General features: G+C 39.5%; 40 protein-coding genes and 2 pseudogenes. 9 read left to right on the top strand and 33 right to left on the bottom strand.

Going from position 1 to position 46,799, the window contains the following annotated elements; genetic code table 11:
* Positions 1-34: 34 nt before the first annotated feature.
* Positions 35-1,336, bottom strand: coding sequence for a DEAD/DEAH box helicase (locus ACFI34_RS06550; protein WP_462672872.1), 1,302 nt, complete (start codon positions 1,334-1,336; stop codon positions 35-37).
* A 296-nt stretch (positions 1,337-1,632) separates the two neighbouring features.
* Here ACFI34_RS06550 and ACFI34_RS06545 point away from each other — a divergent pair, with 296 nt between their 5' ends.
* The gene (locus ACFI34_RS06545; RefSeq protein WP_462672871.1) at positions 1,633-2,094 is read left to right on the top strand and encodes a DUF3015 family protein; all 462 of its coding nucleotides are present in this window, start codon (positions 1,633-1,635) and stop codon (positions 2,092-2,094) included.
* Between the two features lie 61 nt (positions 2,095-2,155).
* Positions 2,156-3,976, top strand: coding sequence for an Lnb N-terminal periplasmic domain-containing protein (locus ACFI34_RS06540; protein WP_462672870.1), 1,821 nt, complete (start codon positions 2,156-2,158; stop codon positions 3,974-3,976).
* A gap of 52 nt (positions 3,977-4,028) precedes the next feature.
* Here the strand turns inward: ACFI34_RS06540 and dapA are convergent, their stop codons facing one another.
* Positions 4,029-4,946, bottom strand: a complete 918-nt coding sequence (gene dapA / locus ACFI34_RS06535) for a 4-hydroxy-tetrahydrodipicolinate synthase (protein WP_462672869.1) — start codon at positions 4,944-4,946, stop codon at positions 4,029-4,031.
* A 172-nt stretch (positions 4,947-5,118) separates the two neighbouring features.
* On the opposite strand from dapA, the gene ACFI34_RS06530 reads away from it, so the two are divergent.
* Positions 5,119-5,772 carry a DUF6058 family natural product biosynthesis protein gene (locus tag ACFI34_RS06530; RefSeq protein WP_462672868.1) on the top strand — a complete coding sequence of 218 codons (654 nt, stop codon included), beginning with the start codon at positions 5,119-5,121 and terminating at the stop codon, positions 5,770-5,772.
* 98 nt (positions 5,773-5,870) lie between these two features.
* Here ACFI34_RS06530 and ACFI34_RS06525 read toward each other — a convergent pair whose 3' ends face one another.
* From ACFI34_RS06525 to ACFI34_RS06515, 3 genes are all read right to left on the bottom strand, one after another.
* Complete coding sequence (locus ACFI34_RS06525) at positions 5,871-6,158, bottom strand: putative quinol monooxygenase (RefSeq protein ID WP_462672867.1); 288 nt, start codon at positions 6,156-6,158, stop codon at positions 5,871-5,873.
* Between the two features lie 65 nt (positions 6,159-6,223).
* Positions 6,224-7,039, bottom strand: a complete 816-nt coding sequence (gene dkgB, locus ACFI34_RS06520; RefSeq protein ID WP_462672866.1) for a 2,5-didehydrogluconate reductase DkgB — start codon at positions 7,037-7,039, stop codon at positions 6,224-6,226.
* A 145-nt stretch (positions 7,040-7,184) separates the two neighbouring features.
* Positions 7,185-8,357: an MFS transporter gene (locus tag ACFI34_RS06515; RefSeq protein ID WP_462672865.1), complete on the bottom strand. Its 1,173-nt coding sequence runs from the start codon at positions 8,355-8,357 to the stop codon at positions 7,185-7,187.
* Positions 8,358-8,472: 115 nt separating this feature from the next.
* Here ACFI34_RS06515 and ACFI34_RS06510 point away from each other — a divergent pair, with 115 nt between their 5' ends.
* The gene (locus ACFI34_RS06510) at positions 8,473-9,360 is read left to right on the top strand and encodes a LysR family transcriptional regulator (protein WP_462672864.1); all 888 of its coding nucleotides are present in this window, start codon (positions 8,473-8,475) and stop codon (positions 9,358-9,360) included.
* Positions 9,361-9,418: 58 nt separating this feature from the next.
* Entirely contained in the window at positions 9,419-10,444 is a 1,026-nt protein-coding gene (locus ACFI34_RS06505) for a metal-dependent hydrolase (RefSeq protein ID WP_462672863.1), read from the top strand.
* Positions 10,445-10,452: 8 nt separating this feature from the next.
* Here the strand turns inward: ACFI34_RS06505 and ACFI34_RS06500 are convergent, their stop codons facing one another.
* From ACFI34_RS06500 to ACFI34_RS06480, 5 genes are all read right to left on the bottom strand, one after another.
* The gene (locus tag ACFI34_RS06500; RefSeq protein WP_462672862.1) at positions 10,453-11,376 is read right to left on the bottom strand and encodes a GGDEF domain-containing protein; all 924 of its coding nucleotides are present in this window, start codon (positions 11,374-11,376) and stop codon (positions 10,453-10,455) included.
* Between the two features lie 5 nt (positions 11,377-11,381).
* Positions 11,382-12,188, bottom strand: a complete 807-nt coding sequence (locus ACFI34_RS06495) for an alpha/beta fold hydrolase (RefSeq protein WP_462672861.1) — start codon at positions 12,186-12,188, stop codon at positions 11,382-11,384.
* A gap of 132 nt (positions 12,189-12,320) precedes the next feature.
* Positions 12,321-12,587, bottom strand: coding sequence for a hypothetical protein (locus ACFI34_RS06490; RefSeq protein WP_058552375.1), 267 nt, complete (start codon positions 12,585-12,587; stop codon positions 12,321-12,323).
* Positions 12,588-12,916: 329 nt separating this feature from the next.
* Positions 12,917-13,303 (bottom strand): OsmC family protein, encoded by a 387-nt coding sequence (locus ACFI34_RS06485; protein WP_462672860.1) that lies wholly within the window; start codon positions 13,301-13,303, stop codon positions 12,917-12,919.
* A gap of 9 nt (positions 13,304-13,312) precedes the next feature.
* Positions 13,313-13,702: a cytochrome b562 gene (locus tag ACFI34_RS06480; protein ID WP_462672859.1), complete on the bottom strand. Its 390-nt coding sequence runs from the start codon at positions 13,700-13,702 to the stop codon at positions 13,313-13,315.
* Between the two features lie 543 nt (positions 13,703-14,245).
* Between ACFI34_RS06480 and ACFI34_RS06475 the strand changes: the two genes are divergently transcribed.
* Positions 14,246-15,022 carry a TonB-dependent receptor domain-containing protein gene (locus tag ACFI34_RS06475; RefSeq protein WP_462672879.1) on the top strand — a complete coding sequence of 259 codons (777 nt, stop codon included), beginning with the start codon at positions 14,246-14,248 and terminating at the stop codon, positions 15,020-15,022.
* A gap of 45 nt (positions 15,023-15,067) precedes the next feature.
* Here ACFI34_RS06475 and ACFI34_RS06470 read toward each other — a convergent pair whose 3' ends face one another.
* From ACFI34_RS06470 to ACFI34_RS06440, 7 genes are all read right to left on the bottom strand, one after another.
* Positions 15,068-16,846 carry a sugar phosphorylase gene (locus tag ACFI34_RS06470; protein WP_462672858.1) on the bottom strand — a complete coding sequence of 593 codons (1,779 nt, stop codon included), beginning with the start codon at positions 16,844-16,846 and terminating at the stop codon, positions 15,068-15,070.
* 40 nt (positions 16,847-16,886) lie between these two features.
* Entirely contained in the window at positions 16,887-18,107 is a 1,221-nt protein-coding gene (locus ACFI34_RS06465; RefSeq protein ID WP_058552378.1) for a glycosyltransferase family protein, read from the bottom strand.
* Positions 18,100-19,845, bottom strand: coding sequence for an HAD-IIB family hydrolase (locus tag ACFI34_RS06460; protein ID WP_462672857.1), 1,746 nt, complete (start codon positions 19,843-19,845; stop codon positions 18,100-18,102). Before ACFI34_RS06460 ends, ACFI34_RS06465 begins: the two co-directional genes overlap by 8 nt.
* 144 nt (positions 19,846-19,989) lie before the next feature.
* On the bottom strand, positions 19,990-21,228 hold the full coding sequence (locus ACFI34_RS06455; RefSeq protein ID WP_462672856.1) for a uracil-xanthine permease family protein: 1,239 nt from the start codon (positions 21,226-21,228) through the stop codon (positions 19,990-19,992).
* A 138-nt stretch (positions 21,229-21,366) separates the two neighbouring features.
* Positions 21,367-21,996, bottom strand: coding sequence for a uracil phosphoribosyltransferase (upp, locus tag ACFI34_RS06450; RefSeq protein WP_006791732.1), 630 nt, complete (start codon positions 21,994-21,996; stop codon positions 21,367-21,369).
* Between the two features lie 142 nt (positions 21,997-22,138).
* Complete coding sequence (locus tag ACFI34_RS06445) at positions 22,139-23,095, bottom strand: protein kinase family protein (protein WP_462672855.1); 957 nt, start codon at positions 23,093-23,095, stop codon at positions 22,139-22,141.
* A 121-nt stretch (positions 23,096-23,216) separates the two neighbouring features.
* The gene (locus ACFI34_RS06440) at positions 23,217-23,516 is read right to left on the bottom strand and encodes a DUF4174 domain-containing protein (protein WP_462672878.1); all 300 of its coding nucleotides are present in this window, start codon (positions 23,514-23,516) and stop codon (positions 23,217-23,219) included.
* Position 23,517: 1 nt separating this feature from the next.
* Between ACFI34_RS06440 and ACFI34_RS06435 the strand changes: the two are divergent.
* Positions 23,518-23,736, top strand: a pseudogene (locus ACFI34_RS06435) (IS3 family transposase); the annotation flags it as partial.
* A gap of 56 nt (positions 23,737-23,792) precedes the next feature.
* Here ACFI34_RS06435 and ACFI34_RS06430 read toward each other — a convergent pair.
* From ACFI34_RS06430 to ACFI34_RS06415, 4 genes and pseudogenes are all read right to left on the bottom strand, one after another.
* Complete coding sequence (locus ACFI34_RS06430) at positions 23,793-25,463, bottom strand: radical SAM protein (protein ID WP_462672854.1); 1,671 nt, start codon at positions 25,461-25,463, stop codon at positions 23,793-23,795.
* Positions 25,460-26,197 (bottom strand): hypothetical protein, encoded by a 738-nt coding sequence (locus ACFI34_RS06425; RefSeq protein WP_462672853.1) that lies wholly within the window; start codon positions 26,195-26,197, stop codon positions 25,460-25,462. The genes ACFI34_RS06430 and ACFI34_RS06425 overlap by 4 nt, the downstream gene beginning before the upstream one ends.
* Positions 26,194-27,180, bottom strand: a complete 987-nt coding sequence (locus ACFI34_RS06420) for a Gfo/Idh/MocA family protein (RefSeq protein WP_462672852.1) — start codon at positions 27,178-27,180, stop codon at positions 26,194-26,196. Before ACFI34_RS06420 ends, ACFI34_RS06425 begins: the two co-directional genes overlap by 4 nt.
* 249 nt (positions 27,181-27,429) lie before the next feature.
* A pseudogene (locus ACFI34_RS06415) lies at positions 27,430-27,582 on the bottom strand (transposase); the annotation flags it as partial.
* Positions 27,583-27,874: 292 nt separating this feature from the next.
* Here ACFI34_RS06415 and ACFI34_RS06410 point away from each other — a divergent pair.
* Positions 27,875-27,985 (top strand): hypothetical protein, encoded by a 111-nt coding sequence (locus ACFI34_RS06410; RefSeq protein WP_277055079.1) that lies wholly within the window; start codon positions 27,875-27,877, stop codon positions 27,983-27,985.
* 188 nt (positions 27,986-28,173) lie between these two features.
* Here ACFI34_RS06410 and ACFI34_RS06405 read toward each other — a convergent pair whose 3' ends face one another.
* From ACFI34_RS06405 to ACFI34_RS06385, 5 genes are all read right to left on the bottom strand, one after another.
* The gene (locus tag ACFI34_RS06405) at positions 28,174-30,429 is read right to left on the bottom strand and encodes an acyl-CoA dehydrogenase (protein WP_058429757.1); all 2,256 of its coding nucleotides are present in this window, start codon (positions 30,427-30,429) and stop codon (positions 28,174-28,176) included.
* A gap of 473 nt (positions 30,430-30,902) precedes the next feature.
* Positions 30,903-31,931, bottom strand: a complete 1,029-nt coding sequence (locus ACFI34_RS06400; RefSeq protein WP_462672851.1) for a zinc-binding dehydrogenase — start codon at positions 31,929-31,931, stop codon at positions 30,903-30,905.
* Between the two features lie 9 nt (positions 31,932-31,940).
* Positions 31,941-33,353, bottom strand: a complete 1,413-nt coding sequence (locus ACFI34_RS06395; RefSeq protein WP_462672850.1) for a TolC family protein — start codon at positions 33,351-33,353, stop codon at positions 31,941-31,943.
* Entirely contained in the window at positions 33,346-36,498 is a 3,153-nt protein-coding gene (locus tag ACFI34_RS06390; protein ID WP_008127493.1) for an efflux RND transporter permease subunit, read from the bottom strand. Before ACFI34_RS06390 ends, ACFI34_RS06395 begins: the two co-directional genes overlap by 8 nt.
* 10 nt (positions 36,499-36,508) lie before the next feature.
* Positions 36,509-37,678 carry an efflux RND transporter periplasmic adaptor subunit gene (locus ACFI34_RS06385; protein WP_462672849.1) on the bottom strand — a complete coding sequence of 390 codons (1,170 nt, stop codon included), beginning with the start codon at positions 37,676-37,678 and terminating at the stop codon, positions 36,509-36,511.
* 120 nt (positions 37,679-37,798) lie between these two features.
* Between ACFI34_RS06385 and ACFI34_RS06380 the strand changes: the two genes are divergently transcribed.
* A complete protein-coding gene (locus tag ACFI34_RS06380; protein ID WP_462672848.1) occupies positions 37,799-38,737 on the top strand; it encodes a LysR family transcriptional regulator in 939 nt (312 codons plus the stop codon).
* Here ACFI34_RS06380 and ACFI34_RS06375 read toward each other — a convergent pair.
* The 7 genes from ACFI34_RS06375 to ACFI34_RS06345 form a co-directional block, all read right to left on the bottom strand.
* Positions 38,734-39,768, bottom strand: a complete 1,035-nt coding sequence (locus ACFI34_RS06375; RefSeq protein WP_462672847.1) for a GGDEF domain-containing protein — start codon at positions 39,766-39,768, stop codon at positions 38,734-38,736. The two genes, ACFI34_RS06380 and ACFI34_RS06375, sit on opposite strands and share 4 nt — an antisense overlap.
* A 105-nt stretch (positions 39,769-39,873) precedes the next feature.
* Positions 39,874-40,845 (bottom strand): GTP 3',8-cyclase MoaA, encoded by a 972-nt coding sequence (moaA, locus tag ACFI34_RS06370; protein WP_462672846.1) that lies wholly within the window; start codon positions 40,843-40,845, stop codon positions 39,874-39,876.
* A gap of 198 nt (positions 40,846-41,043) precedes the next feature.
* Entirely contained in the window at positions 41,044-43,335 is a 2,292-nt protein-coding gene (locus ACFI34_RS06365; protein ID WP_462672845.1) for a xanthine dehydrogenase family protein molybdopterin-binding subunit, read from the bottom strand.
* A 12-nt stretch (positions 43,336-43,347) separates the two neighbouring features.
* Positions 43,348-43,836 (bottom strand): (2Fe-2S)-binding protein, encoded by a 489-nt coding sequence (locus ACFI34_RS06360; protein ID WP_462672844.1) that lies wholly within the window; start codon positions 43,834-43,836, stop codon positions 43,348-43,350.
* Between the two features lie 236 nt (positions 43,837-44,072).
* Positions 44,073-44,672 (bottom strand): nucleotidyltransferase family protein, encoded by a 600-nt coding sequence (locus ACFI34_RS06355; RefSeq protein WP_462672843.1) that lies wholly within the window; start codon positions 44,670-44,672, stop codon positions 44,073-44,075.
* A gap of 3 nt (positions 44,673-44,675) precedes the next feature.
* Positions 44,676-45,695 carry an XdhC family protein gene (locus tag ACFI34_RS06350; protein ID WP_462672842.1) on the bottom strand — a complete coding sequence of 340 codons (1,020 nt, stop codon included), beginning with the start codon at positions 45,693-45,695 and terminating at the stop codon, positions 44,676-44,678.
* Between the two features lie 167 nt (positions 45,696-45,862).
* The gene (locus ACFI34_RS06345; protein ID WP_462672841.1) at positions 45,863-46,723 is read right to left on the bottom strand and encodes a DUF6279 family lipoprotein; all 861 of its coding nucleotides are present in this window, start codon (positions 46,721-46,723) and stop codon (positions 45,863-45,865) included.
* Between the last annotated feature and the right edge of the window lie 76 nt (positions 46,724-46,799).

The raw sequence follows: 46,799 nt of genomic DNA, 5'->3' as shown, positions 1-46,799 counted from the left end.
AAACTCAGGTTTTTATTAATTCTTATATTCGCTGTTATTTCTTAAGTGACAGCTTTGCACCTTTTAAGCTTTTACGCACTTTAGATATACGCGAACGGTTTACTGCGCGAGCTTCACCCGTTGCCTGTCCTGATAGTTTATTAGAACGAGTACGGCGTAAATGAGCGGGTTTTTTACCTATTTTATCAATAAGTACTTCACGGTTACTTACTTCATAACCTTCGAGGTAAACACGCTTAATTTTTTGACCAATTAATGTTTCTATTTCAAATAGTGTATTTTCTTCTTCACGGCTTACAAACGATATTGCTTGGCCTTGATTACCAGCACGGCCTGTACGACCAATACGGTGAACGTAATCTTCAGCAAGCCATGGTAAATCAATATTAATTACACGGGGTAATCCATCAATATCAATACCACGTGCAGCAACTTCAGTGGCCACTAGCACACGTACCTTACCTTCTTTAAATTCACGTAAAGCTCGGCGTCGGTTACCTTGTGATTTATCGCCATGGCAAACTGTTGCAGGAATACCATCAAGGTTTAGTTCTTTAACTAGCTCATCCGCGGTGTCTTTCATATTTACAAACACAAGCACTTGCTGCCAGTTCTTTTTACCAATCAGCTCAGATAGAAGCTCTTGTTTGCGGCGCTCTTCCACTGGGTATACAACGTGCTGTACAGTAGATGCGGTACTGTTAGTTTGGTCAACACGCACAATTTCAGGTTGCTTAAGTACTTTAGAAGCAAATTGTTTAATAGCTGCAGGGAATGTAGCAGAAAACAATAAAATTTGACGATCATCTGCACAGCTTTTAATCACAGTTTGCATGTCTGTGATAAAGCCCATATCAAGCATGCGGTCAGCTTCATCTAATACTAAGTGCTTTACATTTGCTAAGCTTAAGTTACCTAGGCGAATATGATCTAATAAACGGCCCGGAGTTGCGACTACAATATCAACACCTGCTTTTAATGCGTTTTCTTGGCCTGTAGTATTCACCCCACCAAATAAACTCACTACTTTTAGCGAGGTATGCTTTGCATACTCTTTGCAGTTATTGGCTATTTGCTCTGCTAATTCGCGTGTAGGCGCTAATACCAGTGCATTAGGTGCGTTGGTTGTACTTAAGTCTGACTCAATTAATTTTTGAATAACAGGTAAAGCAAACGCGGCAGTTTTGCCGGTACCAGTTTGTGCACTGGCTAAAACGTCTTTACCTTTACGAACAGCTGGAATAGCTGCGCGCTGAATGGGCGTAAGAGTGTGATAGTTAAGTTCGTCTAATGCCTGGATGATTTCAGGTGCGAAACTAAAAGATTTAAAATTCATGCTGTATAACCTACGGCCACATTATCAAGGGTCGCAAATTATACAGCAAAAATGAGCCAACAGTTAGTTTTAAACAATATTACTATTTAAATATTTTGTTTTATTAAAATTGCTTACCAATAAATCAATAGTTTCTCTCACAAAGTGTTCAGAGCCTCACTTATCGAAAATATTTACCCCATAAAATTTACAAAATATACTTATTATTAATTTTTTAAAACGGGTTATTGCTCTTAAGCTTTCTTATGTATAGAATTCAAGCCCCATTTAAGGGACATTTAAATAAGGATTTAATAATGATAAAAAGATGTTTAACTGCAGCAGTATTAGCAAGTGCTTTCGTAGTAACCCCAGCGCAAGCAGATGTTAACCCATGGCAACAATGTGGTATCGGTGCAATGGTTTTTCCTGATAACGGCACAGCCGCTGCTATCTCAAATGTTATTTGGGATTTAGGAACAACCGCTGTTTCTTCAAATGTTTCATCTGTAGAAAGCTGTAAAGGTGCAAACGTTAAAACTGCACAATTTATCCAACAAACATTCCCAATCCTAGAGCAAGAAATTGCCCAAGGTGAAGGCGAGTACATCTCAGCAATGCTAAATGTACGTGAGTGTGATAGCTCAGCTCATTCTCAAATGATCTCAACGATACGTAATGATTTTGCTCAAACATCTGTAAACGATGCTCAGGCTCTTTACACACTTGTTGAAAGCAATATTGCTAGCCAGTTCTCAGCTAACTGTTCTGCAATATAATATATAAAAGGGCTAATTTTAGCCCTTTTAGCCTTTTCTACCCCAAGCCCGTTGGGTATTTATGAAAATTTATTCTTTTTTAATTTTTATCTTTTTTATTGCTTCGTTTAATCTTCAAGCATCTGCAACATTAAATCAATTAGCTCAACATCCCACGTGGTTAAGTTTAGGCCATTACAAAAAACCAGCGTTTAATGAAAGCTATATTACAAACACATCATTTTTTATATCTTCTCGCGGAGCAACAAGCCCTTTTGAAGAGCTAAAAGCGACAGTGCAAAGCTTTAACAAAGACCCACTAACACAATGTAAATATCCTGCACGATACAGCTGGCTACAAAAACAAGGGTTAATATTTACGCAGCCTAGGTCCTCCTGTATTGAACTAGAACAATGGCGAGATGCGCAACCAATACATTCTATAAGCCTAATATTTGCATCTGGTTATATGAGTAATCCGGCATCACTTTATGGGCATTTGTTGTTAAAACTAAATCGGTCATCGGCCAAAAATAATAAATTACTCGATTACAGCATAAATTATGGTGCTCATGTACCGGATAACGAAAATGGTCTAGTTTATATAACAAAAGGCTTGTTTGGCGGTTATAAAGCAGGGTTTTCGGATCAATTGTTTTACCGTCATCAACATAATTACGGTGAAATAGAACTCAGAGATCTTTGGGAATATAAGCTTGCCTTAAAAAATGACGATACAAAGTTTATTGCTAATCATTTATGGGAAATACTCGGTGCGCAATTCGATTACTATTTTGCTGATGAAAACTGCGCGTTTCATATTGCGCAACTAATAGAGCTTGTTATAGGAAAGCAGTTAACAAATAACAGCTCGCCGTGGATGATCCCTACAACTGTTTTTTCAAAGTTAAATCAGGCCACTTATAACAATAAAAAGCTGGTTCAAGAGGTACGCTTTACGCCATCTCGAAGTACTGTTTTTATTGAGTATATGAAAAAGCTGACTGGCAACGAATCAACCATTGCAGAGCAAATATACAAAACACCTGATTTTCTTGAGAAAAATGATTTCACCTCACTCAGCATAAAAAGTAAAAAGCGAATTATTGAAACATTATTTGAGCTAGTCCAATTACAGCAAATAAAAAAACACAATATTGACCATATTAAAAGCTTAAAAAAAGCACTTATTAAAACGCGTTTAACGCTCCCAATTGGCAATGAAGTGCACGTTTCATCATATACCCAGCAAGCGCCTCACAAAGGGCAAAAACCATCAAATATGTCTGTTTCTTCAACCCAGGTAAACAAACAACAAAACTTTGGTTTGGGATTTAGACTCAGTTATTTTGACTCTTTAGCGTCAGATGTTGCACGCATTGCGTTTTCCAATTTAGAAATGGTTGATACTGAAGTCTCTATCTTAAACTCTAATTTGTATCTAGATAAACTGCACTTACTGGATTTAGAGTCATTTTCACCAGCCTATGTTAAATGGCCAAAAGAGAATAACCTTTCATGGAAGGTCAATGCTGGTTTTGAAAGGCAGAATACACTTTGCCAAAGCTGCACAAACACGTTTGTAATGGGTGGAATAGGTAAATCTTATCTGACCAATAATAATAAAACCCTGATCTTTACGCTTGCTAACGGGTATATTGGAGATCTTGCTGCTACAGACAATATTTATGATGCATCGTTAGAGCTAGGTCTAATAACAACACTATACTCAGATATTAAATTAAGAGCTTCTCACGAACAATTTATATTAGGAAATGATGATAAGTCATCAACCCAAGCTGAAATATCAATTCCTATAAATCAAAATTTTGACATTCGCGTTAGTTACAAACATTCAAACCTAACAAGCTGGAAACTTAAATTAAATTATTACTGGCAATAAAAAAGGCCAAAAGTGAAATTATTTACGCTTCACTTTTAGCCTCATACCTTAATTAAGAGAGAGTTAATACTTCATCGCTGTTAAGTAAACTAGCCTTGCCACCCACTACATCGGCTTCATTTAACTTATTAATAAGTGGCAACCCTATTTGTTGCTGCTCATCACTCAGTGGCAAATACGGTAATCTAAATACGGGATTTACTGCACCTGTCATCATCATTGCGGTGTTTATTGCAATCGGATTTGGCTCGCAGAATAGCCAGTTCATTAAAGGTTGTAATGCGGTATTTAACGCATCATTTTTAGTATCCATTAACTGGCGGAACAACCCTGGTATAAGATTAGATGTGACCGATATAACACCGTGTGCATTGTGTGTGTGGCGTGCATCGTGTGCTTCGTCATCGTTACCTGACCAACACGCAATGCCCTGCTGCTCGTAATGGGCAATACGCTCGTTACCACCACATTCTTTTACACCAATTAAATTAGGGTGTTTTGCTAATGGCTCAATAATATCCGGGGTTAAATCTTGCCCTGTGCGCCCTGCTACGTTGTAAATAAACGCAGGGCCAATATCCAGTACACGTTTAAAGTGCTCGTTAACACCAGCAATAGAGGTGCGGCCATAATATGGGTTAATTTGCAGCGCGGCATGCATACCACTTGCAAAGCCATACTTAGTGGCTTTAATAGCTTCGCGGGTATTATTGCTACCTGTATTCCCTACAATTAACAGCTTATCGCCATACTTGCTTGCACTGTGCGCAATAAGCATTAAATGCTCTTCCCAGTTCATTAACTGGCCTTCGCCGGTTGTACCACCAACCACAATACCATCTACACCCGCTGCAATTTGTATTTCAACGAGTTCATCGTACTTTGCTAGGTCTATTTCACCATTCGCTAAATAGGGGGTTTTAATGGCGGTAATTAAGCTTGCTTGTTTAATTTGTTCTAGGGTGCGCATAAAAATTCATTATTTATAAAACTTGCGCTATTTGTAACATACTTGCACACATTTTTGCAGGCCTAAGCCAATAATAAACGTAAAATGGCTTGTGTTATTTAGTTTGATAATACAAAATACAAACACTGTACATTTAAACAGTATTTGTATTTTTAACTTTAAGCGAGCCTTTATGCGTTTATCTGACTACTTAGCCACTCATTTTTATACCACCGATGAGCTTTGCCATGCTTTAAATATTGACGCCGAGCAACTAGATACATGGCAGCAGCAAAGTATTTTTCCGAAACCAAGTTATTGTATAAAAAGCCAGTTAAGTTGCAGCTCGTATTCTGGTTTGTATGAATGTGAAGAGTACGATGATTATTACCCGCGAGGTTGTGTAAATTGGGGGCAAGGGCTAATAAAACAAAAAATTGAATCCTCAAGCAATGCCTTTAATTATTTTGCACAGCAGTACACAGCAAGCCTGAGTAAACTTGCTCAGCAAGGCTTTAATTTTAATGAAGAATTATTTGGCTGCGAAATAGACGAGCATTTACAGCAAGTGTGGCAACAGTTTTTATGCAGCAAATACGGTGTACTGACACAAAACGGGTTAATTGACGAAATAGTATGTGTGGATATAGGCCGCTTGCTGGTAGACGATATTACTGAATTGCGCACTAAAGGGAGTTTAAGCCAGCAAGAGCGCACGCAGCTTCACCCCGCGATGAAGTTACTCAATAAAGCATTAGGCCACGGCGCCGATCACGAAAAACAACACACATTACGTGCCCGTTACATAGACGCGCTTATTTTAAAGTACGATTTATCGATTAAATAAAAAAGGCTGAGATTTATACCAGGTTGGTATTTAAAATACTGAGTAACACAAATGGTGATGTATTTTTAAATTGCCACTGTATTTTACTACTATTTTTACTAGCCAATGGTGTTGTACACGTCAATATTACTGTTTGTTAGAAGCCCAGTAACTTGTGTTCCAAAAGCTTTAAAATGAGGCTCGTTTTTGTGCGATTCAAAATGCTCATCTGATACCCACTGCTCACTTACTAAATAGGTCGTTTGCTGCGCATCACTTTTTACCGATAGCTCATAACGTAGACAGCCTACTTCTTGACGTGAATACTTTTGCAGATTTTCGAGTGCGGTTAATACTACATCTGCATCAATATTTTTGCTCGCTATAGTGGCAATTACCGTTAACATACGGAGTCCTTTTAAAAAAATAAAGGTGCAGCTTTGCTACACCTAATGTTGTTTTGCGTATTTTATTACTGATCCCACTGCGGCGCAAAATCAGGCGTTGCTTGGCGGTCGCCACAATCAAGTGCATCAATACGGGCAATGTCTTCATCGTCTAACTTAACATGGTCGTTAAAGTTATCTTCCAAGTTTTTACGCTTAGTTGACGATGGAATGGTGGTCATGCCATTGGCGTTTACCCATGCAATTACAATTTGCGCAGGTGAAGCGTTATGCTTATTCGCTATATCAAGAATCGTTTCATCTTTTAGTACTTTACCGACCACAAACGGCATATAAGCCGTTACGTGTATACCGTGCTGAGCACAAAAAGCGCGTAGCTTAGTATTGGTTAAATACGGATGTACCTCAACTTGGTTAGTAAATATTTCACGCGAATCTAGCGTTTGCATTGCTTCGTTTAAGTTTGCAATAGTGAAATTAGACACGCCAATATGTTTTGTTAAACCAAGCTGTTTAGCTTTTAAAAGCTCAGTTAGGTACTCACTCATTGGCTCATCGTTTGATGGCGCAGGCCAATGAATAAGCAATAAATCAACAGAGTCTACTTGCAGCTTTTCTAAAGACTTTTCTACGCTTGCAATAAAATCAGTTTTATTGAGTTTGTTATTCCACACTTTAGTGGTTAAAAATATTTCGCTACGCGGGATGTTGCTGTCTTTTATGGCTTGGCCTACTTGCTCTTCGTTACCATAAATTTGCGCTGTGTCTATATGGCGAAACCCGACATCTAACGCCATTTTTACTGAATTGTAGGCGGTGTCGCCTTCTAAACGGAATGTTCCCATACCTAAATCTGGCATTTCAATTACACGTTGTGTCATGGCTCTATCCTTATAAGTTGGTTTAAAATACAGCTATTGAATAGCCTTAAAAAATACACCTTTTACTTTCTCAAAAAATAACCTCACAGTAGCTATGAGGTTATAAAAATGCGTTTCAAGGGCTTAATGATACAAAGTTTACACTTTATGCTCGCTGAATTTCCCGCTTATCAAGCATGCCACTGTAACGGGTTACAATTAATGCTAAAGCGGATATTGCTGCGCCAATCCAAGCGGTATCTTGAAGCGACATGCCCTCCACTACACTACCACCAATAATTGAGCCCAGTGCTATACCAATATTAAACGCTGCTATGTTTAAGCCCGATGCAACATCTACCGCATTAGGAGTATGCTTTTGCGCCTGCTTTACGACATAAAGCTGTAAGCCCGGTACGTTACCAAACGCAAATGCACCCCATATTAAAATAGTTAGTATTGCGGCTACTTTTGATTCCATGGTAAAGGTAAAAGCCAATAAAATAATTGTTAACGCGCTAAATATAATACTCAGTGCGCTAATGGGGCCGCGTTTATCCGCCAATTTTCCACCCCAAATATTGCCTACCGCTACAGATGCACCATAAACCAGCATAATTAAACCAATAGCTGAGGGGGCAAAGCCAGTTTCTTGCTCTAGAATCGGCGCTAAATAAGTAAATGCTGTAAACGTGCCGCCATAACCTAAAATAGTCATTAGATATACGAGCAATAAGCGCGGTTTAACAATAACCTGAAGCTGTTCTTTAAAGGTTGCAGGGATAGACTGCTTCAAGTTTTTAGGTACCAAAATAGCGCTTCCTAGCAAAGCAATTAAGCCCAACACTGATACCACTAAAAATGTAGCACGCCAACCAAAGTGTTGGCCAATCCACGTTCCTAATGGCACTCCTGTTACAAGTGCAACGGTAAGGCCTGTAAACATAATTGCAATAGCACTGGCTTCTTTATCTTTACTTACTAAGCTTGTGGCAATCATAGAACCAATTGAGAAAAACACCCCATGGGCTAAGCCTGTTAAAATACGCGCAAGTATTAATGTTTCATAACTTGGCGCTTGCCATGCTAATAAGTTCCCCAGCACAAATAAGCCCATTAGGCTTATTAATACAATTTTACGGTTCCATCGCCCAGTTAATGCTGTTAACACGGGCGCGCCAATAGCCACACCTACTGCATACAAACTCACTAACAAACCTGCTGACGGCAAGCTCACACCTAAGTCGTTCGCAATGGTAGGCACTAAGCCTACTATTACAAACTCGGTTGTTCCTATTGCAAATGCGCTTAAGGTAAGCGCCCACAAAGCCAATGGCATAATTTTATCCTCATTATTTATTAAGGCGTGTAGTTTGACTAAAAATGTGTTTGCAAAAAATAGCATTAGTGACAAAATACTTTTGTAATAAATGCAAAAGTAAGGTTGTTAAAATATGGCTCAGCATGCAAAAACTGAAGACTTAGAAATGTTTTTAACGGTAGTAGATAGCGGGAGTTTTTCAGCAGCCGCTAATTTGCTTGATCAGCAAGTAGCAAAAGTGTCGCGTGCCGTGTCTCGTCTTGAAAATACGTTACAATGTACGTTACTAAATAGGACCACCCGTCGATTAGAGCTAACCGAAGAGGGCCATACCTTTATCAAATATGCTCGTGATGGCTTAAACACCTTACAAACTGGCGAAGAGGCAATTAAACTATTAAAACAGTTGCCTAGTGGTAAGTTACGTATTGATGCAGCAAGTCCTTTTGTACTGCACCAATTGGTACCTTTGATTGCTGAGTTTAATATGCAATACCCCCACATTACGCTTGATATAACCTCCCACGACAGCATTATTGATTTGCTAGAACATAAAACTGACTTAGCTATACGTATTGGTGATTTAAAAGATTCAAACCTGTATGCAAAAAAGTTGGGGGCCAGTAAATTGCATTTGGTCGCAAGCCCTGAGTATTTGAAAAACGCACCTGAACTTAGTCAAGCAAGCGATTTAAGCCAACATAAACTTATCGGTTTTACCGACTCACCCACGCTCAACAACTGGCCTCTTGATATACCTTCAAAGCTTTCATTTGCAATCACAGCAAGCAGCGGCGAAACAATTAGACAACTATGTATAGCAAACCAAGGCGTTGCATTACTTTCGCATTTTATGATTGGAAACGATTTAAAAGCTGGCAGGTTAGTCAATGTTTTACCAAATAGTATTAAAACACCAAACCACCGAGAAGATATACAAGCCGTTTATTACAAAAACAGTGCGGTGTCGTCTCGCATTGTTGCATTTTTAGATTTTATAAAACCAAAGCTTGCATTATAAGTGACCTTTTTACGCTTTTAATCAGTATAATCAGGCTAGTAATTAATAAAGGATTAATATGGACTCGTTAACACAGGTTGCTTTGGGTAGTGCTGTAGGCTACGCCGTATTAGGCAATAAAATTGGTCGTAAAGCGGTATTTTGGGGGGCGGCGCTTGGCACCTTGCCCGACTTAGATGTGTTTTTGCCTTATGGCGGGCCTGTAGAGTCATTCACTTATCATCGCGGTTTTAGCCACTCTTTTTTTATTCACTTGTTAATAAGTCCACTTATTGTGTGGCTTATCTTAAAAATACATACCGGCATGCAAACCTATAAAATGAGATGGTTTTGGTTGGTATTTTTGTGTTTATCAACTCACGCATTACTGGATAGTTTTACTGTATATGGTACGCAACTAATGTGGCCATTTACCGAGCATCCGTTTGCGTTATCAAATATGTTTATAATTGATCCCCTTTATACACTTCCATTACTGCTAGGAGTGGTGTGTACGTTATTTCCTAAAGTATCATCAAATACCGCCTACAAAATAAATAGTATCGCGCTTGGATTAAGCTCACTTTACTTATGTACGTCTTTTGCATTAAAAGTCATGATTGATGACAAAGTAAAAACGGCACTGAACAATAAAAACATTACGTATGAGAAGTATATAAGTACGCCAGCCCCTCTTACTACATTGCTTTGGCGTTTTGTTGCTATGTCTGATGGGCAATATTATGAAGGCTATGCATCTGTGTTCGATAAACCAAGTGAAGTCACTTTTCATGCTTACAACACAACTCCTGCGTTATTAAATGACATAAAAAATGAATGGGGAGTAAAACGATTGCAATGGTTTACCAAAGGTTTTTATTCAGTACATGAACAACAAAATAACGTGGTGCTTTCGGATTTGCGTATGGGGATGGAATGCCAGTATGTATTTAATTTTAAAGTGGGTGAAATAAACTCAAACGGGGTAAGTGTTGCTAGTTTTGAAAAGTTTAGTCAAAGACCTAGCTTTAATGATATTGATAAAATATGGAATAGAATTTGGCAATCCAGCAATTCACTTATTAAGAATACGTGCGGCAACTAAAGTAGCTATTAAAGGTTACCCTTGTCGCCATATAGCTGCGTTCTATTTTTACCACATGCTTTGGCTTCATACACTGCATTATCGGCTTGTGTAAATAAATCAAGGAATGATTTAGTACTATTACTTATAGTCAAACCAATACTCACAGTGACAGGGTTATCATTCACTAAAACCGTAGCAATAAGTGTATGCAGCCTATTACAAAATAGCACAGCACCTTTTTTATCAGTGTCGGGGAGCATGATTAAAAACTCTTCCCCGCCATAACGCGAGATTAAATCTGTTTGACGACCAAATTTTTTAAGTACTTGCCCAAGTTCTTTTAAAACTCGGTCACCTTCTAAATGACCAAAAGTATCGTTAATTATTTTAAAGTCATCTATATCTATAACAAGTAACGCAATTGTTTGCTTTGACCTTAACGATTGGTCCAATAACAACCCACTTCGGTAATTCATTTCTCTTCTGTTTAATAAGCCTGTTAGCTCATCGGTTGCTGCTAAAGACTTTAGTTTTTCAGCTTGCTCTTCTAACTTTTCTCGTGTTTTTATCAACTCATCGTAAAGCTGGTCTTGCTTAGTTGCATTAAACAAACTCCAGAACACCAATCCCTCTTCATTTATCTGCGCGTTAATAGTCATCGGGGTTTTTCGCCCTTGCCCATTAAAAATGATCAACTGCATTTCTTCAGACTTTTTCTCATGAAGTACAGTGGGAATAAGGTAGCTTTGAAAAAAAATTCTTGACGATTTTGTCAAAATTTTATTTATATTTTGACCCACTAACTCATCCGGCTTCCAAAGTAAGTGGCTTTCAAAATAGTTGTTTACATAAACAATTGTATTTTTAGAGTCAGTTATTAAAGCACCGCATAGAAAGCAGTCAACTGAATAAGTTGTTGGTGTTACATTATTTGGGTTGAATTTACTCACACCAATTACTGTATGTAATTAATAATAGATTCACTTACAATCTCGGGATGAGTCATTTGTAAACAATGACCTTGGGCGTTTATAACACTGAGCGAGCTGGTTTCTATCTCTTGTTTTACGAACTCACCAACAGATACATCCGCCAAAGCATCATCTTGGCTTTGCAAAATTAATGTAGGTTGTTTTATTTTCTTTAATAGAAAACGATAGTCAGAAAAAAACGTCGCCTCTGCGAAATTTTTGGCTATAACAGGATCGGTAGAACAAAAACTACCTGAAAGCTCGCCAATCAACTCAGCCGAGTTAGCATTACCTACAACTAAAGGTGCAAGGTAATCAGCCCAACCGATATAATTTTTATCCATTAAACTTAATAATTCTTGCAAGTCTTCTTTATCAAAGCCACCTTGGTAATCTGGCGGGAAATTTAAAAAGCAAGGCGAGGGGCATACCATAATTAACTTACTAATTAAGTCAGGTCTTTCAAAAGCAGCCAACGCACCAATCATACTACTGACAGAATGACCAACAAATACAACATCAGATAATTCCAAAGCAGTACATACTTCTATAACATCTAATGCATAGCCTTCTAGTTTCTTGTATCGCTGTATGTCGTATTGTGATATGTCTGAATTACCTGACCCCACATAATCGAAAAGCACAACCCTAAATTGCGTCTCTAAATAAGGGGTTAAAAAGCGCCACATGTTTTGGTCACATCCAAATCCATGTCCAAATAGCAATGTTTTAGAGCCGCTACCAATTATTTTTACGTTATTTCTAGATTTTATTGTTTCTGAATTTAGCACGTTAAAGTACGCCTTTATCACAAGTAACTAATCAATGTTGTCGCTAAGCTATTATAGTTAATTTGTATTCACTTTTAACTATATTAGCAGCCATATAAAAATACTTTTAAACATACTTACAATAGTACAGAATTAATTTTGGTGTTCGTATTGGCCTCTGTATACCTCAAAAACTTTTAGGACTGTGAGTTGTTCTTTTGACAAATTATCGTACCAATCATCAAATAATTCGTCATTATCTTGCTCACTCAACGCCATATAGTGAGCCAGCAGCTCAATAATATCGTTGTGGTTGCATGCAAGGTGGTTAACTTGCTGTGCTAAGGCACTATGGTCGCGCTCTCTTAGGGTTTCCATTACCCCTTGATCTATTTGTTCTTGTTGTATTGCGTCGCTCATAAATTACCTCAGTATCTACTGTATATATTGTTTAACTATTTTTATTATATTATTTATAGTTATAACAGCCTAAAAATGAATAGCCAGTATTTTTGATCTAAGTGATTATTTTTTGATTTGTTTGTTTAAATAGTCAACAAATTTACTGTTTAAAGCAAAAAATCGCAGATCTTACGAGTAATAATCAAACTAGAAACAAAATAAGAAATGGCTATGGCGCGAGGGTTTATAATAAAGGCATTGGTTAATTTGCTAACTATTGAGTCAAAAGCGCATGAGGTAAATTTTTAATAAAACAGGCAACACTTTAAGTGCTACCTGTTAATACTTTATTTTACTACGACAGAAAACTCAGGCACTGCTTGAATTACTTTTTTTACCGTACACGTATTCACTGCTGCAATAAGTGCTTTTTTGTACTTTTGAGGAAAACCATCAGGTAAGTTAATTTCGATACAAAATAGTTTTTTACCGTTCTCATCTACGTTTTCATTATTTTGTATAAGTGTCATTCCCTCTGTAGAAATATCACGTTGCTCACAAAATTTGCGGGCATAAAACCCGGCGCACAACACCATACTTACTAAAAAGTAATCAAATGGTTCTGGGTGCTCTGCACCACCACCGGCAGCAATACTTTGATCGCTAATTACTTCTAAATCACCAAATTTTGCGCTTTGCTTTTGGCCATCTAATAATGAAACTGAAATTTCCATAATTGTTCCTTACTTTCCAAACAATAATTCAAAAAAGCCGGGAGGCTCATGTAGTTTATGATACTTTTTACGTAGATTATCAATACTTTTTAGTGGTACTTTCGCTGCTACCAAGCCTTGTTCGTTTGCCGTTTTTTTAGCAAGCTTTGCCTGAGAGAGCACTTTATCAAGACCTTGCACAGACTTTTCAGGCTTTTTATAAAACTTGGCTGTTTTACTTACTTCAACCAGGTTAATAAACTCGTCAATTGCTGCATTAAAATCTGTAAGCTCAGTAGCTTGCACTGCCTTTTTATATGCAAGCCCCGTGTTTTTCATATTTAACTCTAGGTCTACAGGCTCGCTTGCATTACTTAATGTGCTCAATAATAAAATAATAACGAAGTAACAATATTTCATGAAAAACCCTATATTTTTAAGTCTGTTAATTGTATCAAGTAAAGAGTTTAAAGTAACGAAGCAACAACGACTTAATACTGTAAAGGGGGTTTACATTTAATTAGTAAAAAATAAATTAGCACACAATCATAACAAATAAGCATCATTTAAGTCACTGGATAATGAAATTTACTCAACCTGAAAATTTTTTTGAATAACGCCGCTAAAACATATGCTCATTAAACATTCAAAATGTATACATTTACTTTACATTTATGCTTACTTAGTTAGCTAAAACAGAATCCATTCCTAAAACTAACCCTTGCATCCTCCAGCCGAAATAAACAAGAAAAAGATCAAAAATGCGACGTTAAATTTAATTTTACTCACCCAATGTAAATAGCGTAACTAAAAAAGGTAAATAAAATAGTAAATAGCGATCTATTTATCACCAAAACTTAAACAAAATTTACAAAATAAAACAACATAAATGAAATTTATTCACTAAGAGAACCCATTGATAGCAGGGCCTACAGAGGGTTTATTCTTATTTATTAGCATGTAATAATCGATAATTCTTTAGCTAAATGTGATGTTAAAGGTGAAGAGTCAACAAGTACAACAGTAGGTATTGTTTACCAACCAGAGTTTATAGACAACGCAGTATTAACTATCGATTACTGGGAAATTGAACTTGAAGATGCCATTGACACAATCAGCGCGCAAGATATTCTTGACCGCTGTGTAGACAGCACTACTGGCATCAACAACCAGTACTGTAATCTAATTACGCGCGATGCAAACAGCGAAATTTCGTTAATTCAAAACTCTGTATTAAACGTGGCGGGTCAAAAAGCTTCAGGTGTTGATTTTGAACTAGGCTATGATTTTGAAGCCCTAGAAGGTAGCTTTAAAACACGTTTAATTGGTACTTACTTAATTGAACGTAAAGACTACCCTTTCCAAGATGATCCAAGCAACTTTATTGAAGCCGCAGGTACATCTGGCGAAGCTAAATGGCAAGCAAATCTATCTGTAAGCTACTCAATTGACCGCTTTTTCAGCACTGTTGAAACACGCTTTATTGACGAAGTAGACCTTTACACAAATGTTGAACTTGCTCAAAACTCAAACCCAAATAGCAACATGAGCTACGGTAAATACTTTATTACCGATATGACTGTAGGTTACAGCTTCGATAGCGGTGTTGGCGTTAAAGTAGGTGTAGATAACCTATTTAACCGTGAACTACCATACGGTACACGCGGTACAGGCGCCGGTAGCGCAACCTACGATAACATTGGCCGCTTTGGTTATGTAAGCTTTTCATACAAGCTTTAATTTAAAGTGAATAATAGGCCAGGCAACACTTGCCCGGCCTATTTGTTATTTTATATTACTTAGCCAAACACATTGATACGGTTCAAGTTCAATCGTTAACTGCCCTTCCTCTATTGTTTTTCCTGACACTAAGTCATACCACTGTTGGGTATTAATTAAATTTAAGTCAGCCAATAAAAGCGTTTGCGGTTTATCGCTAATATTAAATACACAAAAAATACTTTGTCTGCGGTCTATACTCTGGCGCCAAAAGCCAAATAATCCACCAGAAAGATGTAGCGTAAACTGAGTGGCATTAGGATGGAATGCACGTTGTTTTTTACGCACACCTAATAAGTTTTTAATTGAAGTGAACACTTTGTGATGATGGCTGTATTTTTCGCCAATTGCGGCTAACAGTTTTGATTCTTGCCAACGATGGCGATTAATTGCCCTGTTGTGTTGCGAGTTTTCAAACCGCTCATAATCATTGGTTGTGGCAAGTAAACTATGAATATATAAGCCAGGTATCCCCTCAAGCGCGAACATAATGGCATGCGCGCACATAAAACGCTCAAAGCCAAATTTGTCAGGCCCATTGTGTGTTCCTTGCATTGCATCAAATAACGCAATATTTAACTCATACGGTGTATGGGTGCCATCATTACTTGTTCGCATTGAAACCCGACCACCAAATTGCATGGTTGTACTGACCAGCGACGCCACTTCAGTTGGCTGCAGTAATCCCTCAATTGGACGAAGCCCTATACCATCATGAGACGCAATAAAATTAAAGTATGCGGTACCGTTTTGAGCCGGTGGCATACTCATCATCCAATGCTTAAGTGCCGTACTATCGCCACTTAATAAGGTATGCAGCAGTAACGGAGGTAAAGCAAAGTTATAAATGGCATGCGCTTCATTGGCATTACCAAAATACGAAAGATTTTCTTGGTTTGGAATATTAGTTTCAGTGATGATCACCACACTTGGCTCTACATGCTCAATAAGCGTGCGCATTAGCCTAACAGCTTCATGGGTTTGAGGCAGGTTAATACAACTTGTATTAATTTGTTTCCATAAAAATGCCACAGCATCGAGCCTAAAAAGCCGCACGCCATTGTCTAAATAATGACGAATAATGCCTACAAACTCTTTTAACACCTCAGGGTTAGCAAAATCAAAATCAACCTGATCATGGCTAAATGTGCACCATACATGCTTTTCACCACTGGGAGTTGTTACTGTATTGAGTAAAGACGATGTGCGCGGACGAACAACTTGGCTTAAATCGTCGCTTAAGCTTGCCGTTTTAAAGTAATCTTTGCCGGGATGCAAATCGTTTAAAAAGTTTTCAAACCACACACTTCGGCTAGAGCAATGGTTAATAACTAAATCAGCCATTAGCTTTACATCTTTAGCAATGCGTTTTATATCTTCCCAATCGCCTAATGACTCGTTTACTTGTACGTAGTTCATTACCGCAAAGCCTTCGTCTGAGCTATACGGATAAAAAGGTAAAATATGCAGGGCGTTAATTTGCATATCGCACTGCTCTTTTATAAATCTATGCAAGGTTTTTAGTGGGGCTTCGATTGGGTTTGCTACCGCAAACTCAGTGTCGTCGTGCTTTATAATCGAATCACCATAAGCAATCAGTACAATGTCTTGCTCATCCCATCGGTTAGTGTGTGGAGTTGGGTCGCGAAGTGGACTGTCACCTAAAATAATTTTAATGAGTTGCTGTGCAAACTCTGCTATCGATATAGGCAGCTCAACATCTTGGTAAATAATGTGTAGGTGCTGCTCTACTCGCTGTAAAAATAATTCATTCACTGTACTCACACGCGACTCCTTTAACCGTTTTTATATTTATTTTTTTAACTTAACTGTATTCTTCGTTATCGAGCTCTACCGCTTCTTTTAAACGTTCAAATACATCTGGCATAGCCGACACGACACGGTTCCAACTTGGCACAAATGGCGCTTCCATTGGGTTATCTAAAAAGTGTTGGCCTGCCTCCATAATGTTTTGTGCAAACATTTCTACGGCTTTTTCTTCTTGGTGAACATCCAGTGTTAGTCCGTTCATAAGCGCATCATTGTGGTAGGTTTCAATAAAATCTAAGCCAATTCGGTAGTACGTTGCTTTTAATGAACGAATTGTCTCGCTAGTAAATGTCACCCCTTGCGTAGCGAGTTTTCTAAATAATGCCTTGGTAATATCAATCGACATTTTAGACAAGCCAGCACTTTGATCGTCAAGCGACAACGCTTGGTGTTTGTGATCGTAGTTATCGGCAATATCTACTTGGCATAAACGGTTATGCGAATAGTTTCGATACATTTCACTCAATACGCCTATTTCAAGCCCCCAGTCACTTGGAATACGAATATCGTTTAATACGTCGCGCCTAAACGAAAACTCGCCCGCTAATGGGTATCTAAATGAATCCATATATTCAAGGTAGTCTGTATTACCTAAAATTGTTTTAAATGAGCGTAACAAAGGCGTCACTAGTAAACGCGATACACGGCCATTAATTTTACCGTTAGCTGTACGCGGGTAAAACCCTTTACAAAACTCGTAGTTAAAACGTGGGTGTGCAACCGGATAAATAAGACGTGCAAGTAAGCTTCTGTCATAGGTTAAAATATCGCAGTCATGAAGCGCAATAGACTCAACCTCAGCGGTTGCAAGCTTATAGCCCATGCAATACCAAACGTTACGCCCTTTACCGAGTTCACGTGGAGCAACGCCTAATTCTTGAAGCTCTTTGTCAAGTGCCTGCAAACGCGGGCCGTCGTTCCATAACACTTTATGATTTTGGTTCAACTCTTTAAAAAAGCCGAGTGCGTGGCGGTACTGTTGCTCATCGGCTCGATCTAAACCAATTGTTATTTGTGATAAGTACGGCACTTCTCTTAATTCTTTTATTATATTTTGAAGTGCGGGGCCTTCCAATTCACTAAATAAAGAAGGAAGTATTAGCCCCATAGGGCGCTGTTTACTAAAGCCTATTAGCTCTTCTTCTAGCGCTTCAATGGGTCTGTCTGCAATGTTATGCAAAGTCGTAATAATGCCATTTTGATAAAAATCAGCCATGTGATTTTTGCTCCTCAATAATATTTAAAATGCTGCTAATGCTTGGCAGTGTTGTTATTTCTTCAACCCAGCCTTGCGGCGCGGGCGATTGAGAATAACGTGCCTTGTTATGTGATAATTTAACCGGCTTTTTACTGCTTGGGTTATTGATGATGATGGCGATATCAGCGTGTTCTAACATTTGCTTATCGTTGTCACTATCACCGAGTGCAATTACTGTGAGAGGCTTTCTAAAATGTTGGGTAAATTGTTTAACTAACCACTGCTGCGCAGCGCTTTTATCTGTATTTTTAGCAATATGAATAAATCGGCCACCTATCTTTATTTCGTAGCCAAGTGCTGTTACGTCATTTACAAAGGTATCGAGTAATTCATCACTGCCATACCAGTACAAAGGATCGGAGTAATCACGTGTTTGAGCGCGCCTAGCTTGAGCATTGTTTAATCCGGTAAGCTCGCTTATTTGCTCGCTGCTTAACTCACTAAATAATTTATAGTGTGCTTTGTATTGTGAATCTAATGTGTCTAAATCACTTAACAAGCTTGATAGCGGTGACGCTAACGCGTAACACCAATAACCACCAACTTCTTTACAGCCTATTGGCTTAAGCTCAAAATAATTTTGCGGTATAAATACTGCTGCGCCATTTTCAACAATAAAAGGCTGCTGAATGTTTAACTCGTTTTTAATTTCAACCACTTCGCAAAATGTTTTGCTGGTATTAAATACCACGGGTATGTGTGCGCTTTGTAACTGCTGAAGTAATTCGCTTACATTGCTTGTGTTGTAATCGGTATGATCGAGTAAAGTACCGTCCAAGTCAGTAAAAATAATAGGCTGTAAGGTATCATCACTTGTTAAGTGCATATTTACTATGTCGCGATTGCTATCAAGCTCAATGAGTGCGTTTGCTTTACGACTCAATGTATTTAAGTTTTCACGAGTTATGCGCTCAAAATGAGATATAAAATAAACTAACTGCTCGTCTGTCATCGTGCCTGTACCAACACCACTTTTAGCTATTAGCTTTTGTTCTTGCTCTTTTCGCCACGTAAAAACATCTGAAAAGCTAGGCGCTTTGAGCATAATTTTATAATCTATTTTATTAAAAATAGATTTATATTCGTTTGCTAAGCAGCTATTTATGCAACGACGCCACACACCTTCTTTGTCGTTTAATTGCTCTAATTCATTCAGTGGCTCGCTCAGTGAAAATAGCGGCTGTGGCTCGCTTCCTACACACCACCCTTCTAAAAAAACAATATCAACAGGCGATACATTTTTAACCCAATCTTGCTCTGCAACGCAGTCGTCTTGGTGTTTGTTAAAACGCGGTAATGCAACCCCCACCTCGCCGGCTAATAACTGAGTAATTGTTTTATTCATCAGGTCGGTATCGTGTGTACCGGGTACGCCACGTGTTACAAATAAAGGATGTACGTCTTGAGCTAGTTGCTTACGCCTTTCTTTACCTAGGTAAAAATCGTCGATTGATAAAGCGACCGTATTTAACGACGTATTGTTGCTAAACCACGTGACTAAAAAGTCTGCAAGGGTTGTTTTGCCGGAGCCTTGGCAACCATTAATGCCAACAAAGAGAGGAGTTGATGATTTTTTTGATTCGAGAATGTCATGCGCAAGAGGTACAAAGTACTGCTCACTTAAATATTGATACTTTAAAGGCAGTTGATGCTTTGCTAAAAACGGGGTTATATCCACAATATTGGCCTCTGACATAGTAACTCCTTAAATACATAGTGTTCAGAGTACTAAATGCAGGGACTAGACCAACATTATTTTTATAACCTTTTTAATAGGTTATAAAAAAGGCGCGTTTAAAACGCGCCAAATTGGTGCAAATATTTTAACTAATGTTCAAAGTTAAGCAGCGGTTTGCTCTACTTTGGGGAGTACTAAATTAAGCACTATACCTAAAACGGCACACAAGCTAACGCCCTCTAAACTAAATTGACTGCTGCCTATGTGCATTCCGCCAATGCCACACACTAAAATAAGGGCAACAATACTTAAGTTGCGAGGCGCTGTTAAATCATCACCCGACTTAACCAACGTATTGAGTCCAACGACCGCAATCGAACCAAATAATAAAATCATAATACCGCCCATCACAGGCACCGGTATGGTTTGTAACCCAGCCCCCATTTTTGCAATAAATGCCAGAGCAATAGCAATTATAGCGGTCCACATCATTACTTTTGGATTAAAGTTTTTAGTTAACATTACCGCGCCAGTCACCTCTGAATACGTGGTGTTTGGCGGACCTCCAAATAACGACGCCGCAGATGTTGCTAATCCATCACCAAACAAAGTACGGTGCAAACCTGGCTTTTTTAAAAAGTCTTTTTTAGTCACTTGGCTTATAGCCATCATATCGCCTATATGCTCAATAGCTGGCGCAATGGCCACAGGCACCATAAACAAAATAGCCTGCCATTTAAACTCTGGCAGTGTAAAGTTTGGAATAGCAAACCAGTGTGCATTACTTACCGCATCAAACTGTACTACCCCCAACGCAAGCGATAAACCATAGCCCGCTATTACGCCTGCCAATATAGGAATTAACTTAAATACTCCTTTACCCCACACGGCAAAAATAAGCGTTACCACAAGTGAAAACATGGAAATTAAAATAGCACTGTTGTCATCAATAAGCTGAACACTGCCATCACCTGTTTTACCCATTGCCATGTTAACTGCAACAGGCGCAAGCGCTAAACCTATCACCATAATAACGGGGCCAACAACAACCGGTGGTAAAATTTTATGAAGAGTCGCCACACCTTTAAATTTAACTAACAAACCTAATAACATATAAGCAACGCCAGCGGCCATTAATCCGCCCATCGTAGCGGGTACGCCCCACATTTGTACACCTGCAATAATGGGGGCTATAAACGCAAACGAAGAGGCTAAAAATATTGGTACCTGCCCTTTAGTCACTAATTGAAATAGTAATGTGCCAACACCTGCAGTAAATAGCGCCACACTAGGATCGAGCCCCGTTAATAACGGCACCAATACCAATGCACCAAATGCAACAAATAGCATTTGTGCGCCGGTTAAAATTGTTTTAATTGAAAACGTTGCGTTACTTTTCACTACACACTCCTAAATTTAAACATTGCTTTTTGCAGTTATAAAGTAATAAACAAACACGAAAAAGGCCTTCCTCAGAAAGCCTCTTTAATGATTGCGTTGCCCATAACGCGAAACACAATTAACGCTAATTAATGACGACTACACCGTACCAAATATTTTATCACCCGCATCACCTAAACCAGGCACTATATATCCTTTCTCGTTTAAGTGGCTGTCTACCGCGGCGGTAAATATTTCTACATCAGGGTGAGCTGCTAACGTTTTTTCTACCCCTTCAGGGGCTGCAACTAACACTATAACTTTGATTTCTTTACAGCCCGCTTTTTTTAACATGTCTATTGTGGCAATCATCGAGCCACCTGTTGCAAGCATAGGATCAATAACCAAGCTAAGACGTTGTTCAATGTTACCAACCAACTTCTCAAAATAAGGAATTGGCTCAAGCGTTTCTTCGTTGCGTTGAAGGCCAACTACACTCACTTTAGCCGCAGGCAACAACTGCATAACACCATCCATCATACCTAAACCTGCACGTAAGATAGGCACCACTGTAATTTTTTTGCCTTTAATATGCTGTACGTTAAGTTTGTTGCCGTCCCAACTGGTTATTTCATTGTCTTCAAGGGGAATATTTTTCGTTGCTTCGTACGTTAATAATGTGCCAACCTCTGAGCACAGCTCACGAAAGCTTTTAGTGCTAATGCCGAAAGCACGCATTAAACCTAATTTGTGTTGAACAAGTGGATGAGTAATAACGTGAATAGCCATGATGAAAACCTACTTAGACAATAATTAGCGATATTTTATATTAAAAATGACCATTTGACCTGTAGTTTTAAAGCAATTCTCATACATTGTGCGCAAATATATGTGTTTGTTTGATATTTATGCACAACACAATTGTAAAAGTTCAGCTGTTGGTTTCAAACCAACTAACAACTTGGTCATGCATATAACTATTTAATTTATAATGCTCTGGACTCCACCCTGCTAAAAAGCGATAAAAATCAGCCCACGAAGCAGACCACAACGCCTTCCATTCCTTTATTACCGCTTGAGCAGGTATATTAGGTTGATACTGAGTGAGTGCATGTTCTAACTCATCGAAATAATATGCAAGTTCGTTTTCTGCATGAGCATATAGCTCTTCACAGCTAAAGCAGCTCGTCATAAAATACATAACATCGACTATACCAACGCCAGCGCCTGTGTACTGAAAGTCGTACCCACGTACCTCATTATTTGAATTAACAGCAAAGTTTGCCAGTTTAGCATCGCCATGGATTAACGTTTTATACTTAGTGTGTTCTAGCTGAGAAGCTAATTTTTTAGCAACTACTTTTATATCAAACTCGTTATTAGGGTTTGACATAAGCGCGTTAAATTCATCTGGCCGGGTATTTAAATGCCAATAACACCCTTGCTCCCACAAATCATCATGTTGCTTATTCAAATTAAACGCATGAAAGTGAGCAAGCCACTTTAATATTGGCTTTATATGCAACGAGCTGGCTTGCGTAAACCCAAACTGAGTAAAATTTTTAAATACCAGCGCATACTCATCGCCACAATTAATAGCACTCACACATGCAATACTGCTTGCTGTTTTAGGTAAATGCTGGCTGTAATGCTTATAAAAGTTATATTCAACATTATAAGACTGCTGCTTTCTTTTTAATGCAAATTCGCTTTGCTTAATTTTTGGATGGTTTATGTGGCTGGGTATTCTAATCGCCTTTATAACACAAGGCACATTATCAAGCCTGCACTCAACAATACTGCCACACCCGCTCCAAAGCGAAGTAAGTGTTGCACCTATTTCAATATGTTTAAAGTGAGGCTGTAATAAGGAAAGGTAAAATGCCATAGCTGTATTAAGTAATTAATTTTTTGTAGTTTAGCATTAGACGGTATTATTAGTGAAAGTACTTAATTAAACCTAATGCTTTAACAAGCCCACAGCTTTTATTTTTAAATGGCACCCATTTTTAATTTTTTAGTTGTACTTCTCGCTGTCGCATATACATGGCATCTATAATCGAAAAAAGTGCTTTAACATCAACAGTGCTTCCTTGAGATTTAATGCCCCCATCTTTTCCTATTAAAGTAACAGTATTTTTTTTGAGCTGATATTGCAGCCTTACATTTGACATAAATGACTCGGATAACCGGCCAGAGTAGTTAGTTAAAGCCTCACTTTCTTTCAAAATAAACCAAACTATGTGTCGGTCATTAATCCCTTCTGAACTGTGTTTCATTAGGCTTAATGCGTGATTGTAGTGGTACAGTTGGGATAATGCACCAATGGAGCGATTTTTTAGAAGCTTTAAAACGGAATGGATGCCAAAGGTTGGATATGGAAATTTTATAGATGCTAAATATAGCGTTAGTGATTATATCAACGGATATTACAATAACGTTAGGCCGCATAATTATAATGCCGGTTTAGCGCCAAATGAATCTGAGGTTAGATATCAAGATTCTAAAACTGTGGCCAAATTTTATTGACCACTACACAGCAGCCGGAGGGAGCGTAGCGGACGACGGTCGGCTGCAAGGCATTGTTAGATTGCTGTTGTTCCAACACCGGTGGTTTCAATTTCCTGCCTGATACCATTGAATACAAGCTCTAGATAAGAAAGAAACTTACTAGCGTAACTACTTTCTAGGTCACCTAAACTAAAGATTTTGCTGTATTTGTTTAAAATATGAGTAATGAAGTTTTTACATCTTTCAATCACTAATTGGCTGCTGTCTTCGTAAGAATTGTCTGGCTCGGCAATAAGATATCTAAGAACGTCAATTTCAAACTCAATTACTTCCGCAGGTAAGGTTCTGAGATCTTGTTCTATATAGTCCGGAAGCTGTGGCATGAAATATGCTACGTCGGAATGCCTGTAACCGTGATCAGAAAAAAGTTTGTGGACTATTCTGCTCACACCAGCAATATTTTTTACTTGATCAGACACATAGTCAACTGACTCTCGATCTGAGAACAAATGGTTTTTTTGGTTGTTACCAGTGGAAATAGCCAGTTTCCCTCCGTTCTTTCTGATGTAAGAAGATCTCGCATGCAAACGCATCTCCTTAAGAAATGAAGCTACGTTGCAGTGAATTTTGTGTTCTTCCACAAAAGAAATATTCTTCTGAATTTCTTCAACTGTTACAAGGGGGTCGAAATTTATTAAGCCGATCGTAAACGGTATTTCCAGACCTTCGAGCAGGCGAATAGCTCTCAGGGTAGATTCGTTTTTAAACCCCTTTTTATACCTATTTATTTGAGACTGATTAAATGATTCGACGCCGAGATAAATGTAGTCAAGACCACTTTCAGAGAAAGCTTTAATAGCCCTCAATCTCTTATTGGACATTTCCAAATTTTCATTTGGGTTAGCAAGGCTATCAGACCTTGTATCAATGCCGATTCGGCCATCAAAGCCCATAGCGCGGAGCTTCTCAGAAAGAGCCAGCACTCTATCCAGTCTCTTGTCCTTTTCTAAGAGGTTTTTTCCACCAAAAAAATTTTCATCTGTAAATTGAATAGCAGGCCAGAAACCTAAACGCGATCTGATTTCTGCAATTAGATTAGCAGTGTCATGCCAGATATTTTGCACTACACCAGATGTGATCGTTTGATTATTAAGATGGCAGAAGCTGCATTTGAACTCGCAACCTCTAGAGAATGCCTCTAGATATATTTGTTGCCCCGACACTAAAATTTCTTCGTAAATTTCATCAGTGAATAGCGGGGGAAGGCTTCCGACAGAAGCCTCAAGTGTAGTACTGGCACTGGGTACGAACACACTGTCAGAATTAATGTAGTTCAAATTTTTCAAACTTGACTCAAATCGATCTCTTTTGAGCACAACAGAAGCGATTCTTTTTTCATCTCGCCCTGAAAAAGAAAATTGCCGGGCATCTGTACGAATGCTGCGAAAGAAATTTTCGGTTAAGCCATCAGTAACAGTTTCGCCGACGAAAAGCACATCGACAGAATTATCAATTTCTAGTTTTGAGAGTGTTTCTTCAATCGATTTTTCACACCCTTCAGGGGTGTTAAAAATATACAATTCAGCACCTTCAAGATTAGGTTCATGTGAAGTGTTTAAATCAACTAGCCTGAAATCTTTTCCATAGTCTAAACAGCTGGATAACTCGCTGGCGATAACTTGACAAAAAAGAGGGTTTCGGTAGCCCAGCGGCATTGGACGCTTAGGCTCTACAATGTAAATCACTTTCTAAGGGTCTCCGAACCAATTCTTATTTGATGAAAGAAATTGACACCTTCAACTGTCTCTATAGACGAATAAGAGACTTTCACCACAACCAGAAAATCTTCGCTTCCAACCTCCCGTCTTATTCGCCACATGAGTTTTGATTCATTAAGTGCAGCGGCAGCCCCAAATGTCCCGATACCATGAAGCCCCCATAAAATAATGTGCTTCTGATTGGTTTCCCTATCTGTGATTCTTCCCACTATTGCAATATCTGACTTCTCTTTACTTTGATCAGATGGTGAGTAGATTTCGTTCTTGGAAAAATGGTCGTAAATGTACGGAAGATTCTTTTCTTTATTTCTTTTTATCTCGTAACAAAGATTAAAGTTCTTTGCAGTGTTCTTTGACTGGGAATTCGCGAAGGGGCCACAAACAAGTACAGAGTTTTTGAAGCTTCCCTCAGTTTCGTACCCGAATTTCAGGTTCGCGTATTCAATTTTTGCTGTTTTTAAAGATTCCACAACCTCGTGATGTGCGAGGACATCCTCTATGCGCGCAAAATTTTTCACCTTCGGCGTTGACTGAGCGTTCGCGTAAAGTGGGCTGATAATTTGCCAGCCAGCGCCATCAGCATGCCATATGTGCCCTATGACTATTCTGATAACATAGTGTCGCCCCGCGATTGCAGCTACAACGATTGTTGTAATACTGCCAATAACCCCTATGACATCTATTAGACTTATGCTGGTCATAGTTGATCCTTCCAAAAATCTCTCTGCCTTCCACCATAAAATTCTTCTAGAATGCTATCGATCGCAAGAACAGCTGGTAAAGCGTCTTTCCCAAAACAAGGTTTTGCAGGGTGACCGGACAAATAGTGGACGACCTCGCGAATCATTGGTGTTTCTATAAACGAGGGGCTTGGGCTTTCAATTTCATAGTGGTTTTCTTTAGTGTTAACCGAGATCGGGGAATTTCCATGCACAGAGAATTGAACTGAGCCATCAGTTCCTGTAATAATCATGTGGTCAGATTTTTCGATACTATTCAGATTGAAATTGACAGTTCCTGCTACGGAGTCAGTCTGAAATATCGCGGTAACAAGATCTTCAGTCCCGTTCGGCTCTGAAAAATTTGTAACATTGCTGCTAAGCGTTGAAAACGCTCCGAAGAGAAATATCAATAGGTCTATAGTATGAGGGGCTATATCAAAAAACTTTCCACCGCCGGAGATTTCAGGGTTATACAGCCATGCGTGCTCAGAGTATTTTCGATTCAGCCTGAAATCTACTCCCTTTATTTTGCCTATTTCTCCTGACTCCAAGAGTTCCTTTATTTGTATAAATTTAGGCAATGCTCTGCGGTAGTGGGCGGCGAACAGAGGAGTGTTTTGCCGTTCAAATTCTTCCACGAGCTTATTGGCTTCAGTGAAATTTCTTGTGAAAGGCTTCTCAATATACACTGGGATTTTTCTTTTACAGCATTCCATAGCCTGAGAAAAATGTAATCCAGGTGGAGTTGCGATATAGACGGCATTGATTATTCCAGAATCTAGAAGTTCGGGTACAGAAGAGAAGGCATGACGAGCTCCCAATGCTTCTGCGCTGCGTTGAGCAGCTTGTTGATCTCTCCGCATAACAGCAACTAATTCACTACCGGTAATTGAGCTAAATGCAGGGCCTACTTTATCTTCTACCACTTTCCCGCAGCCAATAATTCCCCATTTCACGCTCATGTTATCGATTCCGTTTTAGTATGTAAGTATCAATTTATTTGAAGCAATCTAACGAACCTGTAGATTAACTTGTTTTAAATTTACTTTAATTGATGTATTAACCATAGCCGAGTTCCTACTTTGATTCAATCGGTTACTTCGATTTTACATAAAGTATAAAAAGAGGGTTTGCTGTTACTTTAGTTGGTGTTTTGGAAGGGGCGACAGGTGTTTAAGTGGCTTATTTGGAGAGGTAGTAGCTTACCTTTTTTAATGCAGCCTGTTTTGCAGCTTTTCTATGTTATGAACAAGGCAATACAGCTGCCACTGAGCATTCACTTTCATTTGCCCCCGCAAGGTCAGTTTATTCATGCCCTTATTTACGGTAATATTCCCAAACACCGGTTCTATGCAGCTAAGTTTGAAGAAGCGTATTATTCTGAATTAAAAACTGTCTAGTGAAAGCTGGGAAGTCCATTCTTCTTAGTATAAAACGAGCGAATGGGTCGTTTTCTTGACTATGCGAGCGACGAAGCCATGGCTGTGCATATATACAGCGCTAATTTCACGAATTGAAAATGAAAACTCGCTCTGCGTATTTAAATTACATTGCCGACTATATGCTCACTCGACAGTATTCATTAAGAACTATTAATGCTTATTTGAGTTGGGTCCAAACTTTATTCACTTTCACGACAAACGCCACCCAAGCTCAATGGGAAATTCAGAAGTCGAAGCGTTTTTAGACCATATTGTATTAAAACGTAACATGTCAGCTAAAACACAAGCTGCTAATGGAGTTGTTAGCCCTTTTTCAAAATTATGAGCGCCTTTTTAATCCTCTAGCGTTACATATTCGCTTTAAGACCAATATTGCTATCTATTGCTACTTTAAAAAACACATAAAAAAGCCCCGTTTGGTTTTAATCAAACGGGGCTCCACACTAATTAGTCACTTAAGAATAAAAGCGCCGATTTTGCTGGCGCTTTGCATCATTGAATTAGCTTTGTAGCTTACTGGTTAACCACACTTTTAAGTGGGTTAACTGGTTGTGCGTTGTCATCTAATATGTTCATATCAAAATCGAACTCATCAACACGAATCGCTTTTTCACGTTTCTTGTTGTAATCAATTAACTGAGCAAACTCAGCATCTGTGATTACGTTTGCAGCAAGTGCGTTTTCAAGCGTAATGCTAAAACGAGCACCTGGCTTGATGGTTCTTGCACGTAATGCTTTTTTAACTTTTGCAAGTTCAGCTAGTGATGCAATTTTAGCTTTATAAGCTTGCTCGTTGATATGATGACCGTCGCCTTCAATAGGCTTAACTAAATGCGTTATTTGCGCTTTAAATGCTGTATCAAGCTGTGCTTGTTCAGCTAATTCACGGATTAAATCATCGCTGATTTTTGGCATTTTAGTTGAGTAGTTCATTGTAACGAAACGAATAAACTTACGAGTACCACTTGCAGGGAAGTTATCTAAGAACTTGTGCAATGCTTCTTCTGCGCTTTGTAGTGCAAAACGAGTTGCATAATGGAAGTAAGGTGCTGCTTGCTCGCGCTCGCTGCTCGCTACTTTTTGCTCGTAGTATTTAATTGATGCCATAGCTGCGTACAAGAAGCTCATTACATCGCCTAAACGTGCTGATAGCATTTCTGCTTGCTTTAATTTACCGCCAAGTACTAACAACGAGAAGTCAGCGTATACTGCAAGTTTTGCAGATAATTTATGAACTGCTTTTTCGTAGTCACGTACTTCTGGTAATGCTGAGCTTGCGCCAGCTGTAAATGGTAATACACCTAAACGGAATGCACGTAAGCTGTTTGCTGTACTGTAACCAATTGTTTTACGTAAAATACCGTTAAATTCTGCATCAGCGCCTTTGTCGTCGCTGTGGATTGATTCAACCATAGATTGTAAGTATGGGTGACAACGCATAACACCTTGACCAAATATCATCAGGTTACGAGTAAGGATGTTTGCACCTTCTACAGTAATTGCAATAGGTTGTGCAACGTAGCCACTTGCTAGTGTATTTTGTGGACCGTTTTGAATCGCTTTACCAGCTTGAATATCCATCGCCGAGTCTAATACGTCGCGGCCAAGTTCAGTCATGTGGTATTTAGCAATTGCCGTTACTACCGACGGTTTTAAGCCCATACCTAAACCTTCAGTTGTAAGTACACGCATTGCTTCTTGAAGGTATGTTTTACCCGCAATGTCAGCAAGCTTTTCTTGAATACCTTCAAACTGACCGATTGATAGACCAAACTGCTCTCGTACTGCTGCGTATTCAGATGCAGATTTAAGTGCAACTTGCGCTGTACTTACACCTAGCGCGGGTAGTGAAATACCACGGCCAGCACCTAAACAGCTAACCAGCATTTGCCAACCACGGCCGATGTTTTTCTGACCACCAATAACAAAATCCATTGGTACAAATACTTTGTTACCACGTGTAGTACCGTTGTAAAAACGGATACCCATTGGATCGTGGCGGTTACCAAGTTCTACACCTGGGTGCTCTTTTGGAATTAAGGCACACGTGATACCTAGGTTTTCTTTACCACCTAATAAACCGTCTGGGTCAACTACTTTAAATGCTAAACCAAGAACAGTTGCGATTGGTGCAAGTGTGATATAACGCTTGTCCCATGTAATTTCTAGGCCAAGAACTTCTTCGCCGTTGTGCATGCCTTTGGTTACTTTACCAACGTCTGGAATGCCGCCTGCATCAGAACCCGCTTCAGGGCTTGTTAGGGCAAAACATGGGATGTCTGTGCCGTTTGCTAAGCGTGGTAAGTAATGCGCTTGTTGCTCTTGCGTACCGAAGTGAAGAAGTAGCTCACCCGGACCTAATGAGTTAGGTACCATTACTGTTACTGCTACTGCAGAACTTTTAGTCGCAATTGTGCCAACAATTGTTGAGTTTGCGTAAGGGCTAAACTCTAAACCACCAAATGACTTAGGAATGATAAGCGAGAAGAAACGTTCTTTTTTCAAAAACTCTAAAATGTCATTCGGTAAGTGAATGCCATTTTGAATTACTGAATCGTCAATCATGCCTAGTAGCTCTTGTACAGGGCCGTCAAGGAATGCTTGTTCGTCAGCTGTTAGTGTAGCTGCTGGTACATCGCGTAATGCACTAAAATCAGGCTTACCTTGATAGATAGAACCTTCAAGCCAAACATCACCCGCGTCTAGCGCTTCTTGCTCAGTGATAGAAATACTTGGTAAAACTTTTTTTAACTTTGTACGTAAACTCATGATTGAACTCATCCGACCAGATAAATAATACCTACATTACGTCATAAAAATCGCTTTAGATCAATTACTCTATTCAATTAATTAACAGTTTTTTCAATTTATTTTCTTTACTCGAACGTAAACTGTTGAAACACAAAGGCTTACACCTGTACGCTGAAAATGATAAATTTTTTAAGATTGATTGATAAAACGCCGTGCAAAGGCACCCAATAGCAAATAATCTGTAAAGTGGGTAATAAATTAGGGGTGTTTTTTTAAATACAGACTGTTTTAATTTTTGAATTTAAGCCTGATTTATTGTACTGAACAGCGTAAGTTGACACGTTAAATACGTGATTTATGGCCACTCAAGTTTTTTAAAATGCTTTTGCTTATTAGTGTAAATGTATGAAAAATAATAAGTGAATGACACCTAAAAAAGGCATAAAAAAACGCAGCTTAAACAGGCTGCGTTTTGTATTAATTAGAGTTTTTTAACAGCCTATTTTTACGACATGCTTGCCTGTAAAACCACCCGCGAGCTGCGTGTTTAAGGCATTAGATACCGCGTTTGCGTTAAACTCAACAGGCGTTAAGGTCGGTGCTTTAATATCACCATTAGTGGCGCCTTCGAGTAATAAATTACCCATAAAGCTCAAGCGTTGCTGCGCACATAAACTATTAGCGAGCCATGCACCACCAAGCGACACAACACTTATATTTGGCGCGCGCCGATACATTAGATCTTGTTCAAAACAAGGTAATGGATTTAAACACGCTATTTTTCCGCAAAAACGCATGAGTTCGATATTACGCGCTGTCGACTCACCACCCACGGTATCAATTACTGCATCGAACCCTTGCGGCCCTAGCTCCCTACGAATTTTTTCACACAACTTTTTATCGTTGTAGTCAAACACAACATCAGCGCCAAGCTGTTTAACGAGTTTGTGATTTTTTTTAGAAGCAGTTGCAAATACATCAGCGCCACGCTGTTTAGCGAACTGAATAGCAAACTGACCCACAGCACCTGCCCCACCTTCAATAAAAACAGTTTGGCCTTCTGTGATACTAATTTTATCTAAGCTAATTAGTGCTGCCATTCCGGCGCAAGGCAACACAGCAGCAACCGCTGGATTTAATTCTTGCGGTACAATAGACACTGCAAAATTAGGCACTTTTGTGTATTCACTCAGTACCCCTTGCCCACCTACGTTGGCATGCCACATGACTCGCTCGCCAACATTAGGAAAAATCCCTTTACTTGCTTTTACTACAACACCTACCGCATCTAACCCCAAAATATGCGGGTACTGCCACTGACAAAAACCTGATTTTGCAAAATGCCCATCAACGGGGTTTAAACCAACATATTCTACTTTTATCAGTAGCTCGTTATCTGAACACTCGGGAACAGGTAACTCAATGTCAGCTAAATTTATTTGATCATTCGGTTTTTCTAATACAATGGCACGCATTGTGTGCGGTATAGTATTTTGCGTTAAAATATCAGTATCAGACATCGTTAAACTCTACTTATTTGTGTTACTTAGTGCATAGCTCCATTGCCCATTAAATGATTGGTACGCATTGACCTTAGCAAGTAACGATAAAATGGTTGTTTCAACTGCATTTTCTTGTGCTATTAAAACATCCTGCCGTGCATCTAACAACTCTAGATAAGGGATTTGGCCTTCTTCATACATGGCTTCTGCTTGTAAAAAGGCTTTATTAGCAAAGTCAAAACGTTCATCTGCAAAACGTTTTTGCTGTGCCTGATTAACTAATCCCTGCAACGAGAGTTCACTTTCACTAAGTGCTTTAAGCACCACATTTTGATAATCGCTGTAAGCGGCTTCACTTAAAAACTGTTGTGCGTCTCGTTGTGCTAAAAGAGCAGGATAGCTTAAGATTGACCATTGCAACTTAGGCGCAATTTGCCATTGCTGTTGTGTATCGCTAAAGCCATTACTACCTACACTTAACACACCTGCAAAACCACTTAGGCTTACATCTGGTAGTAAAGCTTTACTGGCTGCCACACTTAAACTATTGGCTTGGCTAAAGTCATAAATTGCACGGCTAATATCTGGCCTCAGTGCAATAGCGGCATTTGGCTTACTAAGTGTTACGTCAAATTTATTGCGTAACACACTCAGTTCATTTGTTAATTCAATATTTTGAGTTAAACGCCCTGTAAGAACAGCAAGCGTTGATAAATCACTGTACTTGGCAAACTCAATGGCTGGAATTAACGCTTGTTGCTGGCGTAATTGCGCTAGGGTGCGGTTTAAATCAAGCTCACTTGCAACGCCTTCATCAACACGCGCTTGTAACACATCAATACTTTGCTCAAGCGCTTGTATTTGTAAGCTAATAATGCGCTGTTTTTCAGCATTACCTTGATAGCTAACAAACCCTTTAACAACCGCTGAAACAACTTCAATTTGGAGTAAACGAACTTGCTCTGCTTGGCTCATAGCCGATGCATTTGCGGCATCAACTAAAGCAGTAACTCGGCCAAATAAATCAAGCTGCCAATTAAGTGCAAAATTAGCACTTGATTGGCGTGAGTTTGTATCTCCTAAGCCGCTTCTTTGAGCGCCTACCTCAACACCACCTTGCGGTAAATATTGTGCTTTTTGCTCGCCCAGCCTAGCTAATGCACTTTTTAGTACAAGCTGACTTGTTTTTAGGTCGTAGTTTTTAGCGAGTGCATCTGTGACTAATTGATTTAGCTGCTCGGACTTGAGCGCGTGCCACCAGTTAGTTTCATCTGCACCACTTAGTTGGTCAGCAACTGCAGCACTGGCAACAAATTCGTTAATTGTTTTTTGCTCGCCAAGCACATCAACTTTACTTGCACAGCCAGATATAAGCGTGACCATTAATACAGAAGCTACGGTTAACTGTGTTTTAAACCGCTTTGCTATTTTATTAGTCATTTGATAACTCCTGTGTGTTACCTTTTTTCTTTACAACAAGCATGTAAAACACCGGGGTAAACAATAAACCAAACACGGTTACACCAATCATCCCAGAGAACACGGCATTACCCATCGCATGGCGCATTTCAGCCCCTGCACCCGTTGCAAGTACAAGTGGTATAACACCCGCTGTAAACGCGATTGATGTCATAAGTATTGGGCGTAAACGCATACGACATGCCGCTAATATTGCATCAATATGAGATAAGCCTGTATCGTTTTTATCTTTTGCAAATTCAACCATTAATATCGCATTTTTAGAGGCCAAGGCCACCAGTACAATAAGCGCTATTTGCGTAAATATATTGTTGTCTGAACCCACAAACCAAACACCAAGTAATGCTGAAAATATCGTCATTGGCACAATTAAAATAATTGCCAGTGGTAAGCGTAAGCTTTCATATTGTGCAGCCAATACCATAAACACAAGTAACACAACTAATGGGAACACATACACCATAGTGTTGCCTGCTAATACTTGTTGGTACGTTACTTCAGTCCATTCGTACTCAATACCACTGGGTAAGTTGTCGGCCAAAATAGCCTCAATTGCCAGTTGAGCTTGGTCAGAACTAAAACCAGGTGCAGGACTGCCGTTAAGCTCTGCGCTTGGGTAACCGTTGTAGTGCATTACACGGTCTGGGCCAATTGTTGGCGTAACCGTTAGGATTGAGCCTAATGGCACCATGTTACCTTCACGGTTTCTTACTTTAAGGTTAAGAATTTGATCTGGGTCTAGGCGATAATCAGCATCAGCTTGCGCATTTACTTGGTACGTTCTGCCAAACATATTAAAGTCGTTTACATACACAGAACCCAAGTATATTTGTAAAGCATTAAACACTTCGTCAAGCGGAATGCCTTGAATTAACGCTTGTTCACGGTCAATATCAATATCCATTTGTGGAACTTGAATTCTAAAGCTTGAGTAAAGCCCCATTAATGCTGGATCTTGTTGCGCTTTACCAATCACTGTTTGTAGGCTATTAAATAACGCTTCAAAACCTTTGTTTGCTCTGTCTTCAATTTGAAGTTTAAAGCCACCTGTAGTACCTAAACCTTGAATTGGCGGCGGTGGAAATACTGCAACAAACGCTTCGTCAATTGCTGCAAACCGTTGATTTAACTGCGCGGCTATAGCCATGGCCGATTTACTCGGATCGGTTCTATCTTCAAATGCATCTAACGGGGTAAACACAATCCCGCTGTTAGGGCTGTTGGTAAAGCCATTTACTGATAGACCTGGAAACGCAACCGTATTAGCAACACCTGGTACTTCAAGTGCAATTTGTTGCATTTGTCTAAGTACATCTTCAGTGCGGTCAAGGCTTGCTGCATCAGGTAGTTGCGCAATGGCAACTAAGTACTGTTTGTCTTGTTGTGGAATAAACCCACCAGGTACTGCATCAAACAACTTAATGGTTCCACCTACTAGGGCAACATAACCGATCATTACAATAAAGCTCATACGAATTAGTTTTTTTACTAATTTTTCGTAGCCTTTGGCGCCTCGGTCAAATACACGGTTAAAGGGTTTAAATAACCAGCGGCCAAATAGTTTATTTAACAAACGTGTAAATGCATCTGGCTTAGTATCGTGAGACTTTAACAACAGTGCCGCTAATGCTGGCGACAGCGTTAACGAGTTAATTGCTGAAATCACCGTTGAAATAGTAATTGTTAAGGCAAATTGCTTATAAAATTGCCCTGACAGTCCGGTAATAAATGCCGTAGGAATAAACACAGCACATAATACGAGTGCAATGGCAATAATAGGCCCTGTTACTTCGCTCATAGCAACACGTGTTGCCTCAAGCGGCGATAATCCTTGTTCAATGTTACGCTCAACATTTTCAACTACAACTATGGCGTCATCCACCACAATACCAATGGCAAGTACTAAACCAAACAGCGACAAGGTGTTAATAGATACGCCTAACCACTGCATTACCGCAAACGTACCAATGAGTGAAATAGGCACCGCAATAAGTGGAATAATAGATGCACGCCATGTTTGTAAAAACACAATGACAACAATCACTACTAGTACAATAGCTTCAAGCAACGTGGCAATTACAGCATCAATAGAGCCACGAACAAATACAGTAGGATCATAAACTATGTCGTATTCTACACCTTCAGGAAAGTCTTTTGATAAGCGAGCCATGGTTTCGCGTACTTGGTCAGAAAGCTCAATTGCATTAGACCCTGGGCGTTGAAATATAGGCATTGCAAGTGCAGGTTGCGAGTCAAGTTCGGCACGCAAAGAATAGCTGTCTTGGCCAAGCTCTACGCGGGCAATATCAGTAAGGCGTGTTATTTGGCCTTCATCACCCACTTTAATAATTACTTGTTCAAACTCTTCAATACTGTTTAAACGCCCTTTTACATTTAACAGTACTTGAAATTGACTGTCGTTAGAAACCGGCTGTGCACCTAAGCTACCCGCTGCTACTTGTTGGTTTTGTGAACGAAGTGCAGTTATTACATCGGTTGCTGTTAGCTCGCGTGCTGCTAGCGCATCTGGGTTTAACCATACACGCATAGCGTATTTACCTGCGCCAAATAAACGCAAGTCACCCACACCCGGTAAGCGTGCTATTTCGTCTTTAATATATAGGTCGGCATAGTTAGACAAATACGCGGTATCGTGCGATTTTTCTGGTGAGTACAAGTGCACCACCATGGTTAAATCGGGCGACGATTTTTCAGCCACCACACCTAAACGTTGCACCTCTTCAGGTAAACGTGGCAAGGCACTGTTTACACGGTTTTGTACTTGTACTTGGGCGCGGTCTAAATCAGTACCTAGTGCAAATGTAACCGTCAGCGTCATACGACCATCACTGGTTGCTTGAGAAAACATATACAGCATGTTTTCTGTACCATTAATTTCTTGCTCTAACGGCGTTGCTACCGTTTGCGCTATTACCGTTGGGTTAGCTCCTGGGTAGCTTGCTGTTACAACCACGGTAGGAGGCACGACTTCTGGGTATTCACTTACTGGCAGTTGGAATAACGAAATACCACCAGCAATTAATATAACCAAAGACAGCATGGCCGCAAAAATGGGTCGCTGTATAAAAAAGTGTGAAAATTTCATCTAAAAAACCTTATTGCTTTGCGACTAAGCTTGAATCGTCATTGTTCATGGTGAACGCAACATCACTGCTATCAATGGTTACTTTGTTCGGTGCCACAGGCATACCTGGTCCAACACGAGCAGGGCCATTTACGGCTATTACATCGCCCTCTGAAAGACCTGAGGTGATGGCACGAAGAGAACCATAACGCTCACCCACTGTGACTAATTTGTACTGCAGCACATTATTTTCACCCACAGTTAAAACAAAGCGGTTTTTTAAATCAGTCCCTATTGCTCTATCTGGCACAATTATTTGCTCTGTAACTGAATTAGCAGCAAGCTTAATACGCGCAAACGACCCTGCTCGTAATTGACTGTTATCCTGATCAAATACAGCACGTACACGCAGCGTACCTGTTGATGAGTTAATTTGATTATCAATAAAGTTAATGTACCCTTTGTAAGCAAAATCGCGCTCGCCTACTTTTTGCATTACAACGGCTTGGCGGCTTTTTGAGGTCACGTTACTAAAATCACTATTCCAGGTGCGTTCGTCCACATCAAAATAGGCGTACATTTTTTCGTTAGAAACAATGCTGGTTAGCACGCTTTGCCCTGCAATGATGTTGTTACCTTTCGTGATATTGGCACGCGAGATCACACCGTCGATAGGTGATACAATGGCTGTAAATTCTAAATCAAGTTCAGCTGATGTTAGCTGTGCTTGTAATGCAGCAAGTTGTGCTTCGCGTTGGCGTAATACAGAGGTACGAGACTCTGCTTGCTCAGTTGAAATTGCTTTACGTTCAGTTAAACGCTCAGCGCGTTTAGCTTCGCTTTTTGCTTGCTCAAGCGCAGCTTGTGCACTATTAACTTGGGCTTTTAAACTGGCAACGACTGCCGCAAACGGACGGTCATCTAGCTTAAATAATACATCTCCTTTTTTAACAAGGTCACCTTCATTAAACGTAATCGCTTCTATAACACCAGATACTCGTGGCATAAGTGCAACTTCTTGCGGTGACTCTAAGCGAGTTGTATAGGTGTGCCAGCTTTGTACTGGTTTAACAAGTACGTTAGCAACATCTATAGGTTGAAGGAATTGTGCTTGAGCCGAAGGCGGTGTGCTTTCATCAGCACAACCAGCAAGTGTTAAAAATGCGCCTGCAAATGCAGCAGCGATAAGGTGTTTTTTCATGAAGACGCTCCTTTAATTGATTAAGAACGTATACTACGGGTTATACCTGCGGACAAAAACCATAGATTTTTAAATTCATTAATGCCAAAATGGCATCAATAGTATTATTTTGGTGGTTTTATGGATACGACAAGTCGGCTTTTAATGTTGCTTGAAGTGGTTGAGCAAGGCTCTTTTGCTAAAGCTGCCGAATTACGTAATATCGATCGCTCTGTGATCTCTAAACAAATTAGTCGTTTAGAAGATGAGCTAGGGGTAAGATTGCTAAACCGCACTACTCGCTCATTTTCACTCACTGCCGCAGGTGCAGAAATGATAAAAAAAGCCGGTGAGCTCAGAGAGCTGCTTGGCGAAACCGTGCGCATGGCCGAAAACTACCACTTAGAGCCTCGTGGCGTCCTCAAAATTACTTCATCAACACTCATTGGTAGGCGCTACTTACAACCTGTACTCAATGACTTTCAAAAGCGCTTTCCTCAGGTTGAAGTTGAATTAAGGCTTGATGACAGATTAGTAGATATTGTATCTGAAGGGTTCGATTTAGCATTTCGTATTGGTGAGCCAAAGGATTCATCCCTTATTGCCCGTAAAATTGCACGTAATCGCTTATTAATTGTTGCCGCCCCCGAGTTTATCAGCACGTATGGTATGCCATCCTCCATGGAAGAACTAGCAGATTTGCCTGCGGCAAGTTATGCGAGCAACTCTATGAGAGTTGAAACAGTGGATTATTACAATAGCTCTGGTGAGCCATGTGAGCAAAAAATAAAAAGTGTATATCGTGCCAACGACGCTGAAGCACTGCTAATGAAGGCCATATCTGGCACTGCTTATTTTGTAGCACCGGCATTTATAATCGCTGACGAAATTACTGAGGGTAAATTAATTCCTATATTAACGGATGTTAAGCTAATGGATTACAGTGCTATGTATGCTGTTTATCCGCACAGAGATTTACCTGTACGTACACGGTTATTTTTTGATGCAGTGCGCGAATATTTAGGAAAGGATAAACCAATTTGGGAACGCGGTATCCCAAACTTTGAGCAAATGTATTAGGCAGGCACTTCTATTGGCTTTACTTGCTCTTTTGAACTTGCATATACTTTATTTCTACCTAAGCGTTTTGCTTTGTAAAGTTGTTTATCAGCTGCAATAAAGATAGATTCAAGCGAGGGGTTAGCTTGATAGTCCGCTACACCAATACTGATAGTAAGTTTAATTGCATGACCCTCAATATTAAACGGTGTTTTTTCAACGGTTTCTCTTAGTTTTTCAGCTGCAAATAAGGCTTCGTCTTTGCTATCAAAAGAATGAATAACGGCAAACTCCTCACCGCCAACCCTAAACACGTACCCCTTTGCTAAGGTTATTCTTAAAAGCGTTGCAATTTCAGTAAGTACTTTATCGCCTACATCGTGGCCAAATTTGTCATTTATTTGTTTGAAGTAATCTAAGTCGAGTAAAAATAAATAGGTATTTGTTTTATCAACCAGCTCTACTTCAAAATAGTGGTTCATTGATAACCGGTTACCTGCGCCAGTTAATGGATCAAGTAGTGCTAGGTTTTTTAAACGTTTAGATGAAAGCGCGCGGCTTCCCTCAAAAATATGCGAAACAGTCCAAATACTGACATAGGCCAATAGTAAGTTAATCGCCATATTTAAATTTACTATAGGATCAGGCGAAGATTTACTTAATAAAATCAGTGATTGAATAAAGAGGACAGTACCTGAGAAGAAAATTCCGTATCGCTTTCCCATTAATAAGTAACACAATACAGGCAAAGCGAATGACCATACAAATAAGCCATATTTAGGTTCTGATATATAATTGGCGTACAAAACTATAATACAAACCAATACACACATTACAACAGACTGCCAAAACCGCAATGCATGCTTACTTAAATGATGAATGGTATACAAGCAATAAATTGAAAAACAGAGCTCTAAAAAGCCGAGCAAATAGACACCACTGAATACGTTTAATGCGCTAAAAAATAATGACACAGAACCAAAAAACAAACACATCCATATAAGAACGTGCTTTCTTAATGCTTTAGTACTATTTAGAGCGGTGATATCCATTCAATTAACTCAATAACGTCGAACTAAGGGATTATTCTACCCTGTAATAAATATATAACAAGTGTAACCGAGCGTTATTACACCACATTGTGACATTTTTAACCGCTAACCACCCAGCATTGAAAGGTTAGTTGTTACACCTGTTTCGCCTTGATGTAGTAAATGAGTTGGTTTTTTAGTTTTAATATAGCGAGATAGCTGGTTTATAAGTGCTTGGTTTGAGTTTTCACTCATGTACTCTCGTAATGAAATACCTTGCTCTGAAAACAAACAAAGGTGTAATTTACCCAAAGAAGACACTCTCAGCCTGTTACATGTGTTACAAAAGTCGTTGCTGTAAGGCATTATTAAGCCGATACGCCCTTGGTAATCAGGATGGTAAAACTCCTGAGCAGGACCGTCTGTAATGCTTCTAATGACAGGTTGCCACCCTGCTGCACGTAATCGTACTTTAATTGACTGGCCCGATACGTGATTTTTATCAAAAAATGCCTTATTATCGTTAGTCTGCATTAGTTCAATAAAGCGCATAGTGACTGGACGATGCTTTAAATACGCTAAAAATGTGTCGAGCTCTTGACCATTATATTGCTTCATTAACACGCTGTTTATTTTTACCGATTCAATACCGCTTTCTAACGCGGCGTCTATGCCTTTCATCACGGTATTAAATTTATCGTGACCGGTAATAGTATTAAACATTCTTGGATCAAGTGTATCAATACTCACATTAATCGCATTAAGCCCTGCATCTACCCAATTGTTAATGTGCTTATGCATTGAAAAACCGTTTGTTGTAGCAGCTATTTTTGTAATGCCCGGTGTATCTTTAGCCACACGAATAACATCTATGAAATCTTTTCTAAGGGTGGGTTCACCGCCAGTAATACGTAGCTTGGTAATACCATGATGCGCAAAAGCACTAATAGTATTACTGATTTCATTCAGTGAAAGGAATTCTCTGTCATGGTCACATTGGTAGCCATCGGGTAAACAATAAACACATTTAAAATTACACACATCGGTAATCGATAAACGTAAGTAACTAAATTTTCGCCCTGCTGGGTCGATGAGCATAAAAAACCTTCACTTTACTTTGTTTGACTGGGCCTGTGAGTATTACAGGTTATGCTTTTATTATGGTTGTAGGTTAACACAAGGATTTTGGCTTTATTAATATAAAATAAAGGCCTTATGTATTTAATCTAATATGAGCCTAATAACTTGCACTACAAAAGCGTGTAAATTTAAGGTTTACACGCTTTTGGTGTTTATTTAGGCTTTTAAACCTTTTACAACTGCACTTGGTTTCATTGGTAAGTCACGTAAACGTACACCTACTGCATTGTATATGGCATTGCCAATTGCTGGCGCAACGCCAATAACACCTGGCTCCCCTAACCCTACCGGAAACTCATCACTTTGCACAAACTCAATGTCCATTTCGGGTACATCTTGCATTCTCAGTGGAAGGTAAGTATTAAAGTTTGTAGCAGCTACTTGGCCATTTTTATAAGAGTTAGACTCATGTAAGGCCATACTCGCTCCCCATAATAATGACCCTTCTAATTGAGCCATCGCACCATCAGGATGTACAATTAAACCTGCGTCAACAACAGCGTATAACTTTTTAAGGGTGATTTTGCCATCGCTTTTGTTAACGTGAACATGGGCTGCGGTGCCAATCCATGCCGGCATATGGCGCTCTTGCCCTGAACTAACCGAAAAACCAATGCCCTCGTTTTCGTTAAGCTTTATTGAGCTAACTTTGTCTGACACTTTTTTAAGTACATCATGTAAACGGCGCGCGCCACCCACACTCTCAGGTGCTTTACCCGCTTGTTTTCCTTTACCGTCAAGCATTGATAAACGAAACTTAACCGGATCAATACCTTGCTTGTGCGCTATTTCATCTATAAAAGACTCAAGGCTCCATACAATCCAACCCGGTCCAACTGAACGTAACCAACCCGGCGTAAAAGTGCTTTGTGCTAACTCGTTATTGATAGCACGAGCACGATGGTTACTCATGCTATACCAGTGATCAGCACCTGAGGCAGAAAACGAATCAAATTTACCATTACCATCAACACCAGGAGCCAAAAAGCCTGGCGCCATTGCTTTGGTTGGCCAGCCTGCAGCAAACGCATGCTCTAATGCGCTAAGCTCTCCCTTTTCACCGAACGAAGCGGTTAGTTTAGCCGTAGACGCTGAGCGAGACTGATCAAATAAACTGTCATCTTCACGGGTAAATACAAGCTTAACCGGTTTACCTATTGCTTTTGCCGTTAATACAACAGGGACCGTCCAATCACCAAATAAACGACGTCCAAAGCCACCACCCAAATAGTAAGGACGAATAATGACTTTATTTTGCTCTATATCAAGGGCTTTGGCTAAAGCAGGTAACGTGAGTGATTGCCATTGGTTACCCGTATGTACAATCCAGTTACCGTTTTTAAATTCAGCTATGGCGTTAAGTGGCTCTAATTGGTAGTGACTTGCTGTCGCCGTGGTGTAAGTTGCATCAAATGTGTTTTTTGCATCGGCCAAAACCTGAGGCGTATTGCCTTCATCCACAAATAAAGTACCTGATGAACTATCGTCACATAATTTTTTACCCTGCGCCTGAATATCTGCCTCGGAAACGTTGGCAGTTTTGCCTACTTGGTAGCTTACATTTAACGCATCAACCGCTTTAATAGCACTGTGATAATTATCAGCCAGTACAACAACCCATCCCTCAACGGTATTACTAGGATCGTTTAATATTTCAAAACCGCGATAACCTTTAATTGCTTTTGCGCCACTGTCATCAACGCTTGTTACTTTACTGCCGTAACGTGTTGGAGGAATAACCGGACGCGCATACACCATACCTTCTATTTCAACATCAATGCCATACACTGCAGTTCCGTTTGTTTTAGCGGGTATATCTAATGCTTTAAAATCTTGATTTAAGCCGGTTAAATGACGTTTATTAGCTGGTTTTAAAGGAAGCTTTGCAACTTCTTCACTTGTAAAGGTAAGATTAAATTCACCTTTTTGTACAATATCAGCGTAACTTACCGATTGACCACCAGCAATAATTTGCCCTTTTTGTGCAATACATTGCTCTGGTTTAACCCCTAGCATTTTAGCCCCTGCATCAATAAGGGCTAAGCGACCCGCAGCACCCGCTTGCGATAGCGGTTTAAAACTTTGAAATACTGACCACGAACCACCTGTAACCATATATCCCCATTTCTCATGGGTATCTACGTAAGTAATTGATACTTTATCCCAATCACACTCTAACTCGTCGGCCACTATTCGTGCTAAAGCAGTACCAATGTGTTGGCCCATTTCAGCTTTTGCAATGCTAACCTCTACCCCACCTTTGGTATCCATTGTCCACCAAATAGTGGGTGAAAACGCCTGTTGTGAAATTGATTCTTTTGCGCTTAAAGAACCTGAAAGTAACGCAGGCGCAAATGCCATTACCAAGCCCGCACTAGCACTGCCAATCATAAATGAACGACGATTTAAGTTGACGGTTTCGCTGTTTTTTTGAAATAGTTTTTTCATTATGCGCTCCAATTAAACGTCTTGCTCATTTGGGTTAAACATTTGTACTGCACTTTGTGACTCATTGGCCGCACGTTGTATTGCCGATTTTATACGTTTGTATGCCATACAGCGGCAGTAGTTACCATTCATATGATTGACAATTTCTTCATCTGTTGGCGACGGATTGTCTGCAAGTAATGTTGCCGCTTGCATAATCTGCCCTGATTGACAATAACCACATTGCGGTACTTGCTCTTCAACCCATGCTTTTTGAAGCGGGTGTTCGTTATTGAGACCTTCAATAGTGGTAATGTTTTTACCAGCCACAGCCCCTACGGGTAATACACATGAACGTGTAGCCTGTCCATCTAAATGCACGGTACACGCACCACACATTGCTATGCCACAACCAAACTTAGTGCCCTTTAACCCTACTTCATCACGAATAACCCATAGCAGTGGTGTATCTTCACTTGCTTGTGATTCAATCACTTTGCCATTAATTGTAAACGTTACCATAACCCGCCCCTTGAATTAGCTTTCAATCAACTGCACTGCGATTTGTGCTGAGCAGTTGGTAATACCATTAAAATTAAAGCAACTTGACCCTCGACATTGCTCTTAAGTAGTGTGCGCAACTTTATGCGCTGCGCAGTATGCATTCATACAAACATGTTCAATTAAAGTTTAGTTTGTTTTTTTATTTAAGCTGAACCCCTGCTTGCGATAGATTGATTGCTTAAAGTTTAAATTATTTAACTTAGCACCTGTTTAGCGGTATAACAATTTAACTGCTCAACGGTATCTATGTCTGCGCTTGCCTTATTTAGTAAAACGCAGTTTACGATACCGCCGGATTCACGCAGTAGATGTTGAGCGCCTTTGTCATTCGACAAAGTGGTGAGTAAATCAAAATCATCATGAGGAAAAATTGCCGGCACACCTAATCGTTCTCCATAGTTAGCACACCATCGAGTGGGGTTATTCTGAAAACGAGTGACTAACTGCTGAATATCGCACGCCTCCAATTCAACCTGATCGGCTAGCATAAATAAAATGCCATCCCAACCGTCACTATGCCTTAACTGATTAGCTGCAAGCGCGATTGATTTACCTAACCCTTGCTGCCAATCTAAATTACAGATAATTTCGACACTATTGTAGTGCTTAAGCGCTTGAGTAATTTCGTTATGCCATGCACCTGAAACAACATAAACGGCACCCGCGTCTAACTGTTGTAAAACGTCAACTGCACGAGCGATCATAGTTTTATTATTGCCCACATTCGCTATTAATTTGCATCCATCAAAACGAGACGACTGTCCTGCGGCTAACAACACTTTTGCTATGCGCATACTTCACTGACCCCAATTGCTTAGGGATGTAGCATCTTTATTAGAAAGCACGGCGTGTATTTCACTAATGAGTGACAATGCAATACTTTCTGGCGAGTCGCCACCTAAGTTAAGCCCTACAGGCCCAAAAACAGGCGCTTTAACCTCTTGTATAGCTATATTAGCTTGCTCAAAAACTTGTGCTCGTCGGTGCTTAGGACCCAGCAGCCCCATATATTTTAAATTAGACTGGTTCAACGCATATAGTGCATTTGCATCCAGCTCAACACTGTGGGCCATTAATATGCTGGCATCCACCTTTTGCTTTTCGCAATATTGGGTTAGCTCTTGAGGCGGACAACGTAAAATAGCATCTGCCTGCTGAAAATATTGCCTTTTAGCATTAGCCGCGCGGGGATCCCATACAGTCACAACCCAACCCAGCTGCTTAGCCATAGAATAAACGGCAACAGCGTCGGCACCGCCACCCACAATTAAAATATGTGGGGCTGGGTATACGGCAACTTGAAGCCACTGTTGATTATTTTTTTCAATGATTTGTGCTTTACGATTAACAGAAAGACCATCAGAAACATTACGTTTTGAAAAAACGCCCTGCCCCAACGCACAAAGAGGTTGCACTGGTTGTAAATAATAACCTGACACTTTTTCTTTGAGGGCATTAAAAACAAAATCGAGATTTAGGTATTCATTGGCGCTATTAACTGGCTGTAAAACAATATGGACAACACCACCACAGCCAATACCTAACTGAAAAGTTAAGTCATCTTCATCGGTGGCATCATAGGTAATCGTTTTTGACGTAAGGGAGGTCATTACTTGTTTGGCGTGGCGCTGAATATCTGCCTCTAAGCACCCACCGGAGAGCATACCCAATCGCTGCCCTAAGCTAGAAATAAGCATCATGGCGCCTAGCTTACGGTAGCTCGAGCCTTCAATTTTATACAATGTAGCCAAAACCCATTGCTGTTCGTCTCGTAAAGGGTGCCACGTTGCAAGCATGCTTTTTAAATCAGTTACCATATAAGTGCCGTTAGAATCCTTTATTTATGTATTTTCGTAGCTTATAAAATTTAGCTGCAAATAACTGACTAATTTTAAAAACGTTTAACCTACGTTGGTTCTACTCAGTAAGATCATATTTATATTATATAAATGAAATTTTAGTACTCAATGTAAAGGTTTAAATTTTACGGTTCCATTAAATCGTTAAGGGTTTCAATTAGGCTGTCAAATTCATCATTAACACTTTCGCGCTGTTTGTTATTCAATGTCGGGGCTAGTTCGATTAATAAATTAACATATAAATCAAGGTTGCTGGCATTTATGGCTAATTGCTCTTCGCTCATAAAGGCTTCACGCTCTTTTATTACATAGCTTAATTTAGTTACAAACTCATCTTCAGAGAGTGTTTCATCAACCATTATTGATTTTGCTGCATCTAATCGAGTTTGTTTGTAATCAAGCCACAGCCCACCTGACTCCGTATGCTTGTTATTTGCGTCTGTAATAAGTTGCTTTTGCTGGTCAGTGAGCTTACCCAGCCAATCTGAGTAGTAGTCTAACTGGTTTTCTAGGCGTTTAGTTTTGCGCTCTTTACTAGATTGTTTGTTATATTGCTCACGATCATCGTTAATTTGATCTTGAATATTTTGTATAAATTCATCGCGCTGATCTCTAGAGAGCGTATATCCTAATTGCGCAAGCGAAAAATGCGCATGCTCAAGAAGATTTTTCCAGTGGGCCCTAGCAAATACTACCTGCTCTTTTAATTGAGCATGATTTAGATTTTGATTAAACAGCGACTTTAAATTTTCAATATCTTGCTTGTATGCTGGCAACTGTGTATCGCGGTGCCATTGCTGTGTGGTGTTAATAATCTCTTTTAATTGTTTGTTCTGTTGTTTGTTTAAATCAACGTAATCATCAACCCAAAATGACGATAACCAAGTTAAATTATTATATGTAAACGACGCAGAACAACTCGCTAATAGCAGTACGCTTAACGCAATAGTTATATGTGACAACTTATTTTTTATTGTTTTTAACATTTTCACCTCTGCAAATATAAACGCTTCACTTAGCTAAGCACTTACATAATGAACCTACGTAACGTGAACTCGCTAC

It is taken from the genome of Pseudoalteromonas sp. PSi26 (assembly GCF_054960575.1).
This window is presented reverse-complemented; position numbering and strand designations above follow the sequence as displayed.

Bases quoted from the DNA above. Each gene is read 5' to 3' on its own strand.
- ACFI34_RS06550 (WP_462672872.1), bottom strand. From the start codon at position 1,336: ATGAATTTTAAATCTTTTAGTTTCGCACCTGAAATCATCCAGGCATTA.
- ACFI34_RS06545 (WP_462672871.1), top strand. From the start codon at position 1,633: ATGATAAAAAGATGTTTAACTGCAGCAGTATTAGCAAGTGCTTTCGTA.
- ACFI34_RS06540 (WP_462672870.1), top strand. From the start codon at position 2,156: ATGAAAATTTATTCTTTTTTAATTTTTATCTTTTTTATTGCTTCGTTT.
- dapA (WP_462672869.1), bottom strand. From the start codon at position 4,946: ATGCGCACCCTAGAACAAATTAAACAAGCAAGCTTAATTACCGCCATT.
- ACFI34_RS06530 (WP_462672868.1), top strand. From the start codon at position 5,119: ATGCGTTTATCTGACTACTTAGCCACTCATTTTTATACCACCGATGAG.
- ACFI34_RS06525 (WP_462672867.1), bottom strand. From the start codon at position 6,158: ATGTTAACGGTAATTGCCACTATAGCGAGCAAAAATATTGATGCAGAT.
- dkgB (WP_462672866.1), bottom strand. From the start codon at position 7,039: ATGACACAACGTGTAATTGAAATGCCAGATTTAGGTATGGGAACATTC.
- ACFI34_RS06515 (WP_462672865.1), bottom strand. From the start codon at position 8,357: ATGCCATTGGCTTTGTGGGCGCTTACCTTAAGCGCATTTGCAATAGGA.
- ACFI34_RS06510 (WP_462672864.1), top strand. From the start codon at position 8,473: ATGGCTCAGCATGCAAAAACTGAAGACTTAGAAATGTTTTTAACGGTA.
- ACFI34_RS06505 (WP_462672863.1), top strand. From the start codon at position 9,419: ATGGACTCGTTAACACAGGTTGCTTTGGGTAGTGCTGTAGGCTACGCC.
- ACFI34_RS06490 (WP_058552375.1), bottom strand. From the start codon at position 12,587: ATGAGCGACGCAATACAACAAGAACAAATAGATCAAGGGGTAATGGAA.
- ACFI34_RS06485 (WP_462672860.1), bottom strand. From the start codon at position 13,303: ATGGAAATTTCAGTTTCATTATTAGATGGCCAAAAGCAAAGCGCAAAA.
- ACFI34_RS06480 (WP_462672859.1), bottom strand. From the start codon at position 13,702: ATGAAATATTGTTACTTCGTTATTATTTTATTATTGAGCACATTAAGT.
- ACFI34_RS06465 (WP_058552378.1), bottom strand. From the start codon at position 18,107: ATGGCTGATTTTTATCAAAATGGCATTATTACGACTTTGCATAACATT.
- ACFI34_RS06460 (WP_462672857.1), bottom strand. From the start codon at position 19,845: ATGTCAGAGGCCAATATTGTGGATATAACCCCGTTTTTAGCAAAGCAT.
- upp (WP_006791732.1), bottom strand. From the start codon at position 21,996: ATGGCTATTCACGTTATTACTCATCCACTTGTTCAACACAAATTAGGT.
- ACFI34_RS06445 (WP_462672855.1), bottom strand. From the start codon at position 23,095: ATGGCATTTTACCTTTCCTTATTACAGCCTCACTTTAAACATATTGAA.
- ACFI34_RS06425 (WP_462672853.1), bottom strand. From the start codon at position 26,197: ATGACCAGCATAAGTCTAATAGATGTCATAGGGGTTATTGGCAGTATT.
- ACFI34_RS06420 (WP_462672852.1), bottom strand. From the start codon at position 27,180: ATGAGCGTGAAATGGGGAATTATTGGCTGCGGGAAAGTGGTAGAAGAT.
- ACFI34_RS06410 (WP_277055079.1), top strand. From the start codon at position 27,875: ATGGGAAATTCAGAAGTCGAAGCGTTTTTAGACCATATTGTATTAAAA.
- ACFI34_RS06405 (WP_058429757.1), bottom strand. From the start codon at position 30,429: ATGAGTTTACGTACAAAGTTAAAAAAAGTTTTACCAAGTATTTCTATC.
- ACFI34_RS06400 (WP_462672851.1), bottom strand. From the start codon at position 31,931: ATGTCTGATACTGATATTTTAACGCAAAATACTATACCGCACACAATG.
- ACFI34_RS06395 (WP_462672850.1), bottom strand. From the start codon at position 33,353: ATGACTAATAAAATAGCAAAGCGGTTTAAAACACAGTTAACCGTAGCT.
- ACFI34_RS06390 (WP_008127493.1), bottom strand. From the start codon at position 36,498: ATGAAATTTTCACACTTTTTTATACAGCGACCCATTTTTGCGGCCATG.
- ACFI34_RS06385 (WP_462672849.1), bottom strand. From the start codon at position 37,678: ATGAAAAAACACCTTATCGCTGCTGCATTTGCAGGCGCATTTTTAACA.
- ACFI34_RS06380 (WP_462672848.1), top strand. From the start codon at position 37,799: ATGGATACGACAAGTCGGCTTTTAATGTTGCTTGAAGTGGTTGAGCAA.
- ACFI34_RS06375 (WP_462672847.1), bottom strand. From the start codon at position 39,768: ATGGATATCACCGCTCTAAATAGTACTAAAGCATTAAGAAAGCACGTT.
- moaA (WP_462672846.1), bottom strand. From the start codon at position 40,845: ATGCTCATCGACCCAGCAGGGCGAAAATTTAGTTACTTACGTTTATCG.
- ACFI34_RS06365 (WP_462672845.1), bottom strand. From the start codon at position 43,335: ATGAAAAAACTATTTCAAAAAAACAGCGAAACCGTCAACTTAAATCGT.
- ACFI34_RS06360 (WP_462672844.1), bottom strand. From the start codon at position 43,836: ATGGTAACGTTTACAATTAATGGCAAAGTGATTGAATCACAAGCAAGT.
- ACFI34_RS06355 (WP_462672843.1), bottom strand. From the start codon at position 44,672: ATGCGCATAGCAAAAGTGTTGTTAGCCGCAGGACAGTCGTCTCGTTTT.
- ACFI34_RS06350 (WP_462672842.1), bottom strand. From the start codon at position 45,695: ATGGTAACTGATTTAAAAAGCATGCTTGCAACGTGGCACCCTTTACGA.
- ACFI34_RS06345 (WP_462672841.1), bottom strand. From the start codon at position 46,723: ATGTTAAAAACAATAAAAAATAAGTTGTCACATATAACTATTGCGTTA.